A 56528-nucleotide genomic window follows, 5' to 3' on the forward strand; every position below is an offset into this window, starting at 1 on the left:
CGACGGTGCCGTGATGGGCGAGAACAGTGATGCCGGTCCGTTCGCTCGTCTGCGCCCGGGCAGTGTGCTGGATGCCCGTGCCCATGTGGGTAACTTTGTCGAATTGAAAAACGCCCACTTGGGTGAAGACGCCAAATGCGGTCACCTGACTTATCTGGGCGATGCCGAGGTCGGACCGCGCACCAATATCGGTGCTGGCACCATCACCTGCAACTACGATGGCGCCAACAAGTGGAAGACCGTGTTGGGCGCTGATGTATTTATTGGTTCGAACAACTCGTTGGTTGCACCTGTGGATATCTCCAACGGTGCTACCACTGCTGCAGGCTCGACCATCAATCAGGATGTTGCCGCGGAGCAACTGGCCGTTGGTCGTGCGCGCCAGCGCAACATTGATGGCTGGAAGCGTCCGGTTAAACAGCCAAAGCCTTGATTTAAAGTTATCCACAGATAGGCGATGATGATTTAAGGTTATTAACAAGTCATCCTATAACTGTTTTAAATCAATAAGTTACCTGAAGCCTTATTCACGCCCTGTGGATAAGGCTTTGTTTTTTGCGGGCTTAAATAAGCGTTTTGGCCAATGAACACAGGCCCATATCGAGTTATTCACAGAAAATAGCCCGCAACATTTTCTTGACGAAGGTTTCGAGATACGGTTTCATTGCTTTCGTTATCTTTCGAAACGAAACTTAAGCCGTTATGTCCAAACGTAATACGCCACAACGCAGACACAACATCCTGGCCATGCTTGCCGAGCAGGGCGAAGTCAGTGTGGATGAACTGGCCAAGCGCTTCGAAACCTCTGAGGTTACGATTCGCAAGGATCTGGCTGCACTCGAAAGTAACGGGCTTTTATTGCGTCGTTATGGCGGCGCGATCACCATGCCGCAAGAACTGGTCAGTGATGTCCCTCAGCCAGTTTCTCTTTATAAGCAAGCCATTGCCCGTGCAGCGGTTGGTCTGATTAAAGAGCATGCGCGCATCATCATCGACAGCGGCAGCACCACGGCCTCGATGATTCCACAACTGGGCCTGCAACCTGGCCTGGTAGTGATGACCAACTCCCTGCACGTCGCCAATGCACTCAGTGAACTGGAACATGAGCCTGTATTGCTGATGACCGGGGGCACCTGGGATCCGCACTCCGAGTCCTTTCAGGGACAGGTTGCCGAACAGGTGTTGCGCTCATACGACTTCGATCAACTGTTCATCGGTGCTGACGGCATAGACCTGCAGCGCGGCACGACAACTTTTAACGAGTTGTTGGGTCTGAGCCGGGTCATGGCTGACGTCGCGCGTGAAGTGATCGTGATGGTCGAGTCGGACAAGATTGGTCGAAAAATACCCAACCTGGAACTGCCCTGGAGCAGCGTCCATACCCTTATTACCGATGATCGCCTGCCCCTTGAGGCACGCGAACAGATTCAGGCCCGGGGCATAACATTGTTATGCGCGGCCCTAAGCTAGGAGAACTTTATGTGTGGAATCGTTGGCGCAGTCGCTGAACGTAATATCACGGCCATTCTGCTGGAAGGCCTGAAACGTCTTGAATACCGTGGTTACGACAGCGCAGGTGTGGCTGTTTTCACCAACAACGGGACCCTGGAACGCATGCGCCGCAACGGCAAAGTGGCCGAGCTGGAACAAGCTCTGGCCGGTGAGCCATTGGCCGGTCGTCTGGGCATTGCCCATACCCGTTGGGCCACCCACGGTGCGCCGTGCGAGCGTAACGCTCACCCGCATTTCTCCGGTTCCGATCTGGCTGTTGTGCACAACGGCATCATCGAAAACCATGAAGCCCTGCGTGAGCAGCTCAAAGGCTTGGGCTATGTGTTTACCTCGGACACTGACACCGAAGTCATTGCCCACCTGCTAAACCACAAACTCAAAGATCACAGCGACCTGACCGAGGCCCTCAAGGCCACCGTTAAAGAGTTGCACGGTGCCTACGGCCTGGCTGTGATCAGCGCCAAGCAACCGGATCGTCTGGTTGCAGCCCGCAGCGGCAGCCCGCTGGTGATTGGCCTGGGCCTGGGTGAAAACTTTCTGGCCTCCGACCAATTGGCACTGCGTCAGGTCACTGACCGTTTCATGTACCTGGAAGAAGGCGATATCGCTGAAATCCGTCGTGACAGCGTGCAGATCTGGGACGTAAACGGTCAGAGCGTTCAACGCGAAGCCGTGCAATACAGCGATGGCGCCGAAGCGGCCGACAAGGGCGAGTATCGCCACTACATGCTCAAGGAAATCCACGAGCAACCAGCAGTAGTTCAACGCACCCTGGAAAATCGCCTGGGTGCTGACCATGTACTGGTTCAAGCTTTCGGTCCACAAGCGAAGGAATTGTTCGCCAAGGTTCGCAATGTTCAGATCGTCGCCTGTGGTACCAGCTACCACGCCGGCATGGTTGCCCGTTACTGGCTCGAAAGCCTGGCAGGCATTCCGTGCCAGGTTGAAGTGGCCAGCGAGTTCCGCTACCGCAAAGTTGTGGTGCAACCGGACACCCTGTTTGTTTCGATCTCGCAATCGGGCGAAACCGCTGACACCCTGGCAGCACTGCGCAATGCAAAAGAATTGGGCTTCCTCGGTAGCCTGGCGATTTGCAACGTAGGTATCAGCTCACTGGTGCGTGAGTCTGATCTGACGCTGCTAACCCAAGCAGGTCGCGAAATCGGTGTGGCTTCTACCAAGGCATTCACCACCCAGCTGGTAGGCCTGTTGCTGCTGACCCTATCTCTGGGCCAGGTGCGCGGCACCCTGGAAGAGGGCGTTGAAGCACAGCTGGTAGAAGAACTGCGTCGTTTGCCAGCGCGTCTGGGCGAAGCCCTGGCGATGGATTCGGTGGTTGAAAAAGTGGCTGAATTGTTTGCCGATAAACATCACACCCTGTTCCTGGGCCGTGGCGCTCAGTTCCCGGTGGCAATGGAAGGCGCACTCAAGCTCAAAGAAATTTCGTACATTCACGCTGAAGCTTACCCGGCGGGCGAGTTGAAGCACGGCCCTCTGGCACTTGTGGATAACGATATGCCGGTTGTGACGGTGGCACCGAACAATGAGCTGTTGGAGAAACTTAAATCCAACCTGCAAGAAGTTCGTGCCCGCGGTGGCGAGCTGATTGTGTTTGCTGATGAACAAGCCGGTATGAGCAACGGCGAAGGCACTCATGTGATCAACATGCCGCATATCCACGATGTGCTGGCGCCGATCCTCTACACCATCCCGCTGCAATTGCTGTCGTACTACGTGGCCGTGCTCAAAGGCACTGACGTGGACCAGCCGCGTAACCTGGCTAAATCCGTGACTGTGGAATAAATCACAGCTGCGGCACTACTCAGTGGTTTTAGAGAGTTAAAACTGTCGCGAATGAAGGGAGCCACTTACGGGCTCCCTTCTTCGACAGATCCCCTTCTTCCAGGTTGCTTGACCAACACTGAGGGAAAGACTCAATTACAGGTGGAAATGGCCCGCAGCCTCTGGCTGGTAAAGCACTTTCCTGATCTCAATCCGGCGGGTTCGATCAGAAATTCGCCAGTCTATGGCGTCCCCCTCCTGATAGCCCAGGATGGCAGCACCAATGTCGGAATACACAGAGTGCTTCCCGGCGTTACTGTCCGCGTCTTCCGGGTAGACCAAGGCCACTTCGATCTCTTCGTCGTCCAGTTGCACTAAAGCCCTGGAGTTCATCGTGACGACATTGCCCGCTACCTGCTGCGGCTTGACGACAATGGCTCGTTCAAGCTCATGTTCGAGCTCAACAACCGTCGGACCTTGCTCCAGAGCGATGAGACTCTCGAGCCTGGCCTTGTCGATTTCAGTGATGTAGATCCTGGTGGAGTCGCCAACGGTACCTTCGCGCAAGAGCTGGAGATAGCGCCCCGCTGCCATGGAAAATGACTTCAATGTGGGCGTTTCGCTTTCAAGCACAAAGCCGCTGCGCAGAAAGGCTTTTACCGAGCGCGTGTTGTCCGGGTGGATCTTGGCGATGAGCTTCTTGGCCCGCATGTCGAGGAAGGCCAGTTTCATGCCTTCGCGGATCGTGCGGGCGCCAAGGTTTCGGCCCCATTTGTCGCTGTCTCCAATGACCAGGACTATCTCGCAATTTGAGCCGGTCTTGATCAGACGGACAAAGCCTACCGGGGCGTCATGCCGGTCATAAGCCATGAAGAATCGGCCACCCTGGTTGAACAGATGGGTCAGGATTGGCAATTGGGTTCTATCAATGGCTTGCTCGATGGAGCGGGAGACATGACGTGAATCGCTCAGATAACAGGTGACGCGCTCATCTTCCAACCAATCCATCAACGTCAACGCATGCGCCCGAGTAACTTCCGGGCACAGCGAAATGAAAGGCTTGTTCATCTTCACCACACTTATTTTCAAGGGATGAAAGCCCTTCATGGCTACGGCCATGACGGTTCTTTCGGCAACCGGCTATTTTAAGACATAACGCAAGTAATGCCGAATGGTCGGGAGAGTTCGGGGATATCTTCGTTTTACCCTTTGATCCGACCCAGAGCCTCGCCGCAAGCAGCGCCAGCAAATGTACGTGGATGTCTTGTGGTTTCTGGGTTGTGGATAACTTCAGCAAGGAGCTGGCATGCTTTACACCAATGCGCTGAAACAATTGGATATGCAGGATATTTCGATCGTCTTGCTGTTGATCGAAAATCGCAGCGCCAAGCGTGTGGCAGAAATGTTGAATCTCAGCCAATCAAGCATCAGTTACAGCCTGAAAAAACTCCGCCACTGTTTCGACGACAAACTCTTCGAGAACACCGACGGCGCCATGCAACCCACGGCACGGGTGCTGGCGATCAAGCCCTATCTGCAAAACATCCTGCAGTGCATCAATCAGTGCGCCAAGGAAGGAGCAGGGCAGGGCACCGCGCTGCGTCAGTGGAATATCACTGCCCCGGAATATTTTGAAATTCTCATGTTGCCTGCATTGTTGCAGCAGGTGCGTTCAACCGGGCGCAACTGGGCGTTGAGTGTGAGCCGCCTGGGCCAGGATTTGCCCATCAATGAGTTATTGGCTTCTGACACCGACGTTTGCTTTGGCTTCGGCCCGGGCTATCACCAACGGCATCCGTTGCTGGGCTATCGCAGCCTTACTGAAGATTCTTTTGTGTGCCTGTCCAGCGTGGCAAAACATCAGGCTAAATCTTTTTTGGATATTGATGAGTTTTGTGACACGCCGCACATATTTCCAACGCCGTGGCTGTCGGAAAAAAACATGGTGGATGGCTGGCTGGAAAAACAGTCGCGGCGTAGAAATATTTTTACCCGGGCCAACTCCTATCACGCCGGGGTCAATGTTTTATTGGCGGTGCCGGCACTGATCGTGATCCCGAAAAAAATAGTGGCGACGTTGAATGTGCCGCCAAACATTAAAGTTCTCCAACCGCCGCCCGGTTTTCCGACTTTCACTCTGGACATGATCTGGAGCCGTGAACGAACCATCCACAGCGACTTTCATGAGCTGGAAGGGTTGATCGAAAAAATAAAAAAATAAATTTCAGGTGCGCAAAATCGCCTGCGGGTGCTGGTGTGCGCTATACATTCCCACTGCTTATCCCGCAGGGTAGGACACGGCCATGAACTGAAAAGGAATTTTCGATGATCAAGCAATTTATCAAACCCGCCCGCACCGGTGCGGTTTTTCTAGTGACTTGCCTGGCGGCTTCCATCGCCTGTGCCAGCGATAAAACCAGTTACCCGGACGCCGCTGCCAGCGACCCGGCGAAGCTGGGCTGGATGGTCGGTGCTCCGCCCCCGCCGGATCGCATCGTGCGCTTTGCCGACGGCAGTTATTTCCAGTTTCCCGCCATGCGCTGGAGTGTTTCCAACTTCCGTCAATTGATGCCTACCACCAATGTCTCCCGTGGCCTGGGTGCGCCCGTGCCGCTGGCCAAAGCCTTGCGCACGGATATCGACGCCTTGACCTTCGTGCCACTGGGCAGCAAGGAGCCGATGACCTGGGAGCAGTCGCTGGCGGCGAACTACACCGACGGCATTGTGGTGCTGCACCGCGGCAAAATTGTTTATGAGCGTTACTTTGGTGTGCTGACCCCCGAGGGCCAGCACGGCGCCATGTCGATGACCAAGTCCGTGGTGGGTACTATGGGCGCGATGCTGGTGGCTGATGGCACGTTGGATGCCAATAAAAAAATTGCTGAGTATGTACCCGAGCTGGCCAAGTCGGCCTTTGGCAACGCCACCCTGCGCCAGGTGCTGGACATGACCACGGGGCTTAAATACAGCGAAGATTATGCCGACCCCAATGCGGAAGTCTGGAAGCATGCCCAGGCGGGCAATCCGCTCCCCAAACCCAAGGACTACACCGGCCCGCAAAGTTATATGGAATATTTGCAGACGGTCGAGCCGGAGGGGGAGCACGGCGAGGCCTTCGCTTATAAAACCGTGAACACCGATGTGCTGGGCTGGGTCATTGCACGAGTGACAGGGCGCAACGTCGCGCAATTGCTCTCGGAAAAAATCTGGCAGCGCATTGGCGCTGAACAATCGGCCTATTTCACCGTGGATTCAATCGGTACCCCGTTTGCGGGGGGTGGTTTGAATACAGGGCTACGGGACATGGCCCGCTTTGGAGAAATGATCCGTAACAATGGTCAGTATCTCGGCAAGCAAATCGTACCCAAGGCGGTTGTCGATGACATTCGTGGTGGCGGCGATAAAGCGGCCTTTGCCAAAGCCGGTTATGACTTGCTCAAGGGCGCCAGCTATCGCGACATGTGGTGGGTGACGCACAACGCGGATGGTGCCTTTATGGCGCGCGGTGTTTACGGTCAGCGCACCTACATTGACCCGAAAGCCGAAATGGTTATTGTGCGTTATGCCTCCAACCCGGTTGCCAGCAACTCGGCTAACGATCCGGTGACTATTCCTGCATTTGAAGCCCTGGCCAAACAGTTGATGACTCACCCGGACTGATAGCGCCAAAAACGCTGGGAGTCGTGCTTGACCGGCTCCCACAACGGTGTTTCGTCGTTTTTAAACCAAGATGAAGAATCCGTAAGCTCGACAAAAGTTTCATCATTTCTGCGATATCGTAACTAGATATTTCATAAGTGAGTGTTTCCATGCGTGTCGATTTAGAGGCAGAGGAGGGCCGGCTCGAGTCTTTGCCTCGTTTCCAAAGCGCCAGCGCACAGGCTCGTCAGCTCTATCTACTGGGGGTAGTGCTGGCAGTCCTGGCGTTGCTGGCGTGGGTGCTGGCATTTTTTATAGGTCTGTTTTCATCGGAATCGCTGTGGCCGGTGCTGCTGGGCAATAACGCAGCAGCCATGCTGGTGCTGGCCGCAGGCGTTCAATCGGCTTACTGGGTGGCGGATTGGCGCAATGACGCACTCAACCCCGCACCACAGGTGGCTGAGGTCGCTCCCGACGAACAGTTGCGTGGCATTGAACGTTTTAACCAGCGGATTGATGCCGGGGCAAAACAGGTGCTGGCCACCATCGGCGCGCCCGTTTTGTGGCTGGCAGGCGTGAGCGGTGTCGCCTGGTGGAGCGTCCAGCACACCTGGAACCTGGCTTTACCCGGTTTGGCTCTGGGAACCTGGGGCAGTGTCGCGGCTGGCATTGCGGTGCTGTGCGCGTTTGCACTGTTAGTGTTCGAACGTTTCCTGGCGCAGCAACACCCTGGCCAATGGCCGGAGGCGCGTTTGCTGGCACCGTTGGTTCGCGTGCCCATCCTCACTTTGCTCCTGAGCGCCGTGTGCCTGATTTTCAGCAGCGACGATGCGGTGTGGCCTGCCCGCCTCGCGGTGCTGACCGGGTTGCTACCTGCTGCCGTGGCTATTGAGCTGATTCTGAGGGCGCTGGCTGCACTGTTCATCCCGCGCCGCGACAAACTAGAACCGCGCATGATCGGGCAAAGCTTTGTCGCTGGCATGTTGCGTTGGCCGCCTCAGCCATTGCTGACGCTGCAGAGCGAATTGCATAACCGGTTCGGCATCGACCTGCGCCAAATCTGGGCTTTTACCTTTATGCGCAAAGCGTTTTTCCCGGTGCTGGCGGTGGTTGCTGCTGTTGGCTGGGTGCTGAGCGGTGTGAGTGAAATCCCGCTGCAAGGTCGAGGGATTTATGAGCGCTTTGGTGAGCCGGTTGAAGTGTTGGGCCCGGGTTTGCACGTGGGCCTGCCATGGCCTTTTGGGCGAGTCCTGGCGGTGGAAAACGGTGTGGTACATGAGTTGGCCACTAGCACAGAATCGACTGTCGATCCGCTACTCACGCCTGCCGATGGTTTACCACCGCTTACCGCCAATCGCCTGTGGGATGCCACCCATGTGAATGACAAGTCCCAGGTGATTGCCAGCGACAGTGGCGACAAACAGGGCTTTCAGATCGTCAATATGGACGTGCGTTTTGTCTATCGCATTGGCCTGAGCGACCACGCCGCCATTGCCGCCACTTATCACAGTGCTGATGTACCGACGCTTATTCGCACTACCGCCAGCCGCATTCTGGTACACGACTTTGCCTCTCGGACGCTTGATGGTGTGCTCGGTGAGCAGCGCAGTGCGCTGGCCGATGATATAGGCCACGCCGTGCAGGCTGATCTGGATGGCCTGGACAGCGGGGTGGAAATTCTTGCCACCGTGGTTGAAGCCATCCACCCACCTGCCGGGGCCGCCAATGCCTATCACGGTGTGCAGGCAGCACAGATCAGCGCGCAGGCCCTGATTGCCCGCGAACGGGGCGCGGCCAGTGAACAAGCCAATGTGGCGCAATTGCAGGCCAGCGTTGCCCTGGATCAAGCCCATGCGCTGGCGCGTGAAATAAATGCCACCGCACTGACAGCTGATCTGCGCTTTGGCGCCGAGCAAAAAGCCTACGCCAGTGCCGGTCATGCGTTCCTTTTGGAACAGTACCTGAGCCAGTTAAGCCAGGGGCTGAACAATGCCCGATTGCTGATCCTCGACCATCGCCTTGGGGGCAGCAGTGCGCCGACCCTCGACCTGCGTTCTTTCACGCTGCCGGCCGATCCTGTCGCGCCGCGTAAAGCTGCTCAGTAAGGAGTCTTCTCTTGTCTCAATCCCACGATCACAGCAGCCATCATCATGGCTGTTCCCACCACGGTCATCACCATCATGACGATACCCTTGAGCCAAGCCCCTTCCCGTGGCGACGCATGGGCTGGGCGGCATTGCTGGTGCTGTTCGCCATCGCCGCGGCGAGCCTGGTGCAAGTACGTTCCGGCGAAGCCACGGTAATTACCCGCTTTGGCAACCCGGCCCGGGTGCTGCTGGAGCCCGGTCTGGGCTGGCGCTGGCCGGCGCCATTTGAAGTCAGCGTGCCGGTGGATCTGCGTTTGCGCACCACCTCCAGCGGCCTGCAGGACGTGGGCACTCGCGATGGTCTGCGGATTATTGTGCAGGCCTATGTGGCCTGGCAGGTGCAGCCCGATGCCGAGAATGTGCAGCGTTTTATGCGCGCCGTACAAAATCAGCCTGACGAAGCAGCGCGGCAGATCCGTACATTTGTGGGGTCGGCACTGGAAACGACGGCTGCCAGTTTCGATCTTTCAAGCCTGGTGAACACCGATGCCAGCCAGGTCAAAATTGCCGACTTTGAAGCGCAATTGCGTCAGCAGATCGAACAGCAATTGCTCAACACCTATGGTGTGCGTGTGCTGCAAGTGGGCGTGGAGCGCCTGACTTTGCCATCGGTCACGCTCACGGCGACGGTTGACCGCATGCGTGCCGAGCGCGAAACCATCGCCACGGAGCGCACCGCCGCAGGCAAGCGCGAAGCGGCGCAAATCCGCTCCGCTGCCGAACGCGATGCGCGCATCCTGCAGGCCGATGCGAGCATCAAGGCCGCGGATATCGAAGCGCAGTCGCGGGTAGAAGCCGCGCAGATTTATGGTCGTGCCTATGCCAGTTCGCCCGCGCTGTACAACGAACTGCGCGCGCTCGATACGCTGGGAACAATGGTTAATCCCGGCACAAAAATTATTTTGCGCACCGATGCCGCACCCTTCCGGGTACTGGTCGATGGCCCGCCGAAGCTGGATGCCAAGGCTGGATCGCAGCCATGAGCCAGGCACCTGATGAAATCAAAGGTGTCAGCAGCCCATGGCAACAGGCGGGGCGACTGGCATTTTTGGGCCTGTACGCGGTGACTGTATTCGCGGCGGTTGCCTGGGGGTTTTCCAATGTGCGTCAGATCGATCCGCAAAATCGTGCCGTGGTATTGCGCATGGGCGCGTTGGACCGTATCCAGAATGCCGGCTTGTTGTGGGCGTGGCCAAAGCCTTTCGAGCAAGTGGTGATCGTCCCCGCAGCAGACCGCGTGAGTGAACGCCGGATTGAAAATCTGCTGCGCTCGGATGTGGCGTTGCAGGCCGATCGAAAAGCTTCGTTCGCCACGCCGGTCAGCGATGCGCTGGCCGGTTCCGGGTATTTGCTGACCGGTGATGCTGGCGTGGTGCAACTGGATGTACGGGTGTTTTACAACGTCACCGAGCCCTATGCGTTTGTGCTGCAAGGTGAGCATGTACTGCCTGCGCTGGACCGGTTGGTGACACGTAGCGCCGTTGCGCTGACCGCCGCCCGCGATCTGGACACGATTCTGGTGGCGCGCCCGGAACTGATCGGCAGCGACAGCCAGGCAGCTGAACGCCGTGAGCGCCTGCGCGGTGATCTGGTGCAAGGCATCAACCAACAACTCGCATCCCTGAGTGCCACCGGGCAGGGTATTGGTTTGCAAGTGGTACGGGTGGATGTGCAATCGAGTTTGCCGGGCCCTGCGGTGAATGCCTTCAATGCGGTACTGACGGCCAGCCAGCATGCGGAGCAAGCGGTGGCTGCAGCGCGCAATGAAGCGGCCAAAGTCACCCAATCGGCCACCCAGCAGGCTGATCGCAGTGTCGAGCAGGCCCAGGCCCAGGCCAGCGAGCGTCTGGCCAAGGCTCAGGCAGATACGTCTACCATCATCAACCTGGCCAAGGTACAGCAGGCCGGCAATGACTCTGGCTTGATGTTGCGCCTGTACCGCGAACGCATGCCCAGGATTCTGGGGCAGGCCGGTTCTGTCACCAGCGTCGATCCCAACGATGATTCCCGCCTGATTATTCAGGGAGCCGAACAATGAATGCGTCTGCCACTCAACCCGCCGTGAGTCTGTTGACGGGTCCCGAACAACGTCGCGCAGCACGCCAACTGACACTGGCCATGCTGGCGCTGGGCTTGTTGGGTTTAGGGCTGGTATGGCGCTGGCTGATGCCCGCGCAAATCGGCGTCAGTCAGTTGCTGCTGGGTTTTGCTTCAATATTGGTGGCCGTGCCGGTCATGCGTTCGGCCTGGTACAGCCTGCGCTACCCGAGCCTGCACGGGATCACCGACCAGTTAATTGCCTTGGCCATGCTCGGCGCCTGGGCCACCGGCGATTTGCTGACGGCGGCTTTGCTGCCGATCATCATGATTTTTGGCCATGTGCTGGAAGAGCGCAGTGTGATTGGCTCCCAGGAAGCGATCCATGCCCTGGGCAAACTGACCCGCAGCCAGGCGCGTTTATTTCAGGCTGACGGCAGTTTGCTGGAAGTCGACAACGCCACCCTTAAAAGCGGCGATCAAGTAGAGGTGCGCGCTGGAGATCGGGTGCCCGCCGATGGTCTGGTACTGGCAGGGCAGGCCAGCCTGGATACGGCCTCTATTACCGGTGAGTCAGTGCCGCTGGAAGTCGGTAGCGGCATGCCGGTCTTTGGTGGGGCCATCAACCTCGATGGTTTACTGCGGGTACAGGTTACCCGCACCGGTGAAGAATCGACATTAGGTAAAGTCATCGCCCTGATGCAAAGCGCCGAGCGCGCCAAGCCGCCGATCACCCGTTTGCTTGAACGCTATGCTGGCAGTTATATGGTGTTGGTGTTGATGATTGCAGCAGTGACCTGGTTTATCACCAACGATGCCCAGGCCATGCTGGCAGTGCTCGTGGCTGCGTGCCCTTGTGCGCTGGTGTTGTCGGCACCGGCGACGGCGATTGCCGGGATTGCCGTGGCGGCGCGTCACGGAATTCTGATCCGTAGTTCGGCGTTTCTGGAAGAGCTGGCAGACCTCAGCTCATTGGTTGTGGATAAAACCGGTACCCTGACCTACGGCACTTTGCGCCTGCAAGCGATCGAAACCGATGTGCTGCACGAGCAACCGCTGCTGCAACTGGCCGCCAGTTTGGGCGCCGCCAGCAGCCACCCGGTGAGCCGGGCGCTGGCCGGGTTGGTGAGCCACGAGCAGATGCTCCCCCTCAATGATGTGCGCGAGCGACAAGGGTTGGGCATTGTGGCCAGCACCGGGCAGGGTGAAGCAGCGTTGGGCCGTCCTGAATTGTTCAGTCAATTGAACATCACCACCAGTGCCGTGCCTGACCACGATGGCCCCATTGCCGGGCTTTCCCTCAATGGCAATTTCCTGGGCTGGCTGTTGCTGGCAGATAGCGTAAAACCCGAAGCCCGACAGGCGTTAAGTGAATTACGTGAACTGGGGCTTGGGCGCCAGGTGCTGCTGACCGGCGACCGCCAGAGCGTGGCCGAGCATTTGGCGCACACTGTGGGCATCAACGAAGTTCAGGCGCAGGCACTGCCCGAAGACAAGCTCGAACGTGTGCTGAGTGAAATCGGCAACGGCTTTCGGCCTATGGTGGTGGGCGATGGTATCAACGATTCGCTGGCGCTCAAGGCCGGTGTGGTGGGGGTTGCCATGGGCGCCGGTGGCGCGGATATCGCGCTGGCGTCATCGGATATCGCGTTGATCGGCAGCGATTTGCGTCGGCTGGGCACCTGCGTGCGCCTGAGCCGTGAGTGCCGGCATACTTTGCAGGTCAATGTGATCATCGGCCTGGGCTGGACCCTGGCGATTGTCGCGGCGGCGGCGTTTGGCTGGCTGGGGGCCGCCGGCGCGATGATCGCCGCGGTGTTGCATAACCTCAGCACATTGCTGGTGCTGGGCAATGCCGGGCGTTTGCTGCGGTTTCATGAACCCCTGCAGCCGTTGAAGTTGGCTTGAAAGTGATTCGGATAAACGGTCGCGCCCGCTCTAGCGTCGACCTCCTGTCCGCGAAGCTGACAGTTTTCGTTATTCGTCTAACCTATAGTTTTGATATCTGAAATGAAGGAGGATTACAGATGCTCGCGCAACTTCCACCGGCCTTACAGAAACTTCAACTTCCATTACGCCTGAGGCTGTGGGACGGGCACGAGTTCAATTTCGGCCCGACGCCCAGCGTCACGATCGTGGTCAAGGACCCGACCCTGGTGGCTCAATTTACCCACCCCAGCCTCGACTTGCTGGGCAGTGCCTTCGTTGAGGGTCGGCTTGAACTGGAAGGCTCTATCAGCGAAGCGATTCGGGTATGCGATGAGTTGAGCCAGGCGCTGGTAGATGATGATGACTACGCCCCGCCACCCCGGGTTTATCACGACAAGGCGACTGACGCCGAGTCCATCTCTTATCACTACGACCTGTCCAATGACTTCTACCAGCTGTGGCTTGATCGCGACATGGCGTATTCCTGTGGTTATTTTGAAACCGGGGAAGAGAGTCTGGACGAAGCCCAGCAAGCCAAGTTTCGTCTGTTATGCCGCAAGCTGCGGCTCAAGCCCGGCGAATACTTGCTGGATGTAGGCTGCGGTTGGGGCGGGCTGGCGCGGTTTGCCGCACGCGAATATGGGGTCAAGGTATTCGGGATTACCCTCAGCAAGGAACAACTCAAACTTGCCCGTGAGCGCGTCAACGCTGAAGGTCTGCAAGACAAGGTTGATCTGCAACTGCTCGATTATCGCGATCTGCCGCAGGATGGCCGGTTCGACAAAATCGTCAGCGTCGGGATGTTTGAACACGTCGGGCACGCCAACCTGCGCGAATACTGCGAAATTCTCTCCAGAGCGGTGCGCGAAGGCGGGTTGGTGATGAACCACGGGATCACTTCCAAGCACACCGATGGCCGCCAGGTTGGTCGGGGTGCAGGGGATTTTATCGATCGTTATGTGTTCCCCAATGGCGAGTTGCCGCATCTGTCGATGATGACTGCCGAAATCAGCGAGGCCGGGTTGGAAGTGGTCGATGTTGAAAGTTTGCGCCTGCACTACGCGCGTACGCTGGAGCATTGGAGCCAGCGCCTTGAGCAAAAACTGGATGCTGCCGCCAAGCAGGTACCGGAGCAGGCCCTGCGGATCTGGCGTTTGTATCTGGCCGGTTGTGCCTACGCCTTTGCCCATGGCTGGATCAACATCGACCAGATTCTGGCGACCAAGCCCCATGCCGATGGCTCGTTGGAGTTACCACCGACCAGGGCGGATATTTACCGCTGAGCGTGGGTTTCCCAGGTGATGGGTTGCGGGTCTTGTATCAGGTTTCTGTCCAGGACGAAGCGCCCATTCTGGAGCCCGATATTTTGATCAACCTTGGCCAGGGCTTTTTGCTCAAACGTCAGTGAGCTTTTGTTGAAAACAAGGTCGTGGCGGGCAACATTGCCGCCCCAGTCCGGTGAGGGGAGGGAGATGTAACTGATGCGGTATTGGTCGTCAGTAAAATCTCCCTCCACTACATACACGCCGTAATGGTTCTCTCCCGGGGAGATGATTTTGTAGAGGCCATTGTCGTAGTAGTACAACACCGCTTCTTCAAAGGGCTTTTCGCTATACATCTTCTTGTAGTGCAGCCGGTGGATAAACGTTGGCTGGCCCACTTCTACGTTGATAAGCGGCGGGGTGTGAGGGGTGTCTTTGGCCTGAGCTGAAGCAAGCGTGCTGATAGTGAAGAGCACACCCATTAACGAGAATCTCATTATTTTTATTCCTTAAACTGAACGGCCCGGGTTATTCCGGGCCATTCAGTTTATGGAATCCTGCTTGACGTTTTTGCCTGCCCTGAGTAATTCAGATCCGTCCTACACAGCTATAAAACCGGTGAAACCAGTCTGGCTATTCGCATGCCCAGTTGCTGCAAACGGTGTGTGGCTTTGATATCGGCATCAGTGATTTCACGGGCCAGTGCGAAGTCATCAAGCAGCATATGCTCGACTTGCCTGGCGAAGTCTTGGTCGACGGTCAGCAGCATGACTTCAAAGTTGAGACGGAACGAGCGGTTGTCCATATTGGCGCTGCCAATGGCGCTGATCTCGTCATCGACCAGAACTACTTTTTGATGCACAAAACCGGGCTGGTAACGGAAGATCCGTACGCCTGCGCGTACTGCCTCGAAGGCATACAGGCTGGATGCGGCGTACACGATTTTGTGGTCCGGGCGTGAAGGTATCAGGATGCGTACATCCACGCCGCGCAGCACGGCGAGCCTGAGCGCGGAAAACACCGCTTCGTCAGGTACAAAGTAAGGGCTGGTAATCCACACCCGTTGATTGGCGGCATGGATAGCTTCAACGAAAAACAGCGAACAGGTTTCGTATGGATCTGCCGGGCCGCTGGCCAGGAACTGGCAGAGCACGCCACCGTCCGGGTAGCTTTGTGGCAGGATCAGGGGCGGCAGTTTGCGTGCGGCCCAGAACCAGTCCTCGGCAAACGACTCCTGCAGGCAGGCCACAACAGGGCCGGTGACTTCCACATGGGTATCGCGCCACGGCGACAGCGGGGGCTTGGCACCCAGATACTCATCGCCAACGTTATGGCCGCCGACAAAACCGCGCACGCCATCCACGACCACCACTTTGCGATGGTTACGGAAGTTGACCTGGAAACGACTGATCCAGCCGCCACGGGTGGCAAACGCATAAGTTTGTACGCCACCTGCGCGCAGGGTCTCGGCATAAACTTTTGGCAAGGCATGGCTGCCGATACTGTCATACAGCAGATGCACCGCGACCCCTTGCGCGGCTTTTTCGAGCAGCAGTGCATGCAGTTTCATGCCCAGGTCATCGTCGTGGATGATAAAAAACTGCACCAGCACCACTTCTCTGGCTGAGCGAATGGCATCGAAAATGGCGTCAAATGTCGCCGTGCCATTGATCAACAGGCGCACGCTGTTGTTGGCCAGGCATGGCATGCGACCCAGTCTGGGCATTGCGCGCAGCGAGGCGTAGGCTTTTGAGCTGCGTGCGGCCAGTGCTTCTTCGACCCACGGGCGCCAGCTCAAATGGGTGATGGCTTCACGCATTTCCTGGTTGGCATCGCGTCGGGCTCGAATGTAATCGTCAAAAGTACTACGGCCAAAGATCAGATACGGGATCAGGGTGAAGTAAGGAATAAAGAACAGCGACATAGCCCAGGCAATCGAGCCCTGCGCAGTCCTGACCGTCAGCACTGCATGCACGGCGGCAATCAGGCCTAAGCTGTGGATTAATAAAATCAGATAACCAAGTACGTGCGGGCCTAGATAATCCATGCGTATCCTTACTCCAAAATGTCTAATGCCAGTACTAACAGACCATGATCTGTTATGAATGTCCTATTTGTTTGCGGGCGCAACACTTGCCCTTTTTTGACGTCTAACGCTGACAATCGCGTAGGAGTTGCTTGATGAATGTTCGTCTGCTTGGGCTGTTCATGGCCTGTGGTTTGTCGATTCCTGTGGCTCAGGCCCAGATGCTGCAACCGGGGCTTTGGGAACTCAGCTCCAGCAATATGCAGGTAGATGGCCAACAGCTGCCTGAACTGCAGGTAATGTTAGGCCAATTACAGAATATGCTGACCCCGGAACAAAAAGCCCAACTGGAAAGCCAGGGGCTGACCATGGCGGGCAAAGGTGTGCGGGTGTGCCTGACGCCCGAGCAAGTGAAGTCAGACAACATTCCGCTGACTGACCCCAAGTCTGGGTGTAACCAGCAGATCACTGAGCGTAGTGGAAATCAGTGGAAGTTTCGCTTTAGTTGTCCAAAAGCCCAGGGCGCAGGTGTGGCAACGTTTGCCAGTGATCGAGAGTTCACCACCCAAGTAAATGGCACCTTCAATGCGACCGGGATACAGCAGAAGGGCAGCATGGATACCCGTGCTGTCTGGTTGGGACAAAACTGTGGAACCGTCAAACCGCGTACTTGATCAGAACTCGTTTTGCAGCGCTTTATAGCCGCGCACCAAATCCACATTGGTGCGCGCTACATCTTCTGAAAACTCCGATGCGCTAACACTCACTGGCGCAAATTGGCTCAGGTCCGTGTTTGGACCGATTCGGGTCGTGGACGGCACATAGAAGTTATCCGGCAGGTCGCGGCCATCCACGACCGAGTTATGCCGCACCACACAGCCATCACCCAACTCGCAATTGAACAGCACACTGTTGAAACCGATAAATACCCTATCGCCAACACGGCATGGCCCGTGAACGATGGAACGATGTGCTATCGAAGTGTTTTCACCAATGATGACCGCCGCGCCGGACTTTGAGTGAATGACCACGCCGTCCTGAATATTTGAATTAGCGCCGATGCTGATCGGTTGCATGCCGCCGTCCTTGTCGACTTCATCGGCGCGGATCACGGCGTACGGTCCGACAAATACGTTTTCGCCGATCACTACTTTGCCGCAAATGATGGCCGTTCTGTCGACATAGGCGGACTCGGCGATTTGTGGCAAGTCGCCTGATGGATTTTTTCGGATCATGGTGTGCTCAATGCGTTGTGCAGGGTGGTGAGGTTGTATTCGAAAAGGCCAAGAAAAGTGCTGGCCGGACCTTCACTGGCTAGGGCATCGGAGTACAGCGTGCCACCAATCTGTGCGCCACTTTCATAGGCAATCTGCTGCAACAGACGCGAGTCTTTAATGTTCTCCATAAATACGGCCCTCACCTTGTCGGCCCGTATCTGACGAATCAGCGAAGCGACTTCAGCGGCCGAAGGTTCGCGCTCAGTGGACAAGCCCTGTGGTGCCATAAAGTCGATGCCATAGGCCTGGCCCAGATAGCCGAAGGCATCATGGGAGGTCACGATACGGCGATTGCCGGCGGGCAGGTTGCCGAGCTCTGTTATGGCCTCGGCTTGCAGTCGATCCAGCTTTTTCAGATAAGCCGCAAGGTTGCGGTTGTAGTACGCCTCATCGGCCGGGTCGGCCTTGATCAGCGCTTGGGTGATGTTGTTCACATACAGTTTTGCGTTTGTCAGGTTGTGCCAGGCGTGAGGGTCGGGGATGGTTTCGCCGTCTTCCTCCATCGTGTGAGCAGCCACTCCTTTGCTGGCAGTCACGATAGCCCCCGGGGTTTCGGTACTGCTCACCAGGCGATCAAGCCAGGGCTCGAACCCCAGGCCATTTTTGATAATGATCTTGGCATTGAGCAGTGCCTTGGCATCGTCCGGGGTGGGCTCATAGGTATGTGCATCCTCATCAGGGCCGACCAGCGCGCTGACGTGCACATGTTCGCCGCCGATTGCCCGGGTCATGTCGCCGAGAATGCTGAAGCTGGCAACGACAGGTATTTTCGGTGTCTGAGCCGCGACGCCAAGGGACAAGCCCATCGCCACGCACATACTGAATATCATGGTTAGAGCACGCATCGTGTTGCACCTCATCGGGATGACAGCAAAGGCGGTCGGCGCAGCAAACCGTGTACCGGACCAAAAATGACAGACAACGCATAGCTGCAACCCGCTATCAGCACGATGGCCGGGCCGCTGGGCAGTGAGTAATAAAACGACAGCAAAAGGCCCAGCCAAACCGAAACGCAGCCAATCGCAGCCGAGATCAGGATCAGCACAGGCAGTCGACGGCTCCAGAAGCGCGAGGCAATAGCCGGCAACATCATCAGGCCAACCACCATCAGTGCGCCGATAGCCTGAAAGCCGATCACCAGATTCAACACCACCAATGTCAGGAATAGCCCGTGAGCCAATGGCCCCAGCCGACTGACACTGCGAAGGAATAGAGGATCCAGGGTGTCGAGCAACAATGGGCGGTAGATGGCTGCCATCAGCAGCATGCTGAAGCCGGTTACCCAGAGCATGCCTGTGAGCGTCTGGCTGTCGACGGCCAAGGCTGAACCAAACAACAGATGGAGTAGATCAAGACGTTTACCGGCGATGCCAAGGATCAATATGCCGCTGGCCAATGAGATCGGGTAAATCGCCGCGAGGCTGGCATCTTCACGCAAGCCGGTGCGCCGAGTGATCCAGGCTGACACTCCGGCCATGCTCAAACCCGCCCCCAACCCCCCCAATGTCAAAGCAGGCAGGCTCAGCCCGGCAAACCAAAACCCCAGCGCAGCTCCAGGGAGAATGCCGTGTGCGACTGCATCACCAATCAAACTCATGCGCCGCAAGATCAAAAAAACGCCCAGGGGTGCCGTGCTACATGCCAGTACCAGACCGCCAAATAAGGCACGGCGCATAAAGACAAATTCCTGGAACGGTTGCCATAACTGGCTGACGATAACCATCAGGCGACCTGCGGCGGGTTGATCAGTTGCTCGGTCGGCGCCAGTAAGTTGCCGCTGCTTTTAATCAATAATGTTTGGGGGATATGTTTGCGAACGGCGTTAAGGTCATGGCACACAACCAGCAACGTTCGGCCTTCGGTTTGCCATCTCTGGATATGTTGCCAGAGCAGTTCTTGCCCCAGTTCATCGAGAGCTGCATGGGGTTCATCCAGTAGCAACACCGAGGCATCGGCAAGGCATAAGCGGGCCAGAAGCGAGCGTTGCAATTCGCCGCCCGACAGGGCCATAAGCGGTCGGTGTTCCAGGCCGTCTAAATGCCAGTCTGCCAAGACAGCGTTCAACCGGTCGCTTCGTTGTTGGGCCGTTTGCTTCTTGCCCCAAAATCCCGCAGCCACCAACTCTTGCAAACTGATGGGGAATTGCCGATCCATAAATTGTTGTTGTGGCATAAAGGCCACGTTGCCTTGGCGTGGAACATCCAGCACAACTTTTCCCGAGAGCGGCTTTTGCAGCCCCGCAATCACTTTGAGCAAACTGCTTTTGCCGCAACCATTGGCGCCTATTACGGCTGTGAGGCTGCCTTTGACCAGGTTCATATTTAGCGCTGGAGTGAGGGGCTGACCCGGAACGCCCCAAGTCAGATGCTGACAACCGATCATCACGCCTCCCAATTCCAAAAGCTTTCGGCCACGGCGTCATGGCTGTGCAAACTTTCTGCGTGAACAACTTTAAGTTTGAACGCCTCCACGCCAGAAGTTTTCTGCAACACCGTGTTGAGCCTTCGGGCAGCGTCTTCGCAGAACATCAAGTTTTGACCGTTGGCCAGTGCGAAGGCTTGTTCGTCGGCGCGTTTTACCGCTGTTTGAACGGCAGTCCCTAATGCGCCTTCGGCGTTATTGATGATTGTTTCCAGAGGCAGTTGTGGGAACTGATGTCCCAAACGAATCGTTAGATGTGCAGTGCTTCGCTGGCTGTGTGGTGTGGCTACGATACCTTTTGAACTACCGAGCCAAGCAAGAACATCTGCGTGTTGCAGTGATGTGTTGGCGAAATCATCGATGAATTGTCGCTGTATTAATTGCCGTGCGAGCGCCGCTGAGCAGGGGCATGTGGAGGAGTAGCTCACGAGAATTTTTAGTTCCACGTGGAACATTCCGTTTTTCAAACTCGCTTCAATGCTTGTTGGATAGCTTTTCCAGCCTGCCAATGGGCTGACTAAGGCCGGGCGTTTGAGCAGTACATCGCTGTGAATTCGCACATAGGCTTTGTTCGATAAACCTTCGTGGCTGTCGAGAAAGCACCGCAATAGTTGCCTGAGCAGGGCCGGCGTAAGGTTTTCCGTTTCCAGCTGATCCAACGCCAGATACAGGCGAGACATGTGTATGCCCCGTGCAGTTGCGTCTACGAGATTGACGCCGGCATCTATTTTCGCGCTGAGGCGTTGGCCGTTGATTAATACCGGGGAAGCAATGCCGCACATACCGACCCATTCAAGCGCTATTGCTTGCTGGGATGACTGCGCGGCGATATCTGGCAAAGTCAGCGCATTCATAAAGTGAGATCCGTCGCAGAGTGTTTTGACATGTTATATTATAACTATAAAGTCGACGATGCTTTTTTGCTGGGGCATACACACAGCAATCTTGAGTACGGATGCTCCCTTATCTGCGGTACAGGCCATGCACAGACGTCAACTGCTCAACTGGCTGCTTGCCAGTTCCGTATTCACATTGCCGCTGGGAATTTCAGCTGCCCAAATTCAGCACGCCAGGCTATGGCGCACCGGGAATACCCTGCGTCTGGTTCTGGATCTGAGTGGGCCAGTGCAGTACAAAACCTTCTCATTAACGGCTCCCGATCGGCTGATTATTGATGTGAGTGGTGCCAGCCTGAAGGGGGATTTCAGTGAGTTGGTACTGGCCAATACGGGCCTGCGTTCGATTCGCTCCGGGCATTACGGCCAGGGTGATACGCGCATCGTGCTGGACCTGGATGAGCCGGTTCAGCTCAGCAGTTTTCTGCTGCCACCCCAGGGCGGGCAAGGTCACAGGCTGGTGCTAGACCTGGCCAAAAGTGCGGTCGCCAAACTGGGTGTGGCAGCGGCAACGCCAAGCAACGCACACCCCAAACGCGACATTATTGTGGTGATTGACCCCGGGCACGGGGGTAAGGATCCGGGTGCGACGAGCGCCAAAGGCCATCGTGAAAAGGATGTTGTTTTGTCCATCGCCCAGCTGCTGGCCAAGCGCCTCAAGCGTGAAAAAGGCTTTGATGCACGGCTGGTGCGCAATGATGATTTCTTTGTCCCCCTGCGCAAGCGGGTAGAAGTCGCTCACAAGCACAATGCAGACCTTTTTATTTCGGTGCATGCAGACGCAGCGCCGCGCCTTACGGCGTCTGGAGCATCGGTGTACGCGCTCTCGGAGGGTGGTGCCACATCGGCCACAGCGCGGTATATGGCACAGCGTGAAAATGGTGTGGATTTGCTCGGTGCCACCCGCCTTTTGAACCTTAAAGACAAAGACCCGATGCTCGCAGGCGTGATCCTCGATATGTCCATGAATGCCACCATCGCGGCCAGTTTGCAGTTGGGCAACACCATTCTGGGCAGCCTTTCGGGCATCACCTCACTGCATCAAAAACGCGTGGAACAGGCCGGTTTTGCCGTGCTCAAGTCGCCGGATATTCCGTCGATTCTGGTAGAGACGGGCTTTATGTCCAACCCCCGCGACAGCGAGCGCTTGATCACCGCGCGTCATCAACAGGCGGTAGCCGAGGGTTTATTTAACGGATTAATCGCTTATTTTCAGAAAAATCCGCCCGCCAGCAGCCATATGGCGTGGGTTAACGAACAGAAAAACAGTACGTTCGTCACTTCAGTGTTGTCTTAAATGCATTGTTATAATGTATCATTTGTAGGTCCGCTATCGGATTGACTGCTAAGCGGGCGTTTTGACCTGCAGCCCTGATGAGGAAATATCCAGATGTCGAATCGTCTTCCTGTAACTGTTCTCTCAGGCTTTTTAGGTGCAGGTAAAAGCACACTGCTCAATTATATTTTGCGCAACCGCGACAACTTGCGCGTGGCCGTGATCGTTAACGATATGAGCGAAATAAATATTGATGGCGGTGAAGTACAGCGCGATGTGACCTTGAACCGGGCTGAAGAAAAACTGGTCGAAATGAGCAACGGCTGCATCTGTTGCACCCTGCGTGAAGACTTGCTTGAAGAGGTCAGCGCACTGGCCAGGGAGGGTCGATTTGATTATTTATTGATCGAGTCGACCGGTATTTCAGAACCGCTGCCTGTGGCAGAAACTTTTACGTTTCGTGATGAATCAGGACAAAGCCTGGCCGATATTGCCCGCCTGGATACGATGGTTACAGTGGTCGACGGGCTGAATTTTCTTCAGGATTATCAAGCCGCAGAGAGCCTGGATTCACGGGGTGAAACCCTTGGAGAATCAGACGAACGGTCAATTACTGATTTATTGATCGAACAAGTTGAGTTCGCGGACGTCATTTTAATCAGCAAAATTGATTTAATAAGTTCCGACGAACGGCAAGAATTAATGGCCATTCTGCAACGCCTCAACGCTCAGGCCGAAATAATGCCTATGGTCATGGGTGAAATTGCGCTGCATAAAATTCTCGATACCGGCCGGTTTGACTTTGACCGTGCGGCGCAGGCACCGGGCTGGTTGCAAGAGTTACGCGGTGAGCATGTGCCCGAAACCGAAGAGTACGGCATCGCCTCCAGTGCCTATCGTGCGCGCCGGCCTTTTCATCCCGAACGTTTTTTCAATTTTATCGAGCGGCCCTGGACCAATGGCAAACTGCTGCGCTCCAAAGGTTTTTTCTGGCTGGCCAGTAAATTTCAGGAGGCGGGCAGTTGGTCTCAGGCTGGCGGTCTGATGCGCTATGGGTTTGCCGGTCGCTGGTGGCGCTTTGTGCCCCGCGACCAATGGCCGCAGGAGCCGCAAGCCAAGGCAGAAATATTGCAAAAATGGCTGCCGGATACGGGAGATTGCCGCCAGGAATTGGTGTTTATCGGTCAGCACATCGACTTCGCCCGGCTGACGGCTGAACTCGATGCCTGCTTGCTCAACGATGCTGAAATGGCCTTGGGCGAAGCGAGCTGGAAATTGCTGAGCGATCCTTTTGGCGACTGGTATGAAGAGGTGGCTGCATGAAGAATGCATTTGCCTTTACCGCTCAGCCGTTGATCGATCAGGTTCGTGGGCAGACGCCTGAAATCATGACCCGAATTCTGGATGAAGACGTCAACCTGGCCATCTGGCAGCGTCAGTTACCTGTGCATATCGTCGATTTCGGGGCTTTATTGCTTTCGCTGGACGAGCCATTGGCTGACGCCATCGTGATAGATATGCCCAACGAAAAGGCTCAGCCCAACCTGACAGGCCTGGCTGCCAGGTTTAATGATCTGGAAGGCTATGCAGGCTTTATTGCAGACGTTTCCTGGCTGGTGAGTGCCTACGCGTGCCTGTTGGGCGCAAAACGCATTGGGCTGCGTCTCAGAGCCCTGGATAAAGCCATGTGCCCCCGGTTTCATGTGGACCATGTACCTGTACGTCTTATTACCACTTATGCAGGGATTGGTAGCCAGTGGCTGCAGGAAGGCGTAATGGAGCGTCGTCAGTTAGGGCAGGTGCAGGCCGAACCCGCCCGTGCAGAGTTGATTCAGCAAATAAACGCCGGTGAAGTTGCCTTGCTCAAGGGGGAGAAGTGGCAGGGTAACGAGGGAGCGGGGTTGATCCATCGTTCGCCGGCACTGGCACCGGGCGAGCGCAGGCTGATTTTGACCCTCGATTGGCTGGCCTGAGGCATATTGCTTGCTTCAATCCGTACAGAAGCTGGCCTCATGTTGCAAAACATACCTACCCACGTGATTGCCGGGCCGCTTGGCGCCGGCAAAACCAGTCTGATTCAGCACCTGATGGCGCACAAACCGCCACACGAACGCTGGGCGGTGCTGGTCAATGAGTTCGGTCAGATCGGCCTGGATGCGGCCCTGATGAGCCAGGGAAGCGATGACATTGCTATCACCGAAGTGGCGGGTGGCTGTGTGTGCTGCGTCAATGGCACGCCTTTTCAGATCGGTTTGAGTCGCCTTTTGCGCAAGTCCAGGCCCGATCGCCTGTTTATCGAGCCTTCCGGTTTAGGCCATCCCGCACAGATTCTAAAGCAGCTCGGTGAAGCGCCCTGGCTGGGGGTTTTGGCCCTCCAGCCGTGCGTCATGGTGCTCGATGCGCAAGCGATGGCTCAGGGCAAACCTTTGCCAAAAACCCAGCAAGAGGCCCTGAAAAGTGCCGGTTTACTGGTCATGAATAAATCTAATAGTGTCCCAAATGAGCAACGTGAGCAGATTGCATGCAGCCTGCCAAAGTGCCCTGTTTTATGGGTCGAGCATGGCCGCATCCCTTTAAATACGCTGCCTGTAGCCCATATGAATATCGCTCATGCTGTGGATAACTCATTGATTTATAAGGATTTTAATCATATTGGCAGTGTGTTTTCCGACCCGCGTACGCCGATGGTGATGACTCAACATCAGCCCGAAGGATGGAGCGCAGGTTGGCGCTGGCACCCCTCTCGGCAATTTGACCTGGATCTGTTGCAACAGTGGCTCGAAAGCCTGGATTGGCAGCGTGCAAAGCTGGTTATTCATGGTTCGGCGGGCTGGTTTTCGAACAATTCTGTGGATAACTCGATCGCGCAATGGAGATCGAGTGAGTGGCGCAAGGATTCACGCCTCGAATTGATTTTTGCTCAGCCCCAGGATCTGGATTTGCTTTGCTCGGGGCTGGAAAGTTGTCTACTCAAGGAGGTTTTTTAGGTAGCAGGCCCGTGTTGCGAGGCACAAAACCCAGGGTTTTAGCGGGTTCTGTGCTGGTAAAATTGTCCTACAACTTGAAGTGTGCGCAGGAGATTTGCACCGTTAAAACCTCACGGAGGTGTCTATCTCAATGGTTTTAGCGAGGTTGCGCGGAAAGTTATCCACAGGCGCCCGGCATGCAGGCGCTGAAAGGCAGGGCTCAGTGGCGGGTCTTGCTGTGTTCCTGGCGCCACTGGCTGAGTTCGATCACCTGAGCGCTGGGAATGACACTTGGCTCGGCTTCGGTCTGGAACGGGTAGGGCGGCAGCTCGATTTTTACGCTGTGGGCGCCGAACTGGGTGATGGTTCCGGTATGACGCTGATCACCGGTCACCGTGAATTCAAAGTTATACACACGGGCCAGGCGTTTATGGCCGTTGGCGTCGGGGATCAGACCGATTTTTTTAAGCGCCACGTTTTCATCGAGCAGTTCGATATCGAGGTTTTTGCAGTGTTGCTTGACCCGCTCCAGCGCCCGCTCGCGCAGCCCGTGGTTGTGCCACAGCCAGGCAGCGCCTGCAGCCAGCAGCATGAGGACGAACATATTTCCCAGGGTCAGCATTACATGTGCTCCAACAGATTGTGCTCAGCTTAACTGCGTCTTCAACCTGTCGTACAGGCCGCGTTTGGTCGCATACTGCGTGGCTTGAATCCACCCGTAGTCTGGAATCCGGCATGAAACGTACACCTCATTTACTCGCCATCCAATCCCACGTGGTTTTCGGCCATGCCGGCAACAGCGCAGCGGTTTTTCCCATGCAGCGCGTCGGGGTGAATGTCTGGCCTCTGAACACGGTGCAATTCTCCAATCACACTCAGTATGGCCAGTGGACGGGGGAAGTGTTGGCTCCCGAGCAAATTCCTTCGCTGGTCGACGGAATCGCCGCCATCGGCGAGCTGGGCAGCTGTGATGCGGTCTTGTCCGGTTACCTGGGCAGTGCGGCGCAGGGGCGGGCCATTTTAAGCGGGGTGGCGCGTATCAAGGCTGTTAATCCCCATGCACTGTACCTGTGCGACCCGGTAATGGGGCACCCGGAGAAAGGTTGTATCGTGCCTCAGGAAGTCAGTGACTTTCTGCTTGAAGAAGCTGCCGCTATGGCCGATTTTTTGTGCCCCAACCAGCTCGAACTGGACAGTTTTTGCGGCCGTCATCCGCAATCGTTGTTTGACTGCCTGGCCATGGCCCGCAGCTTGCTGGCCCGCGGCCCGAAAGCGGTGCTGGTGAAGCATTTGTCGTATCCGGGCAAACCGCCTGAAAGTTTCGAGATGCTGCTGGTCACGGCAGAGGGCAACTGGCACTTGCGTCGGCCGCTGCTTGCCTTCCCGCGCCAGCCAGTGGGCGTAGGCGACCTGACCTCAGGTTTGTTCCTGGCGAGAGTGCTGCTGGGCGACAGCCTGGTGGCTGCGTTTGAATTTACCGCTGCGGCGGTGCATGAGGTGTTGCTGGAAACCCAGGCCTGCACCAGCTATGAATTGCAGCTGGTACGGGCCCAGGACCGCATTGCCCATCCGCGTGTGCGGTTTGAGGCAGTGCCGATCAGTTTGTAAGCAAACTGAACAAAACCTGTGGGAGCGGGCTTACAGTGTTTCGTCTTTTAGCTCGCGGTAGCGCTGCTCCAGCTCCTGACGGATCTGGCGGCGTTGCTTGCCCTGGATAAAGCGGCGCTTGTCTTCGCTGTTCACTGGCTGCAACGGCGGAACAGCGGCCGGCTTACGGTCGTCGTCCACGGCTACCATGGTGAAGAAGCAGCTGTTGGTGTGGCGCACCGAGCGCTCGCGGATATTTTCGGTAACGACCTTGATGCCAACTTCCATCGAGGTGTTGCCGGTGTAGTTGACCGAGGCGAGGAAGGTCACCAGTTCACCGACATGAATCGGCTCGCGAAAAATCACCTGGTCCACCGACAAGGTGACCACATAACGCCCCGCATAGCGGCTGGCGCAGGCATAGGCGACTTCATCGAGGTACTTGAGCAGGGTTCCGCCGTGAACATTGCCAGAAAAATTGGCCATGTCCGGGGTCATCAAGACCGTCATCGACAGTTGGGAGTTTCCGGGTTCCATAGCAGCAGGCTCGTGGTTGTGTGGCAGCAGTGAAATGGGTATCTCTGTGGATACTTGTCGATTTTTGAAACAGTGATTAACGGGACGCTGCCGTGTTGGCTGCCGTCACGCTTATCTCTATCTGTTTCCATATATTGCACCGCCTTTCTGTCGCAAGTCGCGGTGTTAACCTGCAAAAGTCCGTTAGTCGGATACTTCCTACATTTTAAACAGTCGATACGCGCGGCCTGACAGGCTGTGTCTGTCGTCATGTTGCCTGGTGAATATCAAACAAGGAGTGCCACGCCATGCATGCCATCAGTTTTATTCAGGATCTGGCAGTCATCATGCTGGTCGCAGGTGTGGTGACGATTCTTTTCCACAGGTTCAAACAGCCGGTGGTACTGGGCTATATCGTTGCAGGTTTTATTATCGGCCCGCACACCCCGCCGTTTGGCCTGATTCACGATGAAGAAACGATCAAGACCCTGGCTGAGCTGGGGGTGATCTTTTTGATGTTCTGTCTGGGGCTGGAGTTCAGCCTGCGCAAGTTGTTCAAGGTCGGGGCCACAGCCTTTATCGCAGCGTTTATGGAAATCACGCTGATGATCTGGATTGGTTATGAAATTGGCCGCTGGTTCGACTGGAACACCATGGATTCGCTGTTTCTGGGCGCCATCCTGGCCATTTCATCTACCACCATCATCGTCAAGGCCCTCAACGACCTCAAGATGAAAAACGAGCGCTTTGCCCAGCTGATTTTTGGCGTGCTGATCGTTGAAGATATTTTGGGTATCGGGATTATTGCGCTGCTGTCGAGCATTGCGGTCAGCGGCAGCGTCAGCCCCGAAGAGGTTTTTTCGACCGTCGGTAAATTGTCATTGTTTATGATCGTGGCGTTGGTTATCGGCATTTTGCTGGTGCCGCGTGTGCTGGCGTATGTAGCCCGATTCGAAAGCAATGAAATGCTGCTGATCACTGTGCTGGGCCTGTGTTTTGGCTTTTGCCTGCTGGTGGTCAAGCTGGAATACAGCATGGTGCTCGGGGCGTTTTTGATCGGTGCAATCATGGCCGAGTCGCGTCAGTTACTGAAAATCGAGCGCCTGATTGAACCGGTGCGTGATTTGTTCAGTGCAATATTCTTTGTCGCCATCGGGTTGATGCTCGACCCGGCCATCCTGCTGGAGTACGCGCTGCCAATTGTGGTGATCACTATCGCCGTGGTGCTGGGCAAGATGCTCTCCTGCGGGCTGGGGGCGTTTATCGCAGGCAATGATGGACGTACCTCGCTGCGAGTTGGAATGGGGCTTTCGCAGATTGGGGAGTTTTCTTTCATTATCGCGGCGCTGGGTATGACATTGCAGGTCACCAGCAGCTTCCTGTACCCCGTAGCAGTGGCCGTCTCCGTATTGACCACCCTGATGACCCCTTACCTGATTCGCGCCGCAGACCCGCTCTCGCTCAAGCTGGCACAGGTGGTGCCTGGTCGCTTGTCACGGGTGTTGGGGTTATATGGCGAATGGCTGCGCAGTATTCAGCCACAGGGCGAAGGGGCGTTGTTGGCGGCCATGATTCGCAAGATCTTGCTGCAAGTTGGGGTCAATCTGGCCCTGGTCATCGCTATTTTCTTTGCCGGCGGTTATTTCGCACCGCGCATCGGCCGTTATTTGCAGGGCTGGATTCTGGAGCCGAGCTGGCAAAAAGGGATGATCTGGGGGGCTGCTTTGCTGCTGTCGTTGCCGTTCCTGATTGCGGCGTATCGCAAGCTCAAGGCGCTTTCGATGCTACTGGCCGAGATGGGGGTCAAGCCGGAAATGGCAGGGCGCCATACGCAGCGCGTGCGCCGGGTGATCTCGGAAGTCATCCCGATTCTGTCGTTGCTGGTGATTTTTCTGCTGCTGTCGGCCTTGTCGGCAAGCATCCTGCCCACCAACGAGTTGCTGATGGTGATTGCGGTGGTGGCGGCGGGGGTTGCGGCGCTGTTGTGGCGCTGGTTTATCCGGATTCACACGCGCATGCAGGTTGCACTGCTGGAAACGCTGGATAACCACAAGGAGGGGGGGCACTGACAGCCCGCTGACCAATGGCTGGAAAGCGGGGATGCCCGGGGGCTGTTGATGTTTCGTTGTGGCTCACAACGAAACGTCAACCAACCCTGGAGGTATCAGCTTTCCAGCCAGACGTCGCGCGCCCAGTGCCAGACCGATTCCCAGGTTTCTTCAGTGACGAGTTCTTCTTCGCCGGACCACAGCACCACGGTGCCGTCTTCTTCCACGCAGTAGTAGTCGTCGCCGTCCTGGCAAATAGGGATCAGGCTGCGATCAACGCCAGCATCCCAGGCATTTGCCGCCACTTCCGGCAGATAGGTGTGCGATTGTGGGTCGGTCACTGTGACCGGCTCCAGGCTGCCATACACCACGTCACTGACGGTCAGCAGAAATTCTCTGAAGACAAATGGAATATCGATGAACAGCTGCTCTTCGATTTCCACCAACTGGTCTTCTTCAGGCAGTTCCAAGGGAACCGGTACAGGCTCGTTTTTTTCGCGTAGCTCTTCAATAATCTCTTCCACGACCTCATCCTCATGCTCTATGGCGCGGTTTATATGACGCGCTTTATACAGTAGCTCGTTATAAGTGCAATCGTGAAATGCAAAGCCCCGGACAAGTCCGGGGCTTTGGTAAACGCATGTGTAACTCGCAGGGTTAGCCGTTCTGGCGGATACCTGCCACCAGCCAAGGCTGGTTGTCGCCTTGCTGACGTTCCATGTTCCAGCTTTCGCTGAAGGCTTCGCCCTGGTCAAAGCGCGAGTTTTTCGACACGCCGCTGAAGGTCAGGGTTGCAATGGTTTTGTCTGCGCGATCGTCCAGGCCGTCCAGTTGCACGGTCAGGTTGTCGATGTAGGTGGACTGGAAGCCATCACCCAGCTCAGCGCGTTCACGCTTGAGGAAGTCGAGCATCTGCGGGGTCACGAACTCGGCGATCTTGTCCATTTCGTTGGCATCCCAGTGCTGTTGCAGGGACTGGAAATGGTTGCGCGCGGCTTCCAGGAAGTTTTGCTCGTTGAACCAGGCTGGAGCGTTGATCACCGGACGTGCTGCAGGGGCAGCCGAACCACCGAAGATCGAAGCAGCAGGCTTGGCGTCGAACGCTTCGCGTTGCATGGGTGCGTGGCCAGCAGGGGCCATCATGTCAGCTTGTTTGCGACGACGGGCCGCGATAAAGCGGAAGATCAGGAAGGCGATAACCGCCATGATCAGGATGTCGAAGAACTGCATGCCCTGGAAGCCGCCGCCCATGAACATGGACGCCAGCAGGCCACCGGCAGCGAGGCCGGCCAGAGGGCCGAGCCAGCGCGAAGCACCGCCGGCCTTGGCTGCGGCGCCTGCGGCACCGGCAGCCGCCGGGGCTGCAGCTGGAGCAGCTTGACGCGTTTGGTGGCTAGGCGCTGCACCCGCGCTTTTGCCGCCACCGAAGCGCTTGGCGTTCGCGTCGATGCTCATCGTCAAGCCGATGCACAACGCCATGGCGATGCTAAGAAAACGTTTCATAAGGGGTTCCCATTTGTGGATATCACGCGCGCCATGTTGCACAGATGAGTTGTGACTGGCTAGCGGTGAAGTGTTTCGGGCTTTTGCTTATTTGTTTGTAGGGCTAGGATTTATTTTGCGTAGGAGGACATGTGGGAGCGAGCCTGCTCGCGAAAGCGGTGTATCAGCCAACAATAATATTGACTGATGCGCTCTCTTCGCGAGCAGGCTCGCTCCCACAGCGGTTTGCCTTACCTTATTCCCGCCAAGCTGTCGGGTTGCTGTCAGACCGCCTCAAGTTTGGCGTAGCCCATCATCAGCCATTTGCTGCCTTCGCTGAAGTTGACCTGTACCCGTGCCTGGGCACCTGCACCCTCGAAATTGAGGATGACGCCTTCGCCGAAGACCGCATGCTTGACCATCTGGCCGAGCTTGAATTCGGTTTCCGGGATTTCCGAACCACCAAACAGGGTGCTGGCGCTCTGCTTTTGACCGCCGCCGAAAGGGCGACTGACACTGTTGGATAGTCGGACTTCCTGGATCAGACCCTTTGGTACTTCGCGTACGAAGCGTGAAACCTTATTGTAGGTTTCGCTGCCGTACAGGCGTCGGGTTTCTGCGTAGGTCATCACCAGGTTTTGCATGGCGCGGGTAATGCCTACGTAGGCCAGGCGTCGTTCCTCTTCGAGGCGACCGGGCTCTTCCAGGCTCATTTTGTGCGGGAACAGGCCTTCTTCCATGCCTACCAGGAACACGTACGGGAACTCCAGGCCTTTGGCGCTGTGCAGCGTCATCAGTTGGATGCCGTCTTCATGTTCTTCGGCCTGGGTATCGCCAGCCTCCAGTGAGGCATGCCCGAGGAAGGCGGCCAATGGCGACAGCTCTTCGTCTTCGTCATTGTTCTCAAAGTTGCGTGCTGCGCTGACCAGCTCCTCAAGGTTTTCTACCCGGGCCTGGCCTTTTTCGCCTTTTTCCGCCTGATGGTAGGCAATCAGCCCGCTTTGCTCGATCACGGTTTGCGTCATCAGATGCAGAGGCATGTCCATGACTTTTGCCGCGAGGTTTTCGATCAGTTCCATAAAGCCGGCAATGGCACCCGAAGCACGGCCCGGCAGGGCTTTATTGGCGATCAGCTGGCGCATTGCTTCCCACATCGACACGTCGCTGTGACGTGCGTGTTCGCGAATGGCTTCGACGGTTTTTTCGCCAATGCCGCGGGCAGGTACGTTAATCACCCGCTCCAGCGCCGCATCATTGCCGCGACCTTCGAGCAGGCGCATATAGGCCATGGCATTTTTGATTTCCGCGCGTTCGAAGAAGCGCTGGCCGCCATAGATGCGGTAAGGGATGCGCTCGCGCAGCAAGGCTTCTTCAAGCACTCGCGACTGGGCGTTGGAACGGTACAAGATGGCGATATCGCTATGGGCGATGCCGGTTTTCAGAGCGCTTTCGATGGTTTCGACCACGTAGCGCGCTTCGTCATGTTCGTTGAACGCGGCGTACAGATTGATGGCTTCGCCTTCGCCGCCGTCAGTCCACAGCTCTTTGCCCATGCGCCCGGTGTTGTTGGCAATCAGGGCATTGGCCGCTTTGAGGATGCCCGCCGTGGAGCGGTAATTTTGCTCCAGACGAATGGTCTCGGCATCCGGGAAGTCGGTTGAGTACTGATAGATGTTTTCGATTTTTGCGCCGCGCCAGCCGTAGATCGACTGGTCGTCATCACCGACCACCATCAGGCTGTCGCCGCCCTGGGCCAGCAACCGTAGCCAGGCATATTGCACGGCGTTGGTATCCTGGAATTCGTCTACCAGGATGTGCCGGAAGCGTTTCTGGTAATGCGCCAGCAAGCCCGGGTTGTCGCGCCACAAATCAAGGGCACGCAGCAGCAGCTCGGAAAAATCGATCACACCGGCGCGTTGGCACGCGACCTCATAGGCCTCGTAAATATTGCGCATGGTGGCCAGGAACAAGTCGCCGCTGGCCTGGATATGTTTGGGGCGAAGGCCTTCGTCTTTTTGACCGTTGATAAACCACTGGGCCTGACGTACGGGCCAGCGCTGTTCATCCAGCCCCAGCTCACGGATCACACGCTTGACCAGGCGTTGCTGGTCGTCGCTGTCGAGGATCTGGAATGTCTGGCTAAGGCCGGCTTCTTGCCAGTGAGCCCGCAGCAGACGGTGAGCCAGGCCGTGGAAGGTGCCGACCCACATGCCTGCAGGGTTGATACCCATCAACTGCTCGATGCGGTGGCGCATCTCGGCAGCGGCCTTGTTGGTGAACGTCACCGACAGCACGGAGTGTGGGGACGCGTTTTCGACCTGGATCAGCCAGGCGATACGGTGCACCAGCACACGGGTTTTGCCGGAACCAGCGCCGGCCAGGACCAACTGACGCCCGACACTGGCCGTGACGGCCTGACGTTGGGCATCGTTGAGAGAATTTAACAAGAGAGAGAGATCATCGCGCATCGGGGCATTTTAGGGGCTGTTGGTGTTTCATTGCTAGCTGCGTGGCCGCCTTGGGCCGAGCGGTCTAAAAGCCGGACAATAAATGTGCCTGGCTGATTTCATCCATTTAATAGCGCCTGTGCGTTTGGTCACGGGCATTGCTTGTGTATGCTCGGGCGACTTTTTGGCTCATCTACTGATAAGAATTTCGCCGATGGTTCAGAGTTTAAATTCGCCGGGTATTTTTTTCGGCATAGGCATCGGTTTTTTCCTGCTGGCGGGCGGTCTGGGATGGCAGGTCAAGCGGATCAGGCAACGGCGCATGGTGCGCCGCTTGCGGCATCAAGGTTTGCGCGAAGATTTGCAGCAAGCGAATGTCCGTAGTGAGCAACTCAATACCGAGCTTGCCTATGAGGTCGAGCAACGCCGTTTGAGCGAAGCGCGGGTGCGCCACCTGACCCGTTTTGATGAGCTGACCGGGCTGGCCAACCGCCTTCTGTTCAAGGAACGCCTGGAGGAGGCTAGCCAGCGTGTACGCCAGGGCTCGTGCAACCTGACGTTGCTGCACATCAATCTCGATCGTTTCAAATTGCTCAATGACAATTTCGGGCATGAGCTGGCGGACCATGTGCTGCAAAAAATGGCCGAACGCATCACCAAGGCCTTGCCTGAGGCCGACACCATTGCGCGCCTGTCGGGTGATGAATTTGCAGTGCTGTTTGATGCCTATAACAGCCTGACCAGCCTGGCGCGGGTCGCGACCCGGCTGCTGGACAAGCTCGGTCGGCCGCTGGTGGTGGATGGCCATGAGCTGGTCATCAGTGTGTCAATGGGCATCAGCATGTTGCCCGACAGCGCGCGCGATATTGCCAGTCTGGTCCATCAGGCCAACAAGGCCATGCAGCAGGCCAAGCACCTGGGCGGCGGCAGGTTTCAGTTCTACAGTGACAGCCTGCATGGCAGCTCCCTTGAACGGCTGCAGCTGGAAAACCAACTGCGCAAAGCCATTAGCGAACGCCAGCTCAACGTGTTCTATCAACCCAAGCTGTGCCTGGCCACAGGGCGTCTGCACGCCGCCGAAGCGTTGGTGCGCTGGGATCACCCGCAACTGGGTAATGTGCCGCCAGGCAACTTTATTGTCCTTGCCGAAGAGACCGGCCTGATCAGCGCCATCGGTGAATTTGTACTGCGCGAAGCCTGCCGGCAAGCGTGTGAATGGCAACGAGCAGGGCTGGCGCCAATACGGGTATCGGTGAACTTGTCGGGGCATCAGTTGCGCCAGGGCAAGCTGGTCAGCCTGGTGCGCCAGGTACTTGAAGAAACCGGGCTGGCGCCGCACTGCCTGGAACTGGAACTGACAGAAAGCCAGTTGCTCGACAATGTTGAATACGTCATCGCTACCTTCCAGCAATTGCATGAACTGGGGGTGAAGCTGGCAATCGATGATTTTGGCACCGGCTATTCATCGCTCAGTTACCTCAAGCGATTTGCGGTGGATTACGTAAAAATCGATAAAACGTTTATTCACGGCGTGGGCCGTTGCAGCGAAGACGAGGCCATCACCCTCGCAATTATTGCCATGGCCCACAGTCTGGGCCTTAAAGTGGTGGCAGAAGGCGTTGAAAACGAGGCGCAGCTGGCATTTCTCAAGACTCGCCAGTGCGATGAAGTGCAGGGCTATTTGATCAGTCGTCCGATAAACGCAGTGCAATTCAGCGATTTACTGCGTAACGGTGTAGTGGTTTTGTAGTGCCAAAAAGGGCTACATGGCCCTCAGGCGGCTTGAATCAAGGGAGATAACTGGATAGTTGATGGCGTATTGGCTGGGCAGAAAACGAATTCTTGTAGTATAACTACAAGATTGCTACATCCCCGGCGCCCGCCGCTTACAGACCGAGTCCTGCCCTTTGAACCTGCTGCAACATATTGCCCAGTCACGCCACCTGTTACGTAAATCGGAACTCAAGGTCGCCGATCACGTGCTGCTTGATCCTGCGGCTGTAATGCACAGTTCCATGGCCGACCTTGCCCACAGTGTCGGAATCAGCGAGCCGACCATCGTGCGTTTTTGCCGGGCGATAGGCTGTTCCGGGTTTCAGGACCTGAAACTCAAGCTGGCGCAAAGCCTGGCGGCCGGTGCCAGTTTTGGTCAGTTCGCGATCCATGAAGACGATTCGGTAGCGGACTACAGCCTGAAAATTTTCGACACCACGCTGCATACCTTGATGGACGTGCGCGAGAAGCTCGATCCGATAGCGCTGCAGCGTGCCGTGACGGCCATGTCGCAAGCGCAGCGTGTCGAGTTTTATGGGTTTGGTGCTTCGGGCGCGGTTGCGGCGGATGCCCAGCACAAGTTTTTCCGTCTGTTGCTGACCGCGGCTGCCTATTCCGACCCGCATATGCAAGCGATGTCGGCCGTGACCTTGAAGCCTACCGACGTGGCGATCTGCATTTCCCAGTCGGGCCGTTCCAAAGACTTGCTGATCACCGCCAACCTGGTGCGTGAAAGCGGCGCGACCCTGATTACCTTGTGCCCGAGCCAGACGCCGCTGGCGGAGCTGGCAACCGTCAATCTGGCGATCGATGTGCATGAAGACACCGAAATCTATACCCCGCTGACCTCGCGTATTGCCCACCTGGTAGTGATTGACGTGTTGGCAATGGGTGTTGCCATGGCCCGAGGCCCGAGCCTGGTCAACCACCTCAAGAGCGTCAAGCGCAGCCTGCGCAGCTTGCGCCTGTCGCCTAAATCACTGAAAAGCCACGAAGATTAAAAGCGCACAACATCTTCTGTGGGAGCGGGCTTGCTCGCGATAGGGAATGCCGCCGTGTGACAGACACACCGCAGCGCCTGAATCGCGAGCAAGCCCGCTCCCACGCAGAGCTCACATTCAGCGTTCATCCCCCTGTCATCCCACCTTCGCCAAGTCGTCATAAACAAGGTGCATCGTAAAGCTCCCGTACACGCCTTGGGAGACTCGAAATGGCTCAGCCTTACGAAGAACGCAATAGCGCCGTCAAAACCCGCCGTCAGCAAGAAGACCAGCGCCGCATGGCCTTCCGTCGCGCGATTGAAGACCATACGAGCCAGCGCCAACTGCGTCTGGAAACCTCTGACTACCCTGACCTGGGGTCGATCAACTACTGGCAGTCTGCGTCGGCAAGTGACCGTCGAAGCGCTCAACCAACGCGCTGATTTGCAGGCGCTCACTGCGAATAAACCCCAGAAATGCATGCGCCACCGGTGACAGGCGCTTGGCCTTGGCCTGCACCACGCACCAGCTGCGATACAGCGGCAACTCCTCGACCGGCAGTTCGCACAGCAGGCCGGTCGCCAGCTCCAGGCTGACGGCGTGGCGGGTCAATAACGCCACGCCCAACCCGGCTACCGCGCACTCGCGCTGCGACTCGTTGGACGACACTTCCAGCGTCTGATTGAAGTGAACGCGCTTTTCCTTGAAATACTCCTCACACGCCATGCGCGTGCCCGAACCCTGCTCGCGCATCAGCAAGGTATAAGGCTCCAGATCCTGCAAATGCAGCGGACCCCGGTTGCACAACGGATGATCAGCGGGAGCCACGGCCACAATCGGGTTGTTCAGAAACGGCAAGAATTCCAGGCCCATGTCCTGCGGCACCATCGACATGATCACCAGATCATCGCGGTTATCTGACAGCCGACGAACGGCCTGCGCCCGGTTGACCACCGTCAGTTGCAAATTGACTTCCGGATGCTGGCGCTTGAAGGCCGCAAACAGATGCGGCACAAAATATTTCGCGCTCGACTCTACGGCCAGTTTCAACTGGCCTTGCAATGACCCGAGCATGTCGGAAAGTTGCATGTCGAGGTTTTCCAGCCGGCCGAAAATATCCCGACTGGCCAACTGAAGCGCTTCAGCGGCTTCGGTCATGTACAGCTTTTTGCCGACGTACTCGAACAATGGTTGGCCAACCAGCTCTTCAAGCTGACGAATTTGTAGACTTACGGCGGGTTGCGTCAGCGACATTTCTTCTGCTGCGCGGCTGTAAGAACGCAAATCACAGACTTCGTTAAACACCTGTAATTGGCGAAAAGTGATACGCATCAATGACTTACGCATTTTTATAAAATTATCCGAAGCGACAAGTGATCTGACTATAAGTTGTTACTTATGCACGACCCAAGAATTATTGATTTTTGTTTATCACTGCGTGGGTCTAGTGTGACGACACAACGGTTCAGACACATTTGGACACGTGCCGACCTGGTCTAGCAGGTCGTTTGTTCCATGGGCTTTAGGGAAAATCCAAGTGATAAAAAAGATCCTGATCGCCAACCGCGGAGAAATCGCCGTCCGCATCGTGCGTGCCTGCGCCGAGATGGGGATTCGCTCTGTAGCGGTCTATTCCGAAGCTGATCGGCATGCCTTGCACGTCAAGCGCGCCGACGAAGCACACAATATCGGCGAAGACCCGCTGGCCGGTTATTTGAATCCGCGCAAGCTGGTGAATCTGGCGGTTGAAACCGGTTGTGATGCTCTGCATCCCGGTTACGGTTTTTTGTCAGAAAACGCTGAGTTGGCTGATATCTGCGCCGAGCGCGGGATCAAGTTCATCGGTCCGGCCGCTGAAGTCATTCGCCGTATGGGCGACAAGACTGAAGCGCGTCGCAGCATGATCAAGGCCGGTGTGCCGGTCACACCGGGCACTGAAGGCAACGTTGCCGACATCCACGAAGCCTTGATTGAAGGCGAACGCATTGGCTACCCGGTGATGCTCAAGGCCACCTCGGGTGGTGGCGGTCGCGGCATTCGTCGCTGCAACAGCCGTGAAGAACTCGAGCAAGCCTTCCCGCGGGTGATCTCGGAAGCGACCAAGGCCTTTGGTTCGGCCGAAGTGTTCCTCGAAAAATGCATCGTCAACCCCAAGCATATCGAAGCGCAAATTCTCGGCGACAGCTTTGGCAACGTGGTGCATCTGTTTGAGCGCGACTGCTCGATCCAGCGTCGCAACCAAAAGCTGATCGAAATCGCCCCAAGCCCGCAGCTGACCCCGGAACAGCGCGCCTATATCGGCGACCTGTCTGTGCGCGCAGCCAAGGCCGTGGGTTACGAGAACGCCGGTACCGTGGAGTTCCTGCTCGCCGAGGGCGAGGTGTACTTCATGGAGATGAACACTCGGGTGCAGGTGGAGCACACCATCACCGAAGAAATTACCGGCATCGACATTGTTCGTGAACAGATTCGTATCGCCTCTGGCCTGCCGCTCTCGATCAAGCAGGAAGACGTGCAGCATCGCGGCTTTGCCCTGCAGTTCCGGATCAACGCCGAAGACCCGAAAAACAACTTCCTGCCCAGTTTCGGCAAGATCACCCGTTACTACGCGCCCGGCGGCCCCGGTGTACGTACTGACACGGCGATCTACACCGGCTATACCATCCCGCCGTATTACGACTCCATGTGTCTGAAACTGGTGGTGTGGGCCCTGACCTGGGAAGAAGCGATGGACCGTGGTTTGCGCGCCCTCGACGACATGCGTCTGCAAGGGGTCAAAACCACCGCCGCGTATTACCAGGAAATCCTGCGTAACCCGGAATTCCGTAGTGGTCAGTTCAACACCAGCTTCGTAGAAAGCCACCCTGAGCTGACCAACTACTCGATCAAGCGCAAACCCGAAGAGTTGGCCCTGGCCATCGCTGCCGCCATCGCCGCCCACGCAGGCCTGTGAGGAAAAGAATAATGAGCAAGAAGATTTTCGTAACTGACACCATCCTGCGTGACGCCCACCAGTCGCTGCTGGCCACCCGCATGCGCACTGAAGACATGCTGCCGATCTGCGACAAGCTCGACAAAGTCGGCTACTGGTCCCTGGAAGTCTGGGGCGGCGCGACCTTTGATGCCTGCGTGCGTTTCCTCAAGGAAGATCCGTGGGAGCGTCTGCGCCAACTGCGTGCCGCCTTGCCCAACACACGTCTGCAAATGTTGCTGCGCGGCCAGAACCTGCTGGGCTATCGCCATTACAGCGACGACGTGGTCAAAGCCTTCGTCGCCAAAGCAGCAGTCAACGGCATCGACGTGTTCCGCATCTTCGACGCCATGAACGACGTGCGTAACCTGCATGTGGCCATCGAGGCGGTCAAAGCTGCCGGCAAGCATGCCCAGGGCACCATTGCCTATACCACCAGTCCGGTACATACCACCGAGGCGTTTGTGGCGCAGGCCAAGCAGATGGAAGCCATGGGCTGCGACTCGGTCGCCATCAAAGACATGGCTGGCCTGCTGACGCCGTACGCCACGGGCGAACTGGTCAAGGCGCTGAAAGCCGAAATCACTCTGCCGATCTTTATTCACTCCCATGACACCGCCGGTCTGGCTGCCATGTGCCAGCTCAAGGCTATCGAGAATGGCGCAGACCACATTGATACCGCGATCTCCAGCTTTGCGTGGGGCACCAGCCACCCGGGCACCGAGTCGATGGTTGCCGCGCTCAAAGGCAGTGAATACGACACCGGTCTCGATCTGTCGCTGCTGCAGGAAATTGGTATGTACTTCTACGCAGTGCGTAAGAAGTATCACCAGTTTGAAAGCGAATTCACCGCTGTTGATACCCGTGTTCAGGTTAACCAGGTGCCGGGCGGGATGATTTCCAACCTTGCCAACCAGCTCAAAGAGCAGGGTGCGCTGAACCGCATGAGCGAAGTGCTGGCCGAAATCCCGCGTGTGCGTGAAGACCTCGGTTACCCGCCGCTGGTAACACCGACGTCGCAAATTGTGGGTACTCAGGCATTCTTCAACGTATTGGCGGGTGAGCGTTACAAAACCATCACCAACGAAGTGAAGCTCTACCTGCAAGGCGGCTACGGCAAGGCGCCGGGCGTGGTCAACGAGCAACTGCGTCGTCAGGCCATTGGCAACGAAGAGCTGATCGACGTACGCCCTGCGGACCTGCTAAAGCCCGAAATGGTCAAGCTGCGTGCTGAAATTGGTGCCCTGGCCCAGTCGGAAGAAGACGTACTGACCTTCGCCATGTTCCCGGATATCGGTCGCAAGTTCCTTGAGGAGCGCGCTGCAGGCACTCTGACCCCAGAAGTGCTGCTGCCTATCCCTGAGGCTGGCGGTGTCACCAAGGCGAGCGGTGAGGGCGTGCCGACCGAGTTCGTGATCGACGTTCACGGTGAGAGCTATCGCGTTGACATCACCGGTGTCGGCGTCAAGGCAGAGGGCAAGCGTCACTTCTACCTGTCCATCGACGGCATGCCGGAAGAGGTGGTGTTCGAACCCCTCAACGAATTTGTTGGTGGCACCTCAAGCAAGCGCAAGCAGGCCAGCGAGCCAGGCCATGTGAGCACGGCAATGCCAGGCAACATCGTTGATGTACTGGTCGCTGTAGGCGATGTGGTCAAGGCGGGTCAGTCGGTACTGATCACCGAAGCGATGAAAATGGAAACTGAAGTCCAGGCCGGCATCGCAGGCAAAATCGTCACCATCCATGTAATCAAGGGCGATCGCGTTAATCCGGGCGAAATTCTGATCGAAATCGAAGCCTGATACTGCCTTTGATGTAAACGCTTTAAACCTCGGGGGGGCATGTGCTCCCCTTTTTTTTGCTCTTGAATTGAGGCTTTTTCGCAGGTTCGATTCAAGGAGTCTGGCGACGACAAGGCTGGAAAAGCGCCTGTAGCGCCTAGCAAGTAGGGCGAGGTGTGGTGCCCGTACGAGGCGTTAGACATAAGTCGCTGAGCCATGGTGTTTCAGGTGCATCGCGCTGCTACGAGTGTTTGCGCTTCTCCCCGTGCAACAGGGGTATCAAGCGGTCGCGTAGCGCAAATGTGTTTATTCCAAGCACAAAAACGCCCAGCAGTCCTTGCTGGGCGTATTGATCAAATTTTATACAGCTGTGGCTCTGCATTCTTCCAGGGTCTTTATTTGGCCGCTTTCTGGTTGGTTATCCAATGCCAGCCATTTTTCGAACCCTGCCGCTAGTGCGGGCCATTCCATACTAATAATACTGTACCACGTGGTATCACGGTTTTTGCCTTTAACCACCATATGCTGGCGGAAAACGCCTTCGTATGTGTACCCAAATCGTACTGCAGTACGCTTCGATCTTGCGTTATCGTTGTTGCACTTCCATTCCAGACGCCGGTTGCCCAGGGCGAAGGCTTCCTTGGCGAGCAGGTAGACCGCCTCCGTGCTTTTCGGTGAGCGTTGCATGGGTGCGCCAAAGGCGACGTGGCCGATCTCGATACGCCCGTGCTCCGGGACGATGCACATCAGGCTAAGCAAGCCTTGTGCCTCACCGCTGGGCTTGTCGATAACGGCATAGAAATGTGGATCACGGCTATCGGCATGCTTTTGCAGCCAAGCGTCAAAGGTCGGACGCTCGTTAAATGGACCGTAGGGCAGGTAGTCCCAAAGCTTGGGATCGGCCTGCGGCCCTTGTAAGGCTAGCCATAGTTCATCGCCATGACGTTCGGGGTCGAGCTTTTCCAGACGAATGAATCGCCCTTCGAGGGTGCGGGTATCCGGGGTTTTAGCCGCCAGCCAACGTTCTAGAGAGTCGGGCATTGCGCGTTCCTTATTTATGACAAGGTTTTGCGAAACTGAATAAAGCCGGGGCGCTCGCCAATGCGCTCATACAACTGAATAGCCGTGGCGTTGGTTTCCTGGGTGAGCCAATGCACTTTGCAGCAGTCCTTGGCGCGGGCGGCAGCGTATACATGCTCGATTAACTGACGACCCACCCCCTTGCCGCGCACATCGGGACTGACAAACAGGTCTTGAAGATAGCAGGCGTCTTTGATGCTCCAGTTGGTGCGGTGATAAACGCACTGCACCATGCCCACCGCTTTGTCGTCTGGCCAGGCCAGGGCCAGGGTGGTCGGTTCTGCCGGGTCGAGAAAACGCGCCCAGGTGGATTGGCTGATTTCGTCGGATAGCTCGGTTTTGTAGAAGCGCAAGTAAGCTTGCCAAAGTGGTAGCCACTGTTCGCGATCGGTGGCGGTGGCAGTTTTGATCTGGATTTGAGCCATTTTCAGTTATTCCTTAACCATTAAATGAGCGAGTGCGTGGTCTTGCGGGTTGGGGTTGGCCAGCAGGCCCTGGCGCACACCAGCCTGGTCGCGGGCGTCGCGGTTCTGGCTGAGTTTGCGTTTGCCTTGCAGGCGGGTGATAGGCAGGCGAAAGCCCACAATGGCCTTGAGCATGCTGTCGACATAGTCGGCGGGGGCGTCGCTGACAGCCCAGGGCGCGGGGCGATTGGCTTCATGCCTGTCGCTCAGGCGGCTGACCAGTGCCAGCAAACGTTCGGCATCATCGGACACCTCGGCCATGCCATAAGCGTGTACGGCCAGGTAATTCCAGGTGGGTACGGCTTTTCCGTGGTCGGCCTTGCCTGGGTAAAAGGTAGGGCTGATATAGGCCTGTTCGCCGGCAAAGATCACCAGTGCTTCCGTGCCTTGGGCCAGGTCCTGCCAGTGTGGATTGGCCCGGGCCAGGTGCCCGTACAATGTGCCGCACGGGCCTTCGTCGGGGTTCAACAGCATAGGCACATGACTGGCGAGCAGGCCCTGGCTGGCATGTGTGACCAGCACGGGCAGGGGGGAGGCCTGCATCTGCTGGTGCAGGATTTTAATGTCGTCTACGGCGAAGGCGCGGGGTACGTACATGGAAATTATCCTTGGCGATTGGCTTTATCCTAGGCAGGCTATTGGTTGGTTGTAAGAGCCATTAATGGTCAATTTCATAGGTCCAATCCATGAAGGATTCAGTTCTTTCCATCGCCTTCAACCCCGCCGGGATCGAGCTTGATCCCAAAAAGGGTCTGAGCCGCCAGCTGTATCTGGCATTGCGCCAACGTGTGCTGGATGGTCGTTTGAATGGCGGCTCGCGCTTGCCCGCCAGCCGTGACATGGCCGGTGCCTTGGGGATTTCCCGCAATAGTGTGATGCGGGCCTATGACCAGTTGTATGCCGAAGGATTTATTGAGGGGAGAGTTGGGGACGGTACTTATGTCGCCAAATTGCCAGAAAAAGCCCTGCCGCTAAAAAAGTTGTCCACCAACTTATCCACAGGCTTTTCAACAAGCTTATCCCCAGGGTTATCCACAAAACAGCCTGAAACACCTGTAATTACATCCAGTAAAGTTATCCACAGCACGGCTCTGAGCAGGGTTGCAACCCATGCATTGGACCTGCCACCCAGTGGTGTTCCCCGCGCATTTCGGGTGGGTGTTCCGGCGTTCGACTTATTCCCTTTCGAGGTATGGAGCAAGCTGCAGGCGGCTTTTTGGCGTAAGCCGGAGTTGCAGCACCTGTGCTACGGCGATCCTGCAGGTGATGAGCGTCTGCGTGCATTGATTGCGGCTTATTTGCGTACTTCACGAGGTTTATCGTGTACGGCTGAGCAAATTTTGATCACCAGTGGCGCGCAGCAAGGAATTAGCCTTTGTGCACAGCTGCTGGTGGAGCCGGGCGAAGGGGTGGCTGTGGAAAACCCCGGCTATCGCGCAGCTGCCTATGCCTTTGCGATTGCCGGGGCGAATGTGCAGGGCGTGGCGGTGGATCAGGACGGTATGGACTGTTCGGCGCTGGCGCATTTGAACAACTGTCGGCTGGCCTATGTGACCCCCTCCCATCAATACCCCAGCGGGGTCACCATGAGCCTGGCCCGGCGCCTGGAACTGCTGGCCTGGGCCGAGCGTACAGAGGGCTGGATTATCGAAGACGACTACGATGGCGAGTACCGCTATAGCGGTGCGCCGCTGGCCCCGCTGGCAGCACTGGACCGCAGCGGGCGGGTGATTTATGTCGGTACCTTCGGCAAGGTGGCGTTTCCGGCGTTGCGCCTGGGGTATCTGGTGCTGCCCAAGGGGCTGATCGAGCCGTTTGCCCGCCGGCGCTCGCTGGATATGCGCCATTCGGAGGTCGGCACTCAGGCGGTGATGGCCGAGTTTATGGCGGCGGGGCATTTTCAGCGGCATATACGGCGGATGCGTCGCGCGGCTTTGAGTCGCCGTGATGTATTGCTGGCCAACTGGCCACAGGGGTTGGCGGAGGTTGGGGCCATGCCGGGTATCGCGGCGGGCTTGCATGTGGCGGTGCCGGTGGCGAGTTTGGCTCGTGAGCAGCAACTGCTGGCGCAGGCCCGGGCAGTGGACGTGGAGATCAACGGGCTGAGCAGTTATTGGTTGCAGGATTCGAGTGAGCCTGTGGATAACCGCGCGGGATTGGTGTTGGGGTTTGCAGCGGTACCCGAAGTGGAGATCAAGGCGGCGCTGGAGCGGCTGGGCAAGGTGTGGAATGGCAGCCGTTGAACCTGTGGGAGCGGGCTTGCTCGCGAGGGGGCACCGCATTAATTCAGACAGACCGCACCGGCTGAATTGCGAGCAAGCCCGCTCCCACAGGAAGGGCTTGATCATTGCGCGCTTTCAAACCCCTCCAGCACATTCACCGCATTCACGCCGATTTCCTCTACGGCGTAACCACCTTCCATCACAAATAGTGTCGGTTTGCCCAGCCGCGCAATACGCTCACCCATGCGCAGGTAGTCCGGGCTGTCGAGTTTGAATTGGGAAATCGGGTCGTTCTTGAATGTATCCACACCCAGCGAAACCACGATTACGCCAGCGTCATAGCGCTCGATTTCAGCGCAGGCCAATTCCAGCGCCGCGCTCCAGCGATCCCAGGCCGAACCCGCAGCCAGCGGGTAGTTGAAGTTGAAGCCTTCCCCGGGCCCTTCCCCCAGTTCGTCTTCGTAGCCCAGAAAGAACGGAAACTCGGCCTCAGGATGGCCGTGAATCGAGGTAAACAGCACGTCGTTACGTTCATAGAAAATCGACTGCGTACCATTACCGTGATGGTAATCAACGTCGAGGATAGCCACCTTGCTGTGGCCTTGATCGAGAAAGGCCTGGGCTGCTATGGCGGCGTTATTCAGGTAGCAGTAACCGCCCATCAAGTCGCTGGCGGCGTGATGCCCCGGTGGCCGGCAAAGTGCGAAAGCACTGTGGGCGCCGTTTTGAATTTCGGCTTGGGCAGTCAGGGCTACTTGCGCTGCACTGTAAGCCGCTTGCCATGTGCCCGCAGTAATCGGCGCTCCGCCGTCGAAGCTGTAATAGCCAAGTTGGCCATGCAGGCTGGTGGGCAGAACGGCACGTAAAGTACGGGCAGGCCAGGTATAAGGCAGCAAGTCACCGTCGCGGCCATGTTGGGCCCAGCGGTCCCAGGCACCCTGGAAAAAGTCCAGGTAGGCCGCACTGTGAATCCGCTCGATAGGCCCGCGGCCGAAGTCTTGCGGGGCGCTCACTGGGCCGAGTTCACGGGTTTGTACACGTTGCAAAATATGGTCGGCCCGTGATGGCATTTCAAAGCAGGGCAACAGTTGCCCGTCCATCAACTCACAACGGCCATGATGCAGGTGGTGATCGTCCGAATAGATCGTCAGCATTGTCTTGTTCTCCCAGGGCATGAGCGGTTGGCTACAGTCTTGCGGCGCCGGGGGTTTGAGAGAACGGCAGGAGCGGCCAAAAGGAGATGTATGTGGCCAAAATGGTTGACCGTAATTGGCCCCTGCCCATCCCCTCTGAATCAGGCCCGGAACTGGCTGGGTGCAACCCCGCTCCAGCGCACGAAGGCATGGCGGAAGCTCGCGGTTTCACTGAAACCCAGGGTCTCGGCAATCTTGTAAATGGGCCATTCGGTTTCGTTGAGCAGCAGCTTGGCGCGCTCAAAACGCAGGTCATCGAGCAGCGTCTGGTAGCTGCAACCCATATCGTGCAAGTGGCGGCGCAGGGTGCGCGGCGAGCAGTTCATGTGCTCGGCCAGCCCTTCGAGGCCGGGGGCTGCATGCAGTTGTGCGGCCAGCAACTGGCGGATGCGTTCCAGCCAGGTTTGTCTCCCGGTGAACTCCAGATTCTGTTTGCGGCAACGCTCGGCCATCGCTTGATGGGTCACCGCATCGGCCAGTGGCAAAGGCTGGTCGAGCCATCGCTTGGCGAAGGCGAAAGCATTGCTGTCGGCATCGAACTGACGCGGGCAATCGAAGCTTTGCCCGTAGCTGGCGTGGTAGTCGGGTGCGCTGTGGATAAAGCGTGCACCCAATAGCGGCAGCGATTGGCCTAGCAAGTCTTCGCATATAACCTTGAGCGAAACCAGGCATAGCTCGGTATTGAACACCGCCATTTGCGGGCTCTCGGCATAGCCATTGGCACAGAACCGGACCTGTTCGCCCTCGACCTCCAGGCTCAGCTCAAAAAGTGTTCCCAGCAGCGCCGGGTAGCGTAAAGCTAGACGCAATGCGTCACCTAAGGTGGCACTGGTGAGTAGGGCGTAACCGAGTATGCCGTAGGACGACACATGCATGCGTCGCCCTAGTTCAAGGCCGATTTCGCGGCGCAGAGCCACGGCATTGGCGCACACGCGCATTTCCTGATTGGTGGTGATGCGAGTGTCTGCACGGCTCAGGTCCGCCGCCCGAATGCCGCTGCCGGCCAGCAGCATCTCGCTGGGCAAGCCTTCTGCGTTGAAGGTGCTGAGCACCAGGGATACGGCGTTGAGCGTTGTGAGATGGGAGTGGAGCATGCTCGTTTCCTGCCTGGGAGGTGCAGGAAGCGAGCAAGTTGTGTGCCGGGGGATGTACACCGAACCTGTAGCCGCTGCCGCAGGCTGCGATAAGGGCCGCAGGACCTTCAATCAGGGCGGGTCTGGTGCACAGTCCATCACAGCCTGCTAGAGCGGCTACATAGGCCGGGTTATGGGCTTTTAGGCCAGCTCCCCGCACACATCCAGTTCGATCAGGCGGCGCACCTCGGCCAGCGGCAGGTCAGCGCCAAGCAAGGCATGCAGTTTGCCGAACACGGCCTCGCGGGTCATTCCGCCACCTGACAGCACACCCGCCTCACGCAAGCGGCTGCCAGCTTCGTACACGTCCAGTTCTACACCGCCTTCATGGCATTGGGTAATGGCCACGATCACAATGCCATTTTCCTGTGCCCGTTGCAGACTGGCGAGAAAGTCCGGGTTGTCGCCAGGGCCGGTGCCACTGCCGAAGCACTCCAGTACCAGGGCTTCGATCCCGCTGTTGAGCAAGGCATCGAGCTGGGCGGCGCCAATCCCCGGCACCAGTGGCAGCACGCCTACGCTGGCCTGGTGTTTGGGGTAGCTGTAGGCCAGTTCTGCCGGGAGGGTGCTGGCCCTGGTCCCGCCGCCGTTGCGTGTCAGCGTCACAAACGGGTTACGGCCAAAGCTGCGCACTTTGGCGCAGCGTGTTGGAGCCATCAGCTTGCCGTGGAAGTACAGCTGTACGCCGTTAGGCTGGCCCTGGCCCAGCGCCTGCAAGGCACCGCTGATGTTTTCCCAGGCATCGCTGTCAGGTACGCCCGCTGGCAGCATGGAGCCGGTGAAGAGTACCGGTGCAGGCAAGCCCAGCAGTTGAAAGCACATCGACGCAGCGCTGTAGGCCAGCGTGTCAGTGCCATGCAGGACCAGTACAGCATCGCAGCCATCCTGCTCGACCGCTTCGATGATCGCGCTGCGCAGGCGTAGCCAGTAGGCAGGCGTCATGTTGGCGCTGTCGATCAGCGGGCTCATTTCGCGAAAGGCCCATTGCGGTACTTGCAGCTGCGGTTGGCTGGCCAGGTGCTCGCGCATGCGTGCCTCAAAACCCGAGGCTGGTGCCAGACCGCTGGCGCTGGCCTGCATGCCGATGGTGCCGCCGGTGTAGAGCACCATGACGTGTTGGCAGGTGTGATGAGTGGCTGCGGTCATTATTGAGTCTCCATAAGCAAAAACGCGGCGGTTCTGGAGAACCGCCGCGTCAAGTATCAGCGTTTTGTTTCGTCGACCTGGGCGGCCGGCTTTGGCGGCCAGGCCTTTAGATCGAGATCCAGATCCGGGAATTTACTGGAATCGAAGACAGGTGTCTTGATCCCCGCGCGGCGCTGGTCATCGTAGTCCTTGAGCACGCGCATGCAGATCTTGAACAGCATCGCCAGCGCAACCAGGTTAACGAAGGCGAGCATGGTCATGGCAATGTCGGCGAAAGCGAAAACCGTTTGCAGGTTTTCGATCGACCCCCAAAAGATCAGCACCAGTACCAGTGCGCGATAACCCATCAGTGCTTTGCGGCTCTCTCCAACCAAAAAGCGCAGGTTGTTCTCGCCCAGGTAGTAGTTGTAGAGCATCGAGGTGAATACGAACAGCGCCAGGGCCACGCTGATAAAGACACGACCCCATTCGCCGACCACGGCTGCCAGGGAGTTCTGGGTCAGGGCAATGCCGTCGCCTTCAAAACCTGGGGTGTAGAAGCCCGACAACAGAATCAGCAAAGCCGTACAGGTGCAGATCACAAAGGTGTCGAGGAATACGCTGAATGCCTGCACCACGCCTTGGGCGATCGGGTGCTCAACATCGGCCACGGCAGCCACGTTCGGGGCGCTGCCCAGACCGGCTTCGTTGGCGAAGACGCCACGTTTGACGCCCATCACGATTGCACTGCCGATCAGGCCACCGAACACAGGGTCCAGGCCGAAGGCGCTCTTGACGATATGGCCCAGCATGGCGGGTACGTGGTCGAACTGCAGTACGATCACATACAGGGTGACCGCAATATAGGCCAGGGTCTTGACCGGTACCAGCAGGTCGGCCACCGAAGCGATACGCTTGATCCCGCCGATAAACACCAGGCCCAGCAGGATGGCGATGGCCAGCCCCGAGTAGTTGACCTTGAAGCCGAAGGCGTCTTGCAGCGAGTGGGTCACGGCATGGGCTTGCAGGCCCATGAAGGCAAAACCGAAGGTGATCAGCAACAGCACGGCCATCAGTTTGCCCATCCACACTTTGCCCAGGCCGTACTTCATATAGAAGGACGGGCCGCCGCGCAGTTGGCCTTCCGAATCACGACGCTTGTACAGCTGGCCCAGGGAGCATTCGATCAGGCTGCTGGACATGCCGACCAGGGCGGTCACCCACATCCAGAACACGGCACCGGGGCCACCCAGGGTAACGGCAATACCGACGCCGGCAATGTTGCCCGCGCCGACACGGCCGGCCAGGCTCAGCATCAATGCCTGAAATGAGCTCAGCTCACCGGCGCTGCTGCGCAGGCTGTCCTTGAAAACCGAAAACATGTGCAGAAAGTAACGAAACTGAACGAAACGCGAGCGGATCGTGAAGTAGCCACCGAGCCCGACCATGAGCACGATTAGCACTTTCCCTGAGAGGAAGTCATTGATGACTTCAAGCATGGATTATTCCTCGCTGTTTTTATCTGATGGCAACACGGCCGGATCGAAATATCGCGTTACACCTGCTTGAGCAAGGCATAAACGTAGGCGATCAATGTGACCCTGGCCATGTTGCTGCTTGGTTTACGATGCTGTTTCCGTGCTGACGATGGCCGCTGGTGCTGGGGCCGGGCACAGGAAGAGGGGCGGCACTATACCTAGGAGCGCAGGAAGCGTCTGCATAAGTGACTGAATTTTCATGTGTGAGTTGTCCGATATGGCTTTGTTTATTGTCAAATTGCCCTCACCCCAGCCCTCTCCCTGAGGGTGAAAGGGCTCGATTTGTGGCGTTAATCTGATCTGCTTTTGCCTTTAGTCTTCTCTCCCTCTGGGAGAGGGGGGAGGGGTTTCAAAATCCCAGGGCCAAAAAAAAGGGCCTGCAGACGTATCTGCAAGCCCTCAAAAGGTGAGAGGTGTCTAGTCCCTCGACCTGGTGAGCGTTGAGCGTGTTACAGCATCAGGCCTTGAGTGGCACCAGACGCGGAGCAATCATGTTTTCCGGGCGCAGGATGTCGTCGAGCATGGCGTCGTCGAGCAAGCCTTCTTCGCGCACCAGTTCCAGTACGCCGCGGCCGCTTTCAAGAGCGATACGGGCGATACGGGTGGCGTTTTCATAACCGATGTACGGGTTAAGTGCAGTCACCAGACCAATCGAGTGCTCGACCAGTTCACGGCAGCGCGCTTCGTTGGCCGTGATGCCGGTGATGCAGTGTTCGCGCAGCATGTCCATGGCGCGTTGCAGCAGACGAATCGAGTCGAAGATCTTGAACGCGATCAGCGGCTCCATAACGTTCAGTTGCAGCTGGCCACCTTCGGCAGCGATGGTCAGGGCCAGGTCGTTACCGATGATCTGGAATGCCACCTGGTTCACGGCTTCCGGGATAACCGGGTTGACCTTGCCTGGCATGATCGAACTGCCTGGCTGACGTGCTGGCAGGTTGATTTCGTTGATGCCGGTACGTGGGCCGCTGGACAGCAGGCGCAAGTCGTTGCAGATCTTCGACAGCTTGACCGCGGTACGCTTGAGCATGCCGGAGAACAGTACGAAGGCGCCCATGTCGGAGGTGGCTTCGATCAGGTCGGCCGCCGGTACCAGCGGGTGACCGCTGATGGTGGCCAGGCGGTTCACGGCCAGCATCTGGTAACGCGGGTCGGCGTTGATGCCGGTACCGATGGCGGTGCCACCCAGGTTCACTTCAGTCAGCAGCTCTGGTGCCAGGGTTTTCAGGCGAGCCAGGTCTTCACTCAATGTAGTGGCGAAAGCGCGGAACTCTTGACCCAGGGTCATTGGCACGGCGTCTTGCAGCTGGGTACGGCCCATTTTCAGGACGTGGCTGAACTCGGCGCCTTTGGCTGCAAACGACTGGATCAGGCTGTCGAGGCTGGCCAGCAGCGCGTCGTGACCCAACAACAGGCCCAGACGAATGGCCGTCGGGTAGGCGTCGTTGGTCGACTGCGCCATGTTGACGTCGTTGTTCGGGTGCAGGTATTGGTATTCGCCTTTCTGATGGCCCATGGCCTCCAGCGCGATATTGGCGATCACTTCGTTGGCATTCATGTTGGTTGAAGTGCCAGCGCCGCCTTGAATCATGTCCACCACGAACTCTTCGTGGAAATCGCCGCGGATCAGACGTGCACACGCTTCGCTGATGGCAGCGTGCTTGGCGTCGCTCAGATGACCCAACTCGCGGTTGGCGTCAGCAGCGGCTTGTTTAACCATGGCCAGGCCCACAACCAGCTTCGGGTAATGCGAGATCGGAACGCCGGAGAGACGGAAGTTGTTCACCGCTCGCAGGGTCTGGATGCCGTAATACGCTTGAGCGGGTACTTCGAGTACGCCAAGCAGGTCTTTTTCGGTACGGAAAGATGCAGCGGAGGACATGATAGAAATCATCTCGATATGAACCCGGTCTGGGCCGGAACGCTGCGAATCCTAGGCCTGCAGACTATTTTGGGCCAATGCCTTTAAACACTAACCTATGCATAAACGGCATAATAGCGACGTGACGCGGCAGGCGCGTCGAGCGTGTGACCCATTTTGGTGCGCGTCCGGGAGGACTCGATGAATCTCGAAAGTAAATGGTTAGAGGACTTCAGTGCCCTGGCTGCTACCCGCAGTTTTTCCCAGGCAGCAGAGCGCCGTTTCGTCACTCAGCCGGCCTTTAGTCGGCGAATTCGCAGCCTTGAAGCGGCGCTTGGACTGACCTTGGTGAATCGTTCCCGCACCCCGGTGGAGTTGACTGCGGCCGGTCAGCTGTTTTTGGTTACCGCACGTACGGTCGTCGAACAGTTGGGTGAGGTGCTGCGTCACCTTCATCACCTCGAAGGCGGGCAGGGTGAGGTCATGCAAGTGGCTGCCGCCCACTCCCTGGCCCTGGGTTTTTTCCCGCGCTGGATCGCCCAGTTGCGCAATGAAGGGCTGAACATCGCGACACGACTGGTTGCGACTAACGTCGGAGACGCGGTGCATGCTTTGCGCGAAGGCGGCTGCGATTTGATGCTGGCTTTTTACGATCCGGATGCGGCCTTGCAGATGGATCCGGAAATTTTCCCGTCCCTGCACCTGGGTAATACCGAAATGCTCCCGGTATGTGCTGCCGATGCCGACGGCAAGCCGCTTTTCGATCTGGAAGGCGATGTCAGCGTGCCATTGCTGGCCTATAGCGCTGGCGCATTTTTGGGCCGCTCGGTGAATTTGCTGCTACGCCAGCGCAGCCTGCGCTTTACCACTATTTATGAGACCGCGATGGCCGACAGCCTTAAAAGCATGGCGCTCGAAGGGTTGGGCATCGCCTGGGTGCCGCATTTGAGCGTGCGTGCCGAGCTGGCGCGGGGCGAGCTGGTGGTGTGCGGTGGCCCGCAATGGCATGTGCCGCTGGAGATTCGCCTGTACCGCTGTGCCCTGGTACGCAAGGCCAACGTACGGTTGTTGTGGCGCAAGCTGGAAAGTGGAACTCAACCGGAGTGAACCCGGCCTCCACCCTCATTAATTCATGAGGAGTCATCAATCAGGATCATGCAAATATCGGCAGGCTTTTCGGCCCGCCGATATTCGGCCATGGGTGCAGCAGAAACGGTTTGAATAGACATGCGCAATGTTTCAATAACGGCACCAATATGCGGACGGTCTTCATTTATTGCTCGGGCGTAAACCTGTCGAGTAATAAATAAGTTTAATCGGTGATCGTTTTCTAAGTAGCAGCGTCATGGGCAAGTGTAGATGCGTTTATGGATTGTGATTTTTAGCCATTATCAAGATGATGGTCGACAAGATTGTTAACAGTTTACGCCTCAAAGGGCATCACTTAAGAACGCTCTTATGTTATCTCTGTTTTCCGGCGTGAAACGGTAACAATTACTTCGAAAAGTTGAAGCGTTGGGAAACATGAACGTTTCACACACGCTTCCCCATGGATTGTGGCCGAGTGCTGCATTGTTGTGGGATGCATTGAAACTGTGGCCTACTTCATGGGCGATCACTTGATAGTGTTTAAGGCTGGCAATGACGGCGGGTTGTCCGGGGTAAGCGCAGCCCAGGGTGGTTTCGTTGAGCGGGGAGTGCGTAACCAGAATGTAGCGTTCGGTTTTACCCCACTTTAGCCCGTGTTGGTTTTTGTATCGGATGGCCGCCAATTCCCATCGATGAAGAACATCGTCTATGGACTGACTTTTATAGTTGAAGTCAGTCATGCCCTGCACGTTACGTATGTCCTTGAATATAAAAGATCGTTTTGTAATTGCCGTGATTTCGTCGGTAAACTCTTTGAAGTATGCACGCCCCAATGTGTTGATGGCGCGGTGCGGGACATCGTTGTGGATAAAAATATAAAGTGTGATCGGTTGCATGGGAAATATCCTTTTAATAAAGAGCCTGCAATCCTTGCAGGACTGTTTACGTTTTTGCTGTTACCGGTTTGAATTTAAGTGAAGACGTTAATTCCAGGTTTCGCCGTGGCTGGAATTCGTCGAGTTATGTCGTTTCTATCTCTGTGCAATGTAGGCGTGGCACCTGACGATCAGAGGCCGTAGCCGAGGAGGCGTGTTTTGACCTGAAGGTCAATAAAACCGGGGTATTCGGGATTGTCCGATGTGCAAGACAGATGGTCGTCAAAGGTGCTTTCAAGGCACATGTTTGGGGTATACTGCGCGGCCTTCGGCTGGCTTGACCGGCCTTAATTCCTATAACAAGCCACGTCGGATCCTCCACGTGGCTTGTTGTTTTTTGACGCGCCTGCGGGCGCCCAAGAGAAGAGGCGCGACGATGAGTGCACTGGTAGGCGTGATCATGGGCTCCAAGTCCGATTGGTCCACCCTCAGCCACACCGCCGATATGCTGGAAAAACTCGGCATTCCTTACGAAGTGAAAGTGGTCTCTGCCCACCGCACTCCGGATCTGCTGTTCCAGTATGCCGAAGAGGCCGAAGGCCGCGGGATCGAGGTCATCATCGCGGGTGCCGGTGGCGCAGCCCACCTGCCAGGCATGTGTGCAGCCAAAACCCATTTGCCAGTGCTCGGTGTACCGGTGCAGTCGGCCATGCTGTCGGGCGTAGACTCGCTGCTGTCGATCGTGCAAATGCCGGCGGGCATCCCGGTTGCAACCCTGGCCATCGGCAAAGCGGGCGCGATCAACGCTGCCCTGTTGTCGGCGAGCATCCTGGGCGCCAAGCATCCGCAGTTCCATACCGTTTTGAAAGCATTCCGTGCTGAACAGACAGACAGCGTGCTGGACAATCCAGACCCGCGCGTAGCCTGAGGTTTCTGACGATGAAAATCGGTGTAATCGGTGGCGGTCAATTGGGCCGCATGCTGGCTCTGGCGGGCACTCCGCTGGGGATGAACTTCGCTTTCCTGGATCCGGCTCCTGATGCCTGTGCCGCCTCGCTGGGTGAACACCTGCGTGCGGACTACAGCGACCCGGACCATTTGCGCCAGTTGGCTGACGAAGTCGACCTGGTGACGTTCGAGTTCGAAAGCGTTCCCGCTGAAACCGTGGCTTTCCTGTCGCAATTCGTCCCGGTATACCCGAGCGCCGAAGCGTTGCGCATTGCCCGCGATCGCTGGTTCGAAAAGAGCATGTTCAAGGATCTGGGCATTCCGACGCCGGCATTTGCCGACATCCAGTCCCAGGCTGATCTGGACGCAGCAGTGGCCACCATTGGCCTGCCTGCCGTGCTCAAGACCCGCACCCTGGGTTATGACGGCAAGGGCCAGAAAGTGCTGCGCACCCCTGCCGATGTCGTGGATACCTTTGCTGAACTGGGCAGTGTGGCGTGCCTGCTGGAAGGGTTTGTGCCGTTCACCGGCGAAGTGTCGCTGATTGCCGTACGCGGCCGTGATGGCGAAACGAAGTTCTACCCATTGGTACACAACACTCACGACAGCGGCATTCTCAAGCTGTCGGTTGCCAGTACCGATCACCCGTTGCAAGCCCTGGCTGAAGACTACTCCAGCCGTGTGCTCAAGCAGCTGGATTACGTTGGGGTGATGGCATTCGAATTCTTTGAAGTCGACGGTGGCCTCAAGGCCAACGAAATCGCCCCGCGTGTCCATAACTCCGGGCATTGGACCACCGAAGGTGCCGAGTGCAGCCAGTTCGAAAACCACTTGCGCGCCATCGCCGGCCTGCCGCTGGGTTCGACAGCCAAAGTGGGTGAAAGCGCCATGCTCAACTTCATCGGCAGCGTGCCGCCGGTTGAGAAGGTGATTGCGATTGCTGATTGCCATCTGCATCACTATGGCAAGGCGTTCAAGGTCGGCCGCAAAGTCGGTCACGCCAACCTGCGCTGCGCTGACATGGCGACGTTGCAAGCGCAAATCCTCAAGGTTGAAGCCCTGATCGACGAAGCGTAAATCGCTTTGTACGGAACCATTGGGTTGTCGCTGCTCTCTGATGGCGTGATGCCAAAGTGCTGACTAGGCTTTGGTTGTAACGCCATTTAATTTTGAGGGAGCGTCCATGGGCATCATCGGAACCATTTTTATCGGCTTGATCGTTGGCCTGCTGGCTCGTTTCCTGAAACCGGGCGACGACAGCATGGGCTGGATCATGACCATCCTGCTGGGTATCGGCGGCTCGCTGGCGGCTACCTATGGTGGTCAGGCGATTGGTATCTACAAGGCAGGCGAGGGTGCCGGCTTTATAGGTGCCGTGGTGGGTGCCGTGATCTTGCTGGTGATCTACGGCCTGGTGTCGAAAAAGTCCTGATTAAACGCTTTGGCTCTCTCTGCGCCAGCCGCAGAGAGGGTTAAACTGCGCGCGTTCAATCCTTCTTTTATCGAGCCTTGCATGCGCCGTCTTCTACTGACTTTTCTTTTGCTGGGTTCAGGCCTGGCACATGCGGCAGAGTTGCCCGAAACCGACTGGCTTGAACTGATGCCCAAGTCGGATCAAATAGCCCTTGAACAAATGCCCGAAATTGACCATGACTCGCCCGAGGCCAATGGTACGTTTACCGACAAGGGTGGTTTGAAGCAGAGCAAGGGCCTGCCCGCGGTGATGTACTCCAGCAAGACAGTGGCCAGCATGAACGGCAAAAATATCCGTTTGGGTGGCTACCCCGTGCCTCTGGAAACAGATGCCAAGGGTCGCAGCACGCTGTTTTTCCTGGTGCCGTACCCGGGCGCCTGCATTCATGTGCCGCCTCCGCCGCCCAATCAGTTGGTGTTGGTGCGCTATCCAAAAGGCTTGAAGCTGGATGACATCTACACGCCGTTGTGGGTGATGGGCTCGCTGAAGGTCGAGAAGGTCAGCAATGACCTGGCCGATGCTGCTTATGCACTGGATGCGAGCAAGGTGCGGGTAGTGGTTGAGGAAGATTTGTAGGGATCAGACCAATTGTGGGAGCGAGCCTGCTCGCGAAAACACACTTCGCGAGCAGGCTCGCTCCCACAGGTTTTGTTTGTATCAGGTTTTCAGGCGCTTGCTGGCAATACTCACACCCAACGTATGGCTGGCGCCCGGCGCCAATGTGATGATGTCATCCATCACATTGGCGGTTTCGATGCACAGCATGCGTTG

52 protein-coding genes (2 of these 52 running past the window's edge) are annotated in these 56528 nt (G+C 57.0%); 28 read left to right on the forward strand and 24 right to left on the reverse strand.

What is annotated here, in order from left to right:
* The 3 genes from glmU to glmS form a co-directional block, all read left to right on the forward strand.
* A protein-coding gene (glmU, locus tag ACP7BE_RS15225) for a bifunctional UDP-N-acetylglucosamine diphosphorylase/glucosamine-1-phosphate N-acetyltransferase GlmU (RefSeq protein WP_094999572.1) crosses the window boundary here: on the forward strand, nucleotides 1–433 show its final stretch. It extends 935 nt beyond the left edge of the window; only the last 433 of its 1368 coding nucleotides appear in the window; its start codon lies off the left edge, out of view; the stop codon is at nucleotides 431–433.
* Nucleotides 434–702: 269 nt separating this feature from the next.
* Nucleotides 703–1470 (forward strand): DeoR/GlpR family DNA-binding transcription regulator, encoded by a 768-nt coding sequence (locus ACP7BE_RS15230; RefSeq protein WP_088378585.1) that lies wholly within the window; start codon nucleotides 703–705, stop codon nucleotides 1468–1470.
* Nucleotides 1471–1479: 9 nt separating this feature from the next.
* Complete coding sequence (gene glmS / locus ACP7BE_RS15235) at nucleotides 1480–3315, forward strand: glutamine--fructose-6-phosphate transaminase (isomerizing) (protein WP_094999571.1); 1836 nt, start codon at nucleotides 1480–1482, stop codon at nucleotides 3313–3315.
* A gap of 135 nt (nucleotides 3316–3450) precedes the next feature.
* Here glmS and ACP7BE_RS15240 read toward each other — a convergent pair whose 3' ends face one another.
* Nucleotides 3451–4413, reverse strand: a complete 963-nt coding sequence (locus tag ACP7BE_RS15240) for a bifunctional GNAT family N-acetyltransferase/nucleoside diphosphate kinase regulator (RefSeq protein WP_094999570.1) — start codon at nucleotides 4411–4413, stop codon at nucleotides 3451–3453.
* A 187-nt stretch (nucleotides 4414–4600) separates the two neighbouring features.
* On the opposite strand from ACP7BE_RS15240, the gene ACP7BE_RS15245 reads away from it, so the two are divergent.
* From ACP7BE_RS15245 to cfaB, 7 genes are all read left to right on the forward strand, one after another.
* A complete protein-coding gene (locus ACP7BE_RS15245) occupies nucleotides 4601–5515 on the forward strand; it encodes a LysR family transcriptional regulator (RefSeq protein ID WP_095023142.1) in 915 nt (304 codons plus the stop codon).
* Nucleotides 5516–5619: 104 nt separating this feature from the next.
* On the forward strand, nucleotides 5620–6954 hold the full coding sequence (locus ACP7BE_RS15250; RefSeq protein ID WP_095031567.1) for a serine hydrolase domain-containing protein: 1335 nt from the start codon (nucleotides 5620–5622) through the stop codon (nucleotides 6952–6954).
* A gap of 149 nt (nucleotides 6955–7103) precedes the next feature.
* Nucleotides 7104–9038, forward strand: a complete 1935-nt coding sequence (gene hflK, locus ACP7BE_RS15255; protein ID WP_094999567.1) for a protease modulator HflK — start codon at nucleotides 7104–7106, stop codon at nucleotides 9036–9038.
* A gap of 11 nt (nucleotides 9039–9049) precedes the next feature.
* The gene (hflC, locus tag ACP7BE_RS15260; RefSeq protein ID WP_094999566.1) at nucleotides 9050–10063 is read left to right on the forward strand and encodes a protease modulator HflC; all 1014 of its coding nucleotides are present in this window, start codon (nucleotides 9050–9052) and stop codon (nucleotides 10061–10063) included.
* Entirely contained in the window at nucleotides 10060–11118 is a 1059-nt protein-coding gene (hflK, locus tag ACP7BE_RS15265; protein WP_094999565.1) for a protease modulator HflK, read from the forward strand. Before hflC ends, hflK (ACP7BE_RS15265) begins: the two co-directional genes overlap by 4 nt.
* Complete coding sequence (locus ACP7BE_RS15270) at nucleotides 11115–13025, forward strand: cation-translocating P-type ATPase (RefSeq protein ID WP_426106385.1); 1911 nt, start codon at nucleotides 11115–11117, stop codon at nucleotides 13023–13025. The genes hflK (ACP7BE_RS15265) and ACP7BE_RS15270 overlap by 4 nt, the downstream gene beginning before the upstream one ends.
* Before the next feature lie 119 nt (nucleotides 13026–13144).
* Entirely contained in the window at nucleotides 13145–14329 is a 1185-nt protein-coding gene (gene cfaB / locus ACP7BE_RS15275) for a C17 cyclopropane fatty acid synthase CfaB (protein WP_088378578.1), read from the forward strand.
* Here the strand turns inward: cfaB and ACP7BE_RS15280 are convergent.
* Entirely contained in the window at nucleotides 14320–14805 is a 486-nt protein-coding gene (locus tag ACP7BE_RS15280) for a hypothetical protein (RefSeq protein ID WP_095017933.1), read from the reverse strand. The two genes, cfaB and ACP7BE_RS15280, sit on opposite strands and share 10 nt — an antisense overlap.
* Before the next feature lie 110 nt (nucleotides 14806–14915).
* A complete protein-coding gene (cls, locus tag ACP7BE_RS15285) occupies nucleotides 14916–16355 on the reverse strand; it encodes a cardiolipin synthase (RefSeq protein ID WP_094999562.1) in 1440 nt (479 codons plus the stop codon).
* 134 nt (nucleotides 16356–16489) lie between these two features.
* On the opposite strand from cls, the gene ACP7BE_RS15290 reads away from it, so the two are divergent.
* The gene (locus tag ACP7BE_RS15290; protein WP_016782904.1) at nucleotides 16490–17008 is read left to right on the forward strand and encodes a DUF3617 domain-containing protein; all 519 of its coding nucleotides are present in this window, start codon (nucleotides 16490–16492) and stop codon (nucleotides 17006–17008) included.
* Here ACP7BE_RS15290 and ACP7BE_RS15295 read toward each other — a convergent pair whose 3' ends face one another.
* From ACP7BE_RS15295 to folE2, 5 genes are read right to left on the reverse strand one after another with little or no spacing between them, the layout of a single operon-like run.
* Nucleotides 17009–17569: a DapH/DapD/GlmU-related protein gene (locus ACP7BE_RS15295; RefSeq protein ID WP_095020592.1), complete on the reverse strand. Its 561-nt coding sequence runs from the start codon at nucleotides 17567–17569 to the stop codon at nucleotides 17009–17011.
* The gene (locus tag ACP7BE_RS15300) at nucleotides 17566–18456 is read right to left on the reverse strand and encodes a metal ABC transporter substrate-binding protein (RefSeq protein WP_426106389.1); all 891 of its coding nucleotides are present in this window, start codon (nucleotides 18454–18456) and stop codon (nucleotides 17566–17568) included. The genes ACP7BE_RS15295 and ACP7BE_RS15300 overlap by 4 nt, the downstream gene beginning before the upstream one ends.
* Before the next feature lie 11 nt (nucleotides 18457–18467).
* The gene (locus tag ACP7BE_RS15305; RefSeq protein WP_094999559.1) at nucleotides 18468–19334 is read right to left on the reverse strand and encodes a metal ABC transporter permease; all 867 of its coding nucleotides are present in this window, start codon (nucleotides 19332–19334) and stop codon (nucleotides 18468–18470) included.
* Entirely contained in the window at nucleotides 19334–19993 is a 660-nt protein-coding gene (locus ACP7BE_RS15310) for a metal ABC transporter ATP-binding protein (protein WP_095024798.1), read from the reverse strand. The genes ACP7BE_RS15305 and ACP7BE_RS15310 overlap by 1 nt, the downstream gene beginning before the upstream one ends.
* Nucleotides 19993–20886, reverse strand: a complete 894-nt coding sequence (gene folE2 / locus ACP7BE_RS15315; RefSeq protein ID WP_426106392.1) for a GTP cyclohydrolase FolE2 — start codon at nucleotides 20884–20886, stop codon at nucleotides 19993–19995. Before folE2 ends, ACP7BE_RS15310 begins: the two co-directional genes overlap by 1 nt.
* A gap of 127 nt (nucleotides 20887–21013) precedes the next feature.
* Between folE2 and ACP7BE_RS15320 the strand changes: the two genes are divergently transcribed.
* The 4 genes from ACP7BE_RS15320 to ACP7BE_RS15335 all read left to right on the forward strand — a co-directional run bounded on the left by ACP7BE_RS15320 (nucleotide 21014) and on the right by ACP7BE_RS15335 (nucleotide 25191).
* On the forward strand, nucleotides 21014–22225 hold the full coding sequence (locus tag ACP7BE_RS15320) for an N-acetylmuramoyl-L-alanine amidase (protein ID WP_426106394.1): 1212 nt from the start codon (nucleotides 21014–21016) through the stop codon (nucleotides 22223–22225).
* A gap of 93 nt (nucleotides 22226–22318) precedes the next feature.
* Entirely contained in the window at nucleotides 22319–23527 is a 1209-nt protein-coding gene (gene zigA, locus ACP7BE_RS15325; protein ID WP_153326315.1) for a zinc metallochaperone GTPase ZigA, read from the forward strand.
* Nucleotides 23524–24177 (forward strand): DUF1826 domain-containing protein, encoded by a 654-nt coding sequence (locus ACP7BE_RS15330; RefSeq protein ID WP_095017938.1) that lies wholly within the window; start codon nucleotides 23524–23526, stop codon nucleotides 24175–24177. The genes zigA and ACP7BE_RS15330 overlap by 4 nt, the downstream gene beginning before the upstream one ends.
* 39 nt (nucleotides 24178–24216) lie before the next feature.
* Nucleotides 24217–25191: a CobW family GTP-binding protein gene (locus tag ACP7BE_RS15335; RefSeq protein ID WP_426106397.1), complete on the forward strand. Its 975-nt coding sequence runs from the start codon at nucleotides 24217–24219 to the stop codon at nucleotides 25189–25191.
* 199 nt (nucleotides 25192–25390) lie between these two features.
* On the opposite strand, the gene ACP7BE_RS15340 is transcribed toward ACP7BE_RS15335, so the two are convergent.
* Complete coding sequence (locus ACP7BE_RS15340) at nucleotides 25391–25792, reverse strand: DUF3301 domain-containing protein (protein WP_094999552.1); 402 nt, start codon at nucleotides 25790–25792, stop codon at nucleotides 25391–25393.
* 113 nt (nucleotides 25793–25905) lie between these two features.
* Here ACP7BE_RS15340 and pdxY point away from each other — a divergent pair, with 113 nt between their 5' ends.
* Complete coding sequence (gene pdxY / locus ACP7BE_RS15345) at nucleotides 25906–26778, forward strand: pyridoxal kinase PdxY (protein WP_095020586.1); 873 nt, start codon at nucleotides 25906–25908, stop codon at nucleotides 26776–26778.
* Nucleotides 26779–26808: 30 nt separating this feature from the next.
* Here pdxY and ACP7BE_RS15350 read toward each other — a convergent pair whose 3' ends face one another.
* Nucleotides 26809–27294 carry an acyl-CoA thioesterase gene (locus ACP7BE_RS15350; RefSeq protein ID WP_094999550.1) on the reverse strand — a complete coding sequence of 162 codons (486 nt, stop codon included), beginning with the start codon at nucleotides 27292–27294 and terminating at the stop codon, nucleotides 26809–26811.
* Between the two features lie 287 nt (nucleotides 27295–27581).
* On the opposite strand from ACP7BE_RS15350, the gene ACP7BE_RS15355 reads away from it, so the two are divergent.
* Nucleotides 27582–29342, forward strand: a complete 1761-nt coding sequence (locus ACP7BE_RS15355) for a cation:proton antiporter (RefSeq protein WP_094999549.1) — start codon at nucleotides 27582–27584, stop codon at nucleotides 29340–29342.
* 95 nt (nucleotides 29343–29437) lie between these two features.
* On the opposite strand, the gene ACP7BE_RS15360 is transcribed toward ACP7BE_RS15355, so the two are convergent.
* The 3 genes from ACP7BE_RS15360 to uvrD form a co-directional block, all read right to left on the reverse strand.
* A complete protein-coding gene (locus ACP7BE_RS15360; RefSeq protein ID WP_016782918.1) occupies nucleotides 29438–29845 on the reverse strand; it encodes an SMI1/KNR4 family protein in 408 nt (135 codons plus the stop codon).
* Nucleotides 29846–29978: 133 nt separating this feature from the next.
* Nucleotides 29979–30824 (reverse strand): Tim44 domain-containing protein, encoded by an 846-nt coding sequence (locus ACP7BE_RS15365; protein ID WP_094999548.1) that lies wholly within the window; start codon nucleotides 30822–30824, stop codon nucleotides 29979–29981.
* Between the two features lie 263 nt (nucleotides 30825–31087).
* Complete coding sequence (gene uvrD / locus ACP7BE_RS15370; RefSeq protein ID WP_094999547.1) at nucleotides 31088–33271, reverse strand: DNA helicase II; 2184 nt, start codon at nucleotides 33269–33271, stop codon at nucleotides 31088–31090.
* Between the two features lie 193 nt (nucleotides 33272–33464).
* On the opposite strand from uvrD, the gene ACP7BE_RS15375 reads away from it, so the two are divergent.
* From ACP7BE_RS15375 to ACP7BE_RS15385, 3 genes are all read left to right on the forward strand, one after another.
* Nucleotides 33465–35000: a putative bifunctional diguanylate cyclase/phosphodiesterase gene (locus ACP7BE_RS15375; protein WP_095024793.1), complete on the forward strand. Its 1536-nt coding sequence runs from the start codon at nucleotides 33465–33467 to the stop codon at nucleotides 34998–35000.
* Between the two features lie 157 nt (nucleotides 35001–35157).
* Nucleotides 35158–36024: a transcriptional regulator HexR gene (hexR, locus tag ACP7BE_RS15380; RefSeq protein WP_094999545.1), complete on the forward strand. Its 867-nt coding sequence runs from the start codon at nucleotides 35158–35160 to the stop codon at nucleotides 36022–36024.
* A 209-nt stretch (nucleotides 36025–36233) separates the two neighbouring features.
* Entirely contained in the window at nucleotides 36234–36446 is a 213-nt protein-coding gene (locus ACP7BE_RS15385) for a PA3496 family putative envelope integrity protein (RefSeq protein ID WP_094999544.1), read from the forward strand.
* On the opposite strand, the gene ACP7BE_RS15390 is transcribed toward ACP7BE_RS15385, so the two are convergent.
* Nucleotides 36388–37350 (reverse strand): LysR family transcriptional regulator, encoded by a 963-nt coding sequence (locus tag ACP7BE_RS15390; RefSeq protein WP_094999543.1) that lies wholly within the window; start codon nucleotides 37348–37350, stop codon nucleotides 36388–36390. The genes ACP7BE_RS15385 and ACP7BE_RS15390 overlap by 59 nt on opposite strands.
* 190 nt (nucleotides 37351–37540) lie before the next feature.
* On the opposite strand from ACP7BE_RS15390, the gene ACP7BE_RS15395 reads away from it, so the two are divergent.
* A complete protein-coding gene (locus ACP7BE_RS15395) occupies nucleotides 37541–38956 on the forward strand; it encodes an acetyl-CoA carboxylase biotin carboxylase subunit (RefSeq protein WP_016782925.1) in 1416 nt (471 codons plus the stop codon).
* Between the two features lie 11 nt (nucleotides 38957–38967).
* Nucleotides 38968–40776: a sodium-extruding oxaloacetate decarboxylase subunit alpha gene (gene oadA / locus ACP7BE_RS15400; RefSeq protein WP_426106405.1), complete on the forward strand. Its 1809-nt coding sequence runs from the start codon at nucleotides 38968–38970 to the stop codon at nucleotides 40774–40776.
* Between the two features lie 339 nt (nucleotides 40777–41115).
* Here the strand turns inward: oadA and ACP7BE_RS15405 are convergent, their stop codons facing one another.
* Genes ACP7BE_RS15405 through ACP7BE_RS15415 form a run of 3 tightly spaced genes read right to left on the reverse strand, consistent with a single transcriptional unit; the run spans nucleotide 41116 to nucleotide 42896 of the window.
* The gene (locus ACP7BE_RS15405; protein ID WP_426106407.1) at nucleotides 41116–41796 is read right to left on the reverse strand and encodes a GNAT family N-acetyltransferase; all 681 of its coding nucleotides are present in this window, start codon (nucleotides 41794–41796) and stop codon (nucleotides 41116–41118) included.
* Between the two features lie 14 nt (nucleotides 41797–41810).
* Nucleotides 41811–42260, reverse strand: coding sequence for a GNAT family N-acetyltransferase (locus ACP7BE_RS15410; protein WP_426106409.1), 450 nt, complete (start codon nucleotides 42258–42260; stop codon nucleotides 41811–41813).
* 6 nt (nucleotides 42261–42266) lie between these two features.
* Complete coding sequence (locus ACP7BE_RS15415) at nucleotides 42267–42896, reverse strand: FMN-binding negative transcriptional regulator (RefSeq protein ID WP_426106411.1); 630 nt, start codon at nucleotides 42894–42896, stop codon at nucleotides 42267–42269.
* 89 nt (nucleotides 42897–42985) lie between these two features.
* Between ACP7BE_RS15415 and ACP7BE_RS15420 the strand changes: the two genes are divergently transcribed.
* A complete protein-coding gene (locus tag ACP7BE_RS15420; protein WP_153380776.1) occupies nucleotides 42986–44542 on the forward strand; it encodes a PLP-dependent aminotransferase family protein in 1557 nt (518 codons plus the stop codon).
* Between the two features lie 101 nt (nucleotides 44543–44643).
* Here ACP7BE_RS15420 and ACP7BE_RS15425 read toward each other — a convergent pair whose 3' ends face one another.
* The 5 genes from ACP7BE_RS15425 to aspA form a co-directional block, all read right to left on the reverse strand.
* Complete coding sequence (locus ACP7BE_RS15425; protein WP_095020581.1) at nucleotides 44644–45675, reverse strand: histone deacetylase family protein; 1032 nt, start codon at nucleotides 45673–45675, stop codon at nucleotides 44644–44646.
* 140 nt (nucleotides 45676–45815) lie between these two features.
* On the reverse strand, nucleotides 45816–46808 hold the full coding sequence (locus tag ACP7BE_RS15430) for an AraC family transcriptional regulator (RefSeq protein WP_094999536.1): 993 nt from the start codon (nucleotides 46806–46808) through the stop codon (nucleotides 45816–45818).
* A gap of 180 nt (nucleotides 46809–46988) precedes the next feature.
* A complete protein-coding gene (locus tag ACP7BE_RS15435) occupies nucleotides 46989–47993 on the reverse strand; it encodes an asparaginase (protein ID WP_150628730.1) in 1005 nt (334 codons plus the stop codon).
* A 56-nt stretch (nucleotides 47994–48049) separates the two neighbouring features.
* Nucleotides 48050–49471 carry an alanine/glycine:cation symporter family protein gene (locus ACP7BE_RS15440; RefSeq protein ID WP_094999534.1) on the reverse strand — a complete coding sequence of 474 codons (1422 nt, stop codon included), beginning with the start codon at nucleotides 49469–49471 and terminating at the stop codon, nucleotides 48050–48052.
* A 496-nt stretch (nucleotides 49472–49967) separates the two neighbouring features.
* On the reverse strand, nucleotides 49968–51392 hold the full coding sequence (gene aspA / locus ACP7BE_RS15445) for an aspartate ammonia-lyase (RefSeq protein WP_094999533.1): 1425 nt from the start codon (nucleotides 51390–51392) through the stop codon (nucleotides 49968–49970).
* Between the two features lie 180 nt (nucleotides 51393–51572).
* Between aspA and ACP7BE_RS15450 the strand changes: the two genes are divergently transcribed.
* Complete coding sequence (locus ACP7BE_RS15450) at nucleotides 51573–52478, forward strand: LysR substrate-binding domain-containing protein (protein WP_095017945.1); 906 nt, start codon at nucleotides 51573–51575, stop codon at nucleotides 52476–52478.
* A gap of 323 nt (nucleotides 52479–52801) precedes the next feature.
* Here the strand turns inward: ACP7BE_RS15450 and ACP7BE_RS15455 are convergent, their stop codons facing one another.
* Nucleotides 52802–53356 (reverse strand): hypothetical protein, encoded by a 555-nt coding sequence (locus ACP7BE_RS15455; RefSeq protein ID WP_094999531.1) that lies wholly within the window; start codon nucleotides 53354–53356, stop codon nucleotides 52802–52804.
* A gap of 415 nt (nucleotides 53357–53771) precedes the next feature.
* On the opposite strand from ACP7BE_RS15455, the gene purE reads away from it, so the two are divergent.
* From purE to ACP7BE_RS15475, 4 genes are all read left to right on the forward strand, one after another.
* Nucleotides 53772–54263, forward strand: a complete 492-nt coding sequence (purE, locus tag ACP7BE_RS15460) for a 5-(carboxyamino)imidazole ribonucleotide mutase (RefSeq protein WP_016782937.1) — start codon at nucleotides 53772–53774, stop codon at nucleotides 54261–54263.
* Between the two features lie 11 nt (nucleotides 54264–54274).
* On the forward strand, nucleotides 54275–55360 hold the full coding sequence (locus ACP7BE_RS15465; protein WP_094999530.1) for a 5-(carboxyamino)imidazole ribonucleotide synthase: 1086 nt from the start codon (nucleotides 54275–54277) through the stop codon (nucleotides 55358–55360).
* A 106-nt stretch (nucleotides 55361–55466) separates the two neighbouring features.
* Nucleotides 55467–55715 carry a GlsB/YeaQ/YmgE family stress response membrane protein gene (locus ACP7BE_RS15470; protein ID WP_016782939.1) on the forward strand — a complete coding sequence of 83 codons (249 nt, stop codon included), beginning with the start codon at nucleotides 55467–55469 and terminating at the stop codon, nucleotides 55713–55715.
* Nucleotides 55716–55796: 81 nt separating this feature from the next.
* The gene (locus ACP7BE_RS15475; RefSeq protein WP_094999529.1) at nucleotides 55797–56333 is read left to right on the forward strand and encodes a DUF3299 domain-containing protein; all 537 of its coding nucleotides are present in this window, start codon (nucleotides 55797–55799) and stop codon (nucleotides 56331–56333) included.
* A gap of 81 nt (nucleotides 56334–56414) precedes the next feature.
* Here ACP7BE_RS15475 and ACP7BE_RS15480 read toward each other — a convergent pair whose 3' ends face one another.
* Nucleotides 56415–56528 carry the end of a D-hexose-6-phosphate mutarotase gene (locus ACP7BE_RS15480; RefSeq protein ID WP_153380785.1) on the reverse strand. The gene runs 786 nt beyond the window's last position, so the window shows 114 of its 900 coding nt (coding positions 787–900); its start codon lies off the right edge, out of view — the gene reads right to left on this strand; it ends in the stop codon at nucleotides 56415–56417.

Origin of the sequence: Pseudomonas sp. TWR1-1-3 (assembly GCF_049896805.1) — a bacterium.
Taxonomy (GTDB): Bacteria; Pseudomonadota; Gammaproteobacteria; order Pseudomonadales; family Pseudomonadaceae; genus Aquipseudomonas; species Aquipseudomonas bubulae.

Excerpts from the sequence above, each read along its gene's own strand:
- ACP7BE_RS15230 (WP_088378585.1), top strand. The coding sequence starts at position 703 with ATGTCCAAACGTAATACGCCACAACGCAGACACAACATCCTGGCCATG.
- glmS (WP_094999571.1), top strand. The coding sequence starts at position 1,480 with ATGTGTGGAATCGTTGGCGCAGTCGCTGAACGTAATATCACGGCCATT.
- ACP7BE_RS15240 (WP_094999570.1), bottom strand. The coding sequence starts at position 4,413 with ATGGCCGTAGCCATGAAGGGCTTTCATCCCTTGAAAATAAGTGTGGTG.
- ACP7BE_RS15245 (WP_095023142.1), top strand. The coding sequence starts at position 4,601 with ATGCTTTACACCAATGCGCTGAAACAATTGGATATGCAGGATATTTCG.
- ACP7BE_RS15250 (WP_095031567.1), top strand. The coding sequence starts at position 5,620 with ATGATCAAGCAATTTATCAAACCCGCCCGCACCGGTGCGGTTTTTCTA.
- hflK (WP_094999567.1), top strand. The coding sequence starts at position 7,104 with ATGCGTGTCGATTTAGAGGCAGAGGAGGGCCGGCTCGAGTCTTTGCCT.
- hflK (WP_094999565.1), top strand. The coding sequence starts at position 10,060 with ATGAGCCAGGCACCTGATGAAATCAAAGGTGTCAGCAGCCCATGGCAA.
- ACP7BE_RS15270 (WP_426106385.1), top strand. The coding sequence starts at position 11,115 with ATGAATGCGTCTGCCACTCAACCCGCCGTGAGTCTGTTGACGGGTCCC.
- cfaB (WP_088378578.1), top strand. The coding sequence starts at position 13,145 with ATGCTCGCGCAACTTCCACCGGCCTTACAGAAACTTCAACTTCCATTA.
- ACP7BE_RS15280 (WP_095017933.1), bottom strand. The coding sequence starts at position 14,805 with ATGAGATTCTCGTTAATGGGTGTGCTCTTCACTATCAGCACGCTTGCT.
- cls (WP_094999562.1), bottom strand. The coding sequence starts at position 16,355 with ATGGATTATCTAGGCCCGCACGTACTTGGTTATCTGATTTTATTAATC.
- ACP7BE_RS15290 (WP_016782904.1), top strand. The coding sequence starts at position 16,490 with ATGAATGTTCGTCTGCTTGGGCTGTTCATGGCCTGTGGTTTGTCGATT.
- ACP7BE_RS15295 (WP_095020592.1), bottom strand. The coding sequence starts at position 17,569 with ATGATCCGAAAAAATCCATCAGGCGACTTGCCACAAATCGCCGAGTCC.
- ACP7BE_RS15300 (WP_426106389.1), bottom strand. The coding sequence starts at position 18,456 with ATGCGTGCTCTAACCATGATATTCAGTATGTGCGTGGCGATGGGCTTG.
- ACP7BE_RS15305 (WP_094999559.1), bottom strand. The coding sequence starts at position 19,334 with ATGGTTATCGTCAGCCAGTTATGGCAACCGTTCCAGGAATTTGTCTTT.
- ACP7BE_RS15310 (WP_095024798.1), bottom strand. The coding sequence starts at position 19,993 with ATGATCGGTTGTCAGCATCTGACTTGGGGCGTTCCGGGTCAGCCCCTC.
- folE2 (WP_426106392.1), bottom strand. The coding sequence starts at position 20,886 with ATGAATGCGCTGACTTTGCCAGATATCGCCGCGCAGTCATCCCAGCAA.
- ACP7BE_RS15320 (WP_426106394.1), top strand. The coding sequence starts at position 21,014 with ATGCACAGACGTCAACTGCTCAACTGGCTGCTTGCCAGTTCCGTATTC.
- zigA (WP_153326315.1), top strand. The coding sequence starts at position 22,319 with ATGTCGAATCGTCTTCCTGTAACTGTTCTCTCAGGCTTTTTAGGTGCA.
- ACP7BE_RS15330 (WP_095017938.1), top strand. The coding sequence starts at position 23,524 with ATGAAGAATGCATTTGCCTTTACCGCTCAGCCGTTGATCGATCAGGTT.
- ACP7BE_RS15335 (WP_426106397.1), top strand. The coding sequence starts at position 24,217 with ATGTTGCAAAACATACCTACCCACGTGATTGCCGGGCCGCTTGGCGCC.
- ACP7BE_RS15340 (WP_094999552.1), bottom strand. The coding sequence starts at position 25,792 with ATGCTGACCCTGGGAAATATGTTCGTCCTCATGCTGCTGGCTGCAGGC.
- pdxY (WP_095020586.1), top strand. The coding sequence starts at position 25,906 with ATGAAACGTACACCTCATTTACTCGCCATCCAATCCCACGTGGTTTTC.
- ACP7BE_RS15350 (WP_094999550.1), bottom strand. The coding sequence starts at position 27,294 with ATGGAACCCGGAAACTCCCAACTGTCGATGACGGTCTTGATGACCCCG.
- ACP7BE_RS15355 (WP_094999549.1), top strand. The coding sequence starts at position 27,582 with ATGCATGCCATCAGTTTTATTCAGGATCTGGCAGTCATCATGCTGGTC.
- ACP7BE_RS15365 (WP_094999548.1), bottom strand. The coding sequence starts at position 30,824 with ATGAAACGTTTTCTTAGCATCGCCATGGCGTTGTGCATCGGCTTGACG.
- uvrD (WP_094999547.1), bottom strand. The coding sequence starts at position 33,271 with ATGCGCGATGATCTCTCTCTCTTGTTAAATTCTCTCAACGATGCCCAA.
- ACP7BE_RS15375 (WP_095024793.1), top strand. The coding sequence starts at position 33,465 with ATGGTTCAGAGTTTAAATTCGCCGGGTATTTTTTTCGGCATAGGCATC.
- ACP7BE_RS15385 (WP_094999544.1), top strand. The coding sequence starts at position 36,234 with ATGGCTCAGCCTTACGAAGAACGCAATAGCGCCGTCAAAACCCGCCGT.
- ACP7BE_RS15390 (WP_094999543.1), bottom strand. The coding sequence starts at position 37,350 with ATGCGTAAGTCATTGATGCGTATCACTTTTCGCCAATTACAGGTGTTT.
- oadA (WP_426106405.1), top strand. The coding sequence starts at position 38,968 with ATGAGCAAGAAGATTTTCGTAACTGACACCATCCTGCGTGACGCCCAC.
- ACP7BE_RS15405 (WP_426106407.1), bottom strand. The coding sequence starts at position 41,796 with ATGCCCGACTCTCTAGAACGTTGGCTGGCGGCTAAAACCCCGGATACC.
- ACP7BE_RS15410 (WP_426106409.1), bottom strand. The coding sequence starts at position 42,260 with ATGGCTCAAATCCAGATCAAAACTGCCACCGCCACCGATCGCGAACAG.
- ACP7BE_RS15415 (WP_426106411.1), bottom strand. The coding sequence starts at position 42,896 with ATGTACGTACCCCGCGCCTTCGCCGTAGACGACATTAAAATCCTGCAC.
- ACP7BE_RS15420 (WP_153380776.1), top strand. The coding sequence starts at position 42,986 with ATGAAGGATTCAGTTCTTTCCATCGCCTTCAACCCCGCCGGGATCGAG.
- ACP7BE_RS15425 (WP_095020581.1), bottom strand. The coding sequence starts at position 45,675 with ATGCTGACGATCTATTCGGACGATCACCACCTGCATCATGGCCGTTGT.
- ACP7BE_RS15430 (WP_094999536.1), bottom strand. The coding sequence starts at position 46,808 with ATGCTCCACTCCCATCTCACAACGCTCAACGCCGTATCCCTGGTGCTC.
- ACP7BE_RS15435 (WP_150628730.1), bottom strand. The coding sequence starts at position 47,993 with ATGACCGCAGCCACTCATCACACCTGCCAACACGTCATGGTGCTCTAC.
- ACP7BE_RS15440 (WP_094999534.1), bottom strand. The coding sequence starts at position 49,471 with ATGCTTGAAGTCATCAATGACTTCCTCTCAGGGAAAGTGCTAATCGTG.
- aspA (WP_094999533.1), bottom strand. The coding sequence starts at position 51,392 with ATGTCCTCCGCTGCATCTTTCCGTACCGAAAAAGACCTGCTTGGCGTA.
- ACP7BE_RS15450 (WP_095017945.1), top strand. The coding sequence starts at position 51,573 with ATGAATCTCGAAAGTAAATGGTTAGAGGACTTCAGTGCCCTGGCTGCT.
- ACP7BE_RS15455 (WP_094999531.1), bottom strand. The coding sequence starts at position 53,356 with ATGCAACCGATCACACTTTATATTTTTATCCACAACGATGTCCCGCAC.
- purE (WP_016782937.1), top strand. The coding sequence starts at position 53,772 with ATGAGTGCACTGGTAGGCGTGATCATGGGCTCCAAGTCCGATTGGTCC.
- ACP7BE_RS15465 (WP_094999530.1), top strand. The coding sequence starts at position 54,275 with ATGAAAATCGGTGTAATCGGTGGCGGTCAATTGGGCCGCATGCTGGCT.
- ACP7BE_RS15470 (WP_016782939.1), top strand. The coding sequence starts at position 55,467 with ATGGGCATCATCGGAACCATTTTTATCGGCTTGATCGTTGGCCTGCTG.
- ACP7BE_RS15475 (WP_094999529.1), top strand. The coding sequence starts at position 55,797 with ATGCGCCGTCTTCTACTGACTTTTCTTTTGCTGGGTTCAGGCCTGGCA.